Origin of the sequence: Fibrella arboris, from assembly GCF_041321095.1 — a bacterium.
GTDB classification, from domain to species: domain Bacteria; phylum Bacteroidota; class Bacteroidia; order Cytophagales; family Spirosomataceae; genus Fibrella; species Fibrella arboris.
Map to the genome: position 1 here is coordinate 173,015 of NZ_JBGGWE010000001.1, position 57,671 is coordinate 230,685.

48 protein-coding genes (2 of these 48 running past the window's edge) are annotated in these 57,671 nt (G+C 53.8%); 21 read left to right on the plus strand and 27 right to left on the minus strand.

From position 1 onward, the window contains the following. From ACAW75_RS00630 to ACAW75_RS00660, 7 genes are all read right to left on the minus strand, one after another. On the minus strand, positions 1–35 hold the 5' end (the start) of the coding sequence (locus ACAW75_RS00630; RefSeq protein WP_370726722.1) for a RagB/SusD family nutrient uptake outer membrane protein. It extends 1,735 nt beyond the left edge of the window; the window shows 35 of its 1,770 coding nt (coding positions 1–35); its start codon is at positions 33–35; its stop codon lies off the left edge, out of view. Between the two features lie 18 nt (positions 36–53). After that, a complete protein-coding gene (locus tag ACAW75_RS00635) occupies positions 54–3,272 on the minus strand; it encodes a SusC/RagA family TonB-linked outer membrane protein (protein WP_370726723.1) in 3,219 nt (1,072 codons plus the stop codon). A gap of 74 nt (positions 3,273–3,346) precedes the next feature. After that, the gene (locus ACAW75_RS00640; protein ID WP_370726724.1) at positions 3,347–4,783 is read right to left on the minus strand and encodes a fasciclin domain-containing protein; all 1,437 of its coding nucleotides are present in this window, start codon (positions 4,781–4,783) and stop codon (positions 3,347–3,349) included. Between the two features lie 34 nt (positions 4,784–4,817). Next, positions 4,818–6,482, minus strand: coding sequence for a fasciclin domain-containing protein (locus tag ACAW75_RS00645; protein WP_370726725.1), 1,665 nt, complete (start codon positions 6,480–6,482; stop codon positions 4,818–4,820). Between the two features lie 37 nt (positions 6,483–6,519). Beyond that, a complete protein-coding gene (locus tag ACAW75_RS00650; protein WP_370726726.1) occupies positions 6,520–7,989 on the minus strand; it encodes a RagB/SusD family nutrient uptake outer membrane protein in 1,470 nt (489 codons plus the stop codon). 182 nt (positions 7,990–8,171) lie between these two features. Next, complete coding sequence (locus tag ACAW75_RS00655) at positions 8,172–11,441, minus strand: SusC/RagA family TonB-linked outer membrane protein (RefSeq protein ID WP_370726727.1); 3,270 nt, start codon at positions 11,439–11,441, stop codon at positions 8,172–8,174. Between the two features lie 61 nt (positions 11,442–11,502). Further along, a complete protein-coding gene (locus ACAW75_RS00660) occupies positions 11,503–13,707 on the minus strand; it encodes a fasciclin domain-containing protein (protein ID WP_370726728.1) in 2,205 nt (734 codons plus the stop codon). A gap of 418 nt (positions 13,708–14,125) precedes the next feature. On the opposite strand from ACAW75_RS00660, the gene ACAW75_RS00665 reads away from it, so the two are divergent. After that, positions 14,126–14,377, plus strand: a complete 252-nt coding sequence (locus ACAW75_RS00665; protein ID WP_370726729.1) for a hypothetical protein — start codon at positions 14,126–14,128, stop codon at positions 14,375–14,377. 406 nt (positions 14,378–14,783) lie between these two features. On the opposite strand, the gene ACAW75_RS00670 is transcribed toward ACAW75_RS00665, so the two are convergent. Further along, positions 14,784–16,307 carry an MBOAT family O-acyltransferase gene (locus ACAW75_RS00670; protein ID WP_370726730.1) on the minus strand — a complete coding sequence of 508 codons (1,524 nt, stop codon included), beginning with the start codon at positions 16,305–16,307 and terminating at the stop codon, positions 14,784–14,786. A gap of 266 nt (positions 16,308–16,573) precedes the next feature. Here ACAW75_RS00670 and ACAW75_RS00675 point away from each other — a divergent pair, with 266 nt between their 5' ends. Together ACAW75_RS00675 and ACAW75_RS00680 are read left to right on the plus strand one after the other, a co-directional pair. Next, entirely contained in the window at positions 16,574–18,526 is a 1,953-nt protein-coding gene (locus ACAW75_RS00675) for a KUP/HAK/KT family potassium transporter (RefSeq protein ID WP_370726731.1), read from the plus strand. A 105-nt stretch (positions 18,527–18,631) separates the two neighbouring features. After that, positions 18,632–19,693 carry an NAD-dependent epimerase/dehydratase family protein gene (locus ACAW75_RS00680; protein WP_370726732.1) on the plus strand — a complete coding sequence of 354 codons (1,062 nt, stop codon included), beginning with the start codon at positions 18,632–18,634 and terminating at the stop codon, positions 19,691–19,693. A 139-nt stretch (positions 19,694–19,832) separates the two neighbouring features. On the opposite strand, the gene ACAW75_RS00685 is transcribed toward ACAW75_RS00680, so the two are convergent. From ACAW75_RS00685 to ACAW75_RS00725, 9 genes are all read right to left on the minus strand, one after another. After that, positions 19,833–20,651, minus strand: coding sequence for an inositol monophosphatase family protein (locus ACAW75_RS00685; protein WP_370726733.1), 819 nt, complete (start codon positions 20,649–20,651; stop codon positions 19,833–19,835). Positions 20,652–20,805: 154 nt separating this feature from the next. Further along, positions 20,806–22,041 (minus strand): lipoprotein N-acyltransferase Lnb domain-containing protein, encoded by a 1,236-nt coding sequence (locus ACAW75_RS00690; protein WP_370726734.1) that lies wholly within the window; start codon positions 22,039–22,041, stop codon positions 20,806–20,808. Next, on the minus strand, positions 22,034–22,795 hold the full coding sequence (gene rsmI, locus ACAW75_RS00695) for a 16S rRNA (cytidine(1402)-2'-O)-methyltransferase (protein ID WP_370726735.1): 762 nt from the start codon (positions 22,793–22,795) through the stop codon (positions 22,034–22,036). Before rsmI ends, ACAW75_RS00690 begins: the two co-directional genes overlap by 8 nt. 99 nt (positions 22,796–22,894) lie before the next feature. Continuing rightward, positions 22,895–23,140 (minus strand): 4a-hydroxytetrahydrobiopterin dehydratase, encoded by a 246-nt coding sequence (locus ACAW75_RS00700; protein ID WP_370726736.1) that lies wholly within the window; start codon positions 23,138–23,140, stop codon positions 22,895–22,897. Positions 23,141–23,273: 133 nt separating this feature from the next. Continuing rightward, positions 23,274–24,602 carry an ABC transporter permease gene (locus ACAW75_RS00705; RefSeq protein ID WP_370726737.1) on the minus strand — a complete coding sequence of 443 codons (1,329 nt, stop codon included), beginning with the start codon at positions 24,600–24,602 and terminating at the stop codon, positions 23,274–23,276. Continuing rightward, positions 24,599–25,510, minus strand: a complete 912-nt coding sequence (locus ACAW75_RS00710; RefSeq protein ID WP_370726738.1) for an ABC transporter ATP-binding protein — start codon at positions 25,508–25,510, stop codon at positions 24,599–24,601. Before ACAW75_RS00710 ends, ACAW75_RS00705 begins: the two co-directional genes overlap by 4 nt. A gap of 168 nt (positions 25,511–25,678) precedes the next feature. Then, entirely contained in the window at positions 25,679–26,095 is a 417-nt protein-coding gene (locus ACAW75_RS00715) for an RDD family protein (RefSeq protein WP_370726739.1), read from the minus strand. A gap of 269 nt (positions 26,096–26,364) precedes the next feature. After that, positions 26,365–28,026, minus strand: a complete 1,662-nt coding sequence (locus tag ACAW75_RS00720; RefSeq protein ID WP_370726740.1) for a glycoside hydrolase family 5 protein — start codon at positions 28,024–28,026, stop codon at positions 26,365–26,367. A gap of 99 nt (positions 28,027–28,125) precedes the next feature. Next, a complete protein-coding gene (locus ACAW75_RS00725) occupies positions 28,126–28,569 on the minus strand; it encodes an SRPBCC family protein (protein WP_370726741.1) in 444 nt (147 codons plus the stop codon). A 114-nt stretch (positions 28,570–28,683) separates the two neighbouring features. On the opposite strand from ACAW75_RS00725, the gene ACAW75_RS00730 reads away from it, so the two are divergent. Further along, positions 28,684–29,133 carry a DUF2147 domain-containing protein gene (locus ACAW75_RS00730; protein ID WP_370726742.1) on the plus strand — a complete coding sequence of 150 codons (450 nt, stop codon included), beginning with the start codon at positions 28,684–28,686 and terminating at the stop codon, positions 29,131–29,133. Between the two features lie 202 nt (positions 29,134–29,335). Continuing rightward, on the plus strand, positions 29,336–30,460 hold the full coding sequence (locus ACAW75_RS00735; protein ID WP_370726743.1) for a flavin-containing monooxygenase: 1,125 nt from the start codon (positions 29,336–29,338) through the stop codon (positions 30,458–30,460). Between the two features lie 115 nt (positions 30,461–30,575). On the opposite strand, the gene ACAW75_RS00740 is transcribed toward ACAW75_RS00735, so the two are convergent. Beyond that, entirely contained in the window at positions 30,576–31,850 is a 1,275-nt protein-coding gene (locus ACAW75_RS00740) for a Glu/Leu/Phe/Val family dehydrogenase (RefSeq protein WP_370726744.1), read from the minus strand. A 424-nt stretch (positions 31,851–32,274) separates the two neighbouring features. Between ACAW75_RS00740 and ACAW75_RS00745 the strand changes: the two genes are divergently transcribed. From ACAW75_RS00745 to lon, 7 genes are all read left to right on the plus strand, one after another. Continuing rightward, entirely contained in the window at positions 32,275–32,658 is a 384-nt protein-coding gene (locus tag ACAW75_RS00745; RefSeq protein WP_370726745.1) for a TraR/DksA family transcriptional regulator, read from the plus strand. A gap of 118 nt (positions 32,659–32,776) precedes the next feature. Then, on the plus strand, positions 32,777–34,273 hold the full coding sequence (locus tag ACAW75_RS00750; protein WP_370726746.1) for a GH3 auxin-responsive promoter family protein: 1,497 nt from the start codon (positions 32,777–32,779) through the stop codon (positions 34,271–34,273). A gap of 180 nt (positions 34,274–34,453) precedes the next feature. Beyond that, positions 34,454–34,846 carry a HEPN domain-containing protein gene (locus ACAW75_RS00755; protein WP_370726747.1) on the plus strand — a complete coding sequence of 131 codons (393 nt, stop codon included), beginning with the start codon at positions 34,454–34,456 and terminating at the stop codon, positions 34,844–34,846. After that, the gene (locus tag ACAW75_RS00760; protein WP_370726748.1) at positions 34,843–36,018 is read left to right on the plus strand and encodes a 1-deoxy-D-xylulose-5-phosphate reductoisomerase; all 1,176 of its coding nucleotides are present in this window, start codon (positions 34,843–34,845) and stop codon (positions 36,016–36,018) included. Before ACAW75_RS00755 ends, ACAW75_RS00760 begins: the two co-directional genes overlap by 4 nt. 88 nt (positions 36,019–36,106) lie before the next feature. Next, complete coding sequence (gene rseP / locus ACAW75_RS00765) at positions 36,107–37,429, plus strand: RIP metalloprotease RseP (protein ID WP_370726749.1); 1,323 nt, start codon at positions 36,107–36,109, stop codon at positions 37,427–37,429. A 91-nt stretch (positions 37,430–37,520) separates the two neighbouring features. Beyond that, positions 37,521–38,003 (plus strand): DUF6702 family protein, encoded by a 483-nt coding sequence (locus ACAW75_RS00770; protein ID WP_370726750.1) that lies wholly within the window; start codon positions 37,521–37,523, stop codon positions 38,001–38,003. A 155-nt stretch (positions 38,004–38,158) separates the two neighbouring features. Further along, entirely contained in the window at positions 38,159–40,693 is a 2,535-nt protein-coding gene (lon, locus tag ACAW75_RS00775; protein ID WP_370726751.1) for an endopeptidase La, read from the plus strand. Positions 40,694–40,828: 135 nt separating this feature from the next. On the opposite strand, the gene ACAW75_RS00780 is transcribed toward lon, so the two are convergent. Together ACAW75_RS00780 and ACAW75_RS00785 are read right to left on the minus strand one after the other, a co-directional pair. Beyond that, the gene (locus ACAW75_RS00780) at positions 40,829–41,605 is read right to left on the minus strand and encodes a glycosyltransferase family 2 protein (protein WP_370726752.1); all 777 of its coding nucleotides are present in this window, start codon (positions 41,603–41,605) and stop codon (positions 40,829–40,831) included. A 57-nt stretch (positions 41,606–41,662) separates the two neighbouring features. Then, positions 41,663–42,937: a glycosyltransferase family 4 protein gene (locus ACAW75_RS00785; RefSeq protein WP_370726753.1), complete on the minus strand. Its 1,275-nt coding sequence runs from the start codon at positions 42,935–42,937 to the stop codon at positions 41,663–41,665. Positions 42,938–43,140: 203 nt separating this feature from the next. Here ACAW75_RS00785 and ACAW75_RS00790 point away from each other — a divergent pair, with 203 nt between their 5' ends. The 3 genes from ACAW75_RS00790 (at position 43,141) to ACAW75_RS00800 (ending at position 45,957) form a co-directional block, all read left to right on the plus strand. Next, positions 43,141–44,280 carry a DNA polymerase III subunit gene (locus ACAW75_RS00790; RefSeq protein WP_370726754.1) on the plus strand — a complete coding sequence of 380 codons (1,140 nt, stop codon included), beginning with the start codon at positions 43,141–43,143 and terminating at the stop codon, positions 44,278–44,280. A gap of 46 nt (positions 44,281–44,326) precedes the next feature. Then, entirely contained in the window at positions 44,327–44,884 is a 558-nt protein-coding gene (locus ACAW75_RS00795) for a hypothetical protein (protein WP_370726755.1), read from the plus strand. Between the two features lie 161 nt (positions 44,885–45,045). Then, on the plus strand, positions 45,046–45,957 hold the full coding sequence (locus ACAW75_RS00800; RefSeq protein WP_370726756.1) for a TIGR01777 family oxidoreductase: 912 nt from the start codon (positions 45,046–45,048) through the stop codon (positions 45,955–45,957). Positions 45,958–46,083: 126 nt separating this feature from the next. Here ACAW75_RS00800 and ACAW75_RS00805 read toward each other — a convergent pair whose 3' ends face one another. Further along, entirely contained in the window at positions 46,084–47,310 is a 1,227-nt protein-coding gene (locus tag ACAW75_RS00805; protein WP_370726757.1) for a DUF8457 domain-containing protein, read from the minus strand. A gap of 189 nt (positions 47,311–47,499) precedes the next feature. Between ACAW75_RS00805 and ACAW75_RS00810 the strand changes: the two genes are divergently transcribed. Next, positions 47,500–48,111, plus strand: a complete 612-nt coding sequence (locus ACAW75_RS00810; RefSeq protein WP_370726758.1) for a thymidine kinase — start codon at positions 47,500–47,502, stop codon at positions 48,109–48,111. A 223-nt stretch (positions 48,112–48,334) separates the two neighbouring features. Here the strand turns inward: ACAW75_RS00810 and miaA are convergent, their stop codons facing one another. Further along, positions 48,335–49,207: a tRNA (adenosine(37)-N6)-dimethylallyltransferase MiaA gene (gene miaA / locus ACAW75_RS00815; RefSeq protein ID WP_370726759.1), complete on the minus strand. Its 873-nt coding sequence runs from the start codon at positions 49,205–49,207 to the stop codon at positions 48,335–48,337. Between the two features lie 66 nt (positions 49,208–49,273). On the opposite strand from miaA, the gene ACAW75_RS00820 reads away from it, so the two are divergent. Continuing rightward, positions 49,274–50,278: an NAD(P)H-dependent glycerol-3-phosphate dehydrogenase gene (locus ACAW75_RS00820; RefSeq protein WP_370726760.1), complete on the plus strand. Its 1,005-nt coding sequence runs from the start codon at positions 49,274–49,276 to the stop codon at positions 50,276–50,278. 99 nt (positions 50,279–50,377) lie between these two features. On the opposite strand, the gene ACAW75_RS00825 is transcribed toward ACAW75_RS00820, so the two are convergent. After that, positions 50,378–51,187, minus strand: coding sequence for a FecR family protein (locus ACAW75_RS00825; RefSeq protein WP_370726761.1), 810 nt, complete (start codon positions 51,185–51,187; stop codon positions 50,378–50,380). 145 nt (positions 51,188–51,332) lie between these two features. Between ACAW75_RS00825 and ACAW75_RS00830 the strand changes: the two genes are divergently transcribed. Then, positions 51,333–52,364, plus strand: a complete 1,032-nt coding sequence (locus ACAW75_RS00830; protein ID WP_370726762.1) for a S66 peptidase family protein — start codon at positions 51,333–51,335, stop codon at positions 52,362–52,364. Positions 52,365–52,407: 43 nt separating this feature from the next. On the opposite strand, the gene ACAW75_RS00835 is transcribed toward ACAW75_RS00830, so the two are convergent. Together ACAW75_RS00835 and ACAW75_RS00840 are read right to left on the minus strand one after the other, a co-directional pair. Next, entirely contained in the window at positions 52,408–52,746 is a 339-nt protein-coding gene (locus ACAW75_RS00835; protein WP_370726763.1) for a tRNA-binding protein, read from the minus strand. 77 nt (positions 52,747–52,823) lie between these two features. Continuing rightward, positions 52,824–53,033, minus strand: a complete 210-nt coding sequence (locus ACAW75_RS00840) for a hypothetical protein (protein WP_370726764.1) — start codon at positions 53,031–53,033, stop codon at positions 52,824–52,826. Positions 53,034–53,147: 114 nt separating this feature from the next. Here ACAW75_RS00840 and ACAW75_RS00845 point away from each other — a divergent pair, with 114 nt between their 5' ends. After that, on the plus strand, positions 53,148–54,506 hold the full coding sequence (locus ACAW75_RS00845) for a PQQ-dependent sugar dehydrogenase (protein WP_370726765.1): 1,359 nt from the start codon (positions 53,148–53,150) through the stop codon (positions 54,504–54,506). 171 nt (positions 54,507–54,677) lie between these two features. Next, the gene (locus ACAW75_RS00850; RefSeq protein WP_370726766.1) at positions 54,678–55,430 is read left to right on the plus strand and encodes a rhomboid family intramembrane serine protease; all 753 of its coding nucleotides are present in this window, start codon (positions 54,678–54,680) and stop codon (positions 55,428–55,430) included. 286 nt (positions 55,431–55,716) lie between these two features. Here the strand turns inward: ACAW75_RS00850 and ACAW75_RS00855 are convergent, their stop codons facing one another. Further along, positions 55,717–55,938: a DUF2795 domain-containing protein gene (locus ACAW75_RS00855; protein ID WP_015329640.1), complete on the minus strand. Its 222-nt coding sequence runs from the start codon at positions 55,936–55,938 to the stop codon at positions 55,717–55,719. A 207-nt stretch (positions 55,939–56,145) separates the two neighbouring features. Between ACAW75_RS00855 and ACAW75_RS00860 the strand changes: the two genes are divergently transcribed. Beyond that, positions 56,146–57,018, plus strand: a complete 873-nt coding sequence (locus ACAW75_RS00860; RefSeq protein ID WP_370726767.1) for an aldose 1-epimerase family protein — start codon at positions 56,146–56,148, stop codon at positions 57,016–57,018. A 40-nt stretch (positions 57,019–57,058) separates the two neighbouring features. Here the strand turns inward: ACAW75_RS00860 and gldA are convergent, their stop codons facing one another. Next, on the minus strand, positions 57,059–57,671 hold the 3' portion of the coding sequence (gene gldA, locus ACAW75_RS00865; protein WP_370726768.1) for a gliding motility-associated ABC transporter ATP-binding subunit GldA. The gene runs 302 nt beyond the window's last position; the window shows 613 of its 915 coding nt (coding positions 303–915); the start codon falls outside the window, past its right edge — the gene reads right to left on this strand; it ends in the stop codon at positions 57,059–57,061.

The window sequence follows — 57,671 nt, forward strand, 5'->3', positions numbered from 1 at the left end:
GCAATACCTATTTTTTTCTTGACTGACGATTTCATAAAAAGCGGCAAAAAGGATTAGAGGCCAAACTTGACACCGATCTGAACGGATTTCTGAATGGGCTCGAGTGTATTGTCAACGCCCTGCCCAAACGGGCTGTTGGTGGCACTGAACTCCGGGTCGTAGCCCAGGTAGTTCGTGAACGTCAGCAGGTTATTGGCGCTGGCGTAGAACGTCAGGTACTTCAGCAGAGCCCGGTTGATGGGGAAGTTGTAGGAAGCCGCTATCGTGCGTAACCGAACGTATGACCCATCTTCGATCCAGCGGGTCGAGAAGCGGGCGTTGCCCAGCGGATCGCCAAGCGTTGCTTTGGGTACGTCGGTCAGCTGCCCGTCGCCCCGCCAGCGGTTCAGCACTGCCTGCGACTGGTTATTGGTGCCCGATACCGATTCCAGCACATTGCGGGTGTAGTTGTACAGGCTGTTGCCCGACACAAACGTGATCAGCGCATCGAGCGTGAAGTTGCCGTAGCTGACGTGGTTGCTGATGCCGCCAAAGAAATTGGGCGCCGGGTTACCGATGATCTGCCGGTCGCGCTCGTCGATGATCTTGTTGTTGTCCAGATCGGCAAAACGAATGTCGCCACCCCGGAAGGGCCGCAGCGAACCGTCTTTCTGGCGGGTCTGCAAACCGGCGGTGGTTGCCTGCGCATCGGTCGCGAACACACCCTGGGCAACGTAGCCATAGAATGCGTTCGGCGTTTGGCCTACGCCCGTCAGGTACGTTGCCGCCCCGAACGCGTTGATCAGATTGCCGTCGGGCAGTTGGTCGATGACCGAAACCGCCCGGCCAATGTTCACGCCCAGATCCCACTTGATCGCGGGCCGGTTCAGCATCCGCACGTTCAGGCTGGCCTCCAGTCCGCTGGTGGTCATGGCCCCGCCGTTGCGCAGCATGGTTGAAATACCCGCCACCGTTGGTGTAGTCTCCACGATCAGCATATCAGTGGTTTTGTTGCGGAACACGTCCAGACTCAGGCCCACCCGATCATTCAGGAACGACATATCCAGGCCCAGGTTGGCTTTGGTTACCGTTTCCCACTTCAAGGCGGGATTGGCGATGTTGCTCCGAATCAGGCCCTGGATACCAAGCAGGTTCTGCCCTGTGTAATACTGACGAGCGCCGTAGTTACCGATATCGTCGTTACCAACCCGGCCATACGATGCCCGCAGTTTCAGCAGATCGAATGGCGAATTACCCATGAACCCCTCCGACGAGATCTGCCAGGCTGCCGACACCGCCGGCATCAGCGCGTAGCGGAGACCGCCAATACCCACCGATTCGGTCGATACCTGCCTGCCAAACCGCGACGAACCGTCCATGGCCCCGCTGAACGACACGAAGTACTTGTCGGCGTAAGCGTAGTTCAGGTTCAGGTACGTATTCAGCCAGTTGTATTCGCCCAGGCCACCGCCGAGGTTGTTCAGCAACGCCACCCCGTTACCCGCGCTGATCAGTTCATCGGTGGCTGAGTTGTAGCCCTGAATCCGGTCCTGTTCGGTTTTGCTGTTCAGGTAACGAACCCCGACGCGAGCCGAAAATTCGTGCCGGTAATTGATCGTTTTGGTATAGGCTGCGTACACTTCCGTGTTGAAGTTGAACAGCCGTTTCGTCTGCGAACCCAACTGGTTCTGGGCAATGGCGTTACTCAGCGTATCGCTTAAAATGCCCCGGCGTGGCACGAACCGGTTCTCTTTGACCTTATCGAAAATCACCGATACGCTGGCCCCCAGTTCCAGACCGGGCATAACGTTGTATTGCAGCCCCAGGCCACCCACGAAGCGATAGGCCCGGTTGCTGGCCTGCATGAGGTTACTGACCACCGTGGGGTTCCCTACCCGAAACACATCTTCGTCGGCATAATCGGGCGAGGTGATGCCCGTCGATGAGATCTCGTAGTCGCTCAGGAAAGGCGCTTTGACCAGCGACAGGAAGATCGGGTTGGTTTTAGGCGCAAAACCCAGGTCTTTTATGTTGGCTTCGTTGTACGAAAAGCTCATGTTGGCAATGCCCTTCAGCCGGTTGCTCAGGTTCAGGTCGGCGTTGAACCGGGTGCTGTACTTGCTCACGTTCGACTGCGCCAGGGCCGTGTTGTTGGTCAGATAATTCATCGACAGGGCATATTTGGCAATGTTATCGCCCCCCGTCACTTTCAGGTACATGTTGTTCGACAGGCTGTTGGTGAAGAGTTTCTTCTGCCAGTCGGTGCTGTTGTGGTACTGGTAATACGTACCTGAGTTTGGGACGTCGTTGAAATAAGGCAATGCCTGAAGCTGTTCCGTGGTCGCCCCGCCCGAGCTTAACACGTTGGCCAGGTACGTCCGGTAGTCGGTGGCGTTCAGCACGGGAATGGCCGTTGGAGCCAGGTTCATGCCGCCATTCATCGACAGGTCGATCCGGGTGCCGAGGTCTTTGGCCCGCGAGGTGGTGATCACGATCACGCCGTTGGCGGCTTTGGTGCCGTATTGGGCGGTAACGGCGGCATCTTTCAGCACGGTAATGTTGCTGATGTCCCGCACATCGATATTCGCCAGCGGATTCTCGGCGTAGTTATTGGCCAGTGAACTGCCGTAGGTACCATTGTCGTAGATCATGTTATCGACAATGATCAGCGGCTGGTTGGTTGCCGACAGCGACGTATACCCCCGCAGTAGCAGATTGGCCCGCGCATTGGCCGTTCCTGAGCTACGGATGCTGTTCAGGCCCGCAATTTTTCCCTGCAGATACGAGTCCGCCGTTTCGTTGTAGCGCGTCCAGATGTCGGCCATATCGACGGTGGCGGCGGCGTTGGCCAGGCGGTTGGCGGGCATGGCGTGGTTGGCCAGCACCAGGGGCGTGAACAACGACGGACGGTCGCCTTCGTTCAGGGCAATCGTCAGCGTTTTGCGGCCATCTACCGGAATTTCGCGCGTCTGGTAACCAGGCCCCTCTACCCCTACCGACACGTTATTGCCGGGGATCGCCAGGGTGAAGCGTCCGTCGTCGCCGGTGATCGAGGTTGTCAGGTTTTTGTAGAATACCCGGGCGCCCGTCAGCGGTTTTTTGGTGGCGGCATCGATCACGACCCCTTTGATTTCGCCGGTCAGTTTGGGCGGCGCTTTGGCCGCCACAACGGTTACGTACTCGGCACCGTCCTGTCCGTAGCTCACCAGCGAGAGCAGCATCAGCCCGCCAACACCCAGCAAGCGTCGGCCGACGCGGTGAACTGCCTGAATTGATTGTATAAAATGTTGCATCGACGGTTTATGGAAAGGCGTCATTTGTGGTCATTAATGGTCATTACGCCGGGGCGCGGAACAAATGACATTTCTTAAAGTACAGGCACCAGCCGGATGTAATCCAGGGCCATACTGTTGGTCCCGTTGGCGATCAGGTACATATCGAGCGTGCCGAACGAGGTGGTCGTGTATTCGCCCAGCAGCACCTCCGTATAGGTATCGTTCGGCACGGCTACATTGGCGAACGTTGTGGCAGTCAGGCTCCCCATCGCCAGCCGCTGACTGACCACGATCGGCAGCGTGTTGGTCCGGTAATTCCGGGTCTGGTCGTTGAGCGCTACCCAGTACACTTTGTACTTCATGTTAGGCACTTCGGGCACCCGGTAACGTACCCAGAAGCCAGTTACCCCGTGGGCAATGATCGACAGATCGCGGAAGGTCTGACTCGTAACCGGATTCAGTTTCTCCCGAATGGCAATGACCGTGGACCCTACATTCTGTAGCTGCGACGAATAGTTTTCCCCTTGAACCACAATGGGTTGCAACCGGCTCTGCACCGCTACGTTCGATTTGTTGAACACGTAAGCGACACCATTACTCAGCTTGACTGTACTCACCAGGGCCGCTTTGTCGAGCGGCACATCCACGCCGAATTTCGATTTCAGCACGGCGGGGAGTTTATCCACGGTGTAGAGGCCTTCAACCGCCATGTCTTTCAACACCTGATAGCTCGCCAGGTTGTAGGTACTGTCGGCGGTGCTCGTTTTGAAGTAGGGCGACAGCTTGGTTACCTCCGCCGCGAAGGCATCGTTCGTCAGCAGAATGTACGTAAACTGTTTCGACTCGTCGGCCAGGTTGTAGACCAGATCGGTAAACTTATTTTTCTGCTCAATCCCCGTCCCCGGCCGATACACCGGCCGACCCGTGGTTGAACTGATGCTATCGACGATGGCTTTGTCCGGGTTCAGCACCAGATATGACAGCGAGCCGAGCACCTTATTCTGCACGTAGGTGTCTTTCGATCCATTGATGAACCCCAGCAGATTAGGTTGTACCACCGATGCTTTGTCGAGCGTGTGCAGCACCCCGTTGGCTACGTATTTATTTGAGCTGGTAATCGTCGCCTCACCAATACGGCCATTCGTAAACGGAATGTACTTGCCGTTCACCATCTGAATCCTGACTTCCTGGGTAGCGGCGGGCATTGGGTACGTTTGCAGGGCCACATGGTTGCCCACAAAGAGTTTCAGGGCCGTGGTGTCGCCGAGCGAAGCCAGATCAACCGCTTCCAGTGCCTTATTGGTAGGAGCCCAAACCGTGTAGTTCTTCGATGAACTGATCAGTTTGTCATACCCGCTCTTAACCAGCAGATCGCTGAACTTGCTCAGCTCGGGCTGCGCACTGATTTCGCTGAACAGGGTTCTGGTCAGTGCACTATCAGCAAGCGTTACCCGATCGTCCCATTGCTTACAGGCCGCGATACAGACGCCCAACAGGCCGATCAGCAGGAGTGAATACTGTTTTTTCATTGCAAAAAAGAAAGGATGAATGAGGCCGGACAGGTTACGGAACGAGTTGGCCATTCCGGTTAAAACGTGGTCTCGTCTGGGGCATATCGATCGGGATGAAATGCACCATGTCGAGGTTGTTGTTATTCTGCGTACCCGAAATGTTGGTGAGGCGGAACGTGTGCCGGTCGGTCGTTTTGATGTCGATGATGCCGAGCAGGCGACCGGGCAGGTTCCGGTCGGTGCCGGGGTCGCTATAGAGTTTCCAGCCAAGGGCTTCCAGCTCCCCTTCCGAACCTGCCGGCGCGGTATCGGTAAAGGCCATCGGGCGCGGCAGCATCTCGCCGTCGACACTGCCCTGGCAGATGTTGACCGAACCACCGCTCTGTTTCTGGAACCGGTAACAAACCCATACTTTATAGCGGCCTTTTACCAGCATCGGCGTCTTCAGATCGACCCACACGCTCCGGTTTGGCCCACCCAGCGGGATCATGAGGTAATCATTTTTATAGACCGAGAAGTTCGACGCCGTGGTGTAGGCATAGGTCAGGTTGAAGTTCGACCGCTCCCAGTTGATGTCTTTCACCGAGCCGTAGATGAAATCGTAGTTCTTTTTGCCGTAATAAGCGGGCAGCTTGCGAATCTCCGGGAAGTCGGCCACGTCCCAGTAGACCGGCGTTGGCTTACGTACTTTCGACACGAAATGACCCGTCGAGCTGTGAATTACCCCGTTGGTAGCGGCATTATCGCTCAATGTCCGTTCCAGCTCCACGCCCTGCTCGTGAATACCGTTGAAATCATCGTCGTTGATCAGCACCGTTTGCCCATCCAGCTTCGACGTCACCACCTCCAGCGGTACTTTGGTCGTGTGCGACTGAGCCGTAATAATATCGGCCAGGTACTTGGCGCCGGGCAGCAGGTGGTAGGCCACGTAGAGGTTCAGGCTGTCGGCCTTGTTGCGCGGATTGCCGGTGTTGGAATACCGTTTTTTCAAGGCGTCGAACGTGGTAAACCCGGCTTTGCCCAGGGCCGTATTCGATTCAGCCAGCACGGTAGTCCAGCGTTTGTCGGGGTCGGGGTCAACTACGTTCAGGGAGTCGTAGTAACCGGTTTGCTTCAGGGCTTCGGTGAAGATCGAGTAGGCCGTATTCTTTTCGAGCGTGGCCGCCAGTGTTAACGTAGCCGGCTTCAGCACGTTATCGATCACGTGCAGAATGCCGTTGCTGGTGGTGATGTTTGTTTCCAGTACCAGCGCCTGCCGGTTCAGGCTATAGCTCGATGTGCCGTTGGCAAACGAAACGCCGCCCAGCAGGTATTGGCCATACATGGTCACCAGCGGCAACTTCCCGTCTTTAAACGATTTGGTCGTCAGCGTATCCCGGATGATGTGGATCTTGGCGATGCCCTGCGCCTCTTCTTTCGTGAGGGTAGCCGCCGTCTTGTTGATCGCCGTCAGGTACGTTTTCACGCCTGCGTTGGTGGGCACAAACATGGTGTAGGCCCCGTAGGCATCCAGAAACCCTTCATAACCCGCCTTATCCAGGATCGCCGTGAATTCGGAGAAGCTATCGGGCCGGGTTTTCAGGTAGCTGAACATGTTCACGTCGCTCGTCGTGGTCTGCACGAAGTCCTGCTCGCGGCACCCGATCAGGTACACCAGCGGCAGCAGGATGCCTAGCGTGAGCAGTATAGAATTACTGATTTTTTTCATGGCGTTCATGATCGGAAGCGTTCGGTACTGTTCAAAACCAGTTGGCTTACTTGTAGAATGGGTTCTGGATCAGCAGCTTATTCGTCTGCAATTCGTACTGGTAAATGGGCAGGTAATGGCTGTTGTAGTCCTTGTATTTGGCAATAGCCGACTGCTGGCGGTCGGGCGGAACGCTCCGGGCCACCATATCGAGCAGGATGTCCAGGCGCTTGTAGCTGTTCCGTTTGGCGTGGCGCAGCACATCGTACCAGCGCTTTCCTTCAAAGGCCAGTTCGCGGGCCCGTTCTTCCAGAATGTAGTCGGCCACCGCTTCGGTATCGGCCGGGTCGGGTGTTTTCAGGGTGCCGTCCAGCGCCTGGGCCCGGTCGCGAATGGTTTTCACGATGGTCAGGGCTTCGGAGCCACGTTTGAGCATGGCCAGGGCCTCGGCTTTCATCAGCAGCACATCGGCGTAGCGATACACGATCCAGTGAGCGTATGATTCGTTGATAACGCGCAGCGTGGTGCCGTTCAGGCTCACGTATTTCCAGATCGTGCCGTCTGATGCCCGCAGCGCCGACTCGTCGCCGCGCAGGTCTTTTTTGGTGTCGTCGAAGAAATCCTGGGTGTATACCTCGTCGATCACATAGGAGTTGGCAATGAACCGGCGCGGAGCCACAAACATGCCGTAGAAACCGTTGATCCGCTGGCGATCATACTGCAACTCAAAAATCCCTTCGTTTGAATTTCCCTGAACAAACACCTGATTGTGAAAGGCATTACCCTGAATCAGACCAAATTTGGCGCTGCTGGTGATCTTGTTGCAGGCGGCCAGCGCCACATCGTACTTCTCCATCCACAGGGCCACGTCGGCTTGCAGGGCATTCACCGTATACCGGGTAATCCGACCTTTGTTCGACGCCACATCGCCGTAGGCAAGCGGGGCAGCCGGTTCAGCCTCGGCCAGGTCTTTCACGATCTGGGCCAGTATATCGGCCTGCGTGCTTTTCGGGATAGGTGTTATCTGGTTATCCGAAACGGTTGCGTTCAGTTTCAGCGGTACATCGCCGAACGTGCGGGCCAGGTAAAAATACAACAGCGCCCGCAGGGTCTTTGCTTCGGCCAGTGTGCTGTTCAGCGACTCCTGCGTGAAGGTTTTGTCGCTTTCCGTCACCGTGGGCGCAAACTCGATGACCGTGTTGCAATAGTTGATCACCTGATATAGGCTGCGCCAGTTGGCAATGCTATTGCTGGGCAGCAGGTTCACGTTGATCATGTCGGTCTCTTCAGGCCGGGTCACAAACGTGGAAGCGAGCATATCGGCCCGGAGCTCGCCCCAGAGAAACAGCGTTTCGGGAATACCGTTGAGCATACCGGCGTAGCAGCCCATGAGGGCCGCCTGTACCTGCTCTTTGGTCCGCCAGAACTCGTCTTTCGTGATACCATCCTGCGGCCGAAGATCCAGGTACGTATTGCACGAAGTTGGCAACATCAGCAGCAACAGGGCCGATACGCTATAGATTAATTTCTTTACCATTACTCAAAGTCGTTCAGTTCTTTATGAGGTGGGGGGTGGTGGTTGATTGGTTGATTAGTTGACTGGTTGGTTGGTTCGTTGGTTAAAAACGCGAAGTATCCTTAAACATAAAACCCTATTAATCAACAAATTAACTAATCAACTAACCAACCAATTATCCAATCAACCAGTCAACCAATCCCCTAAAACGAAGCAGTAAGCCCCAGGGTAACCGTTTTGGCCGGTGGGGTCATCGAATAGTCGACCGCGATGCGGAACGGATCGTTACCGCGCAAACTCACCTCGGGGTTTTGCCCTTTGTAGTTGCTCCAGGTGTAGAGGTTCTCGACGGTGAGGTAGCCGCTCAGGGCCTTCAGGCGCAGCTTATCGAGCACCTGCTTGGCGAAGGTGTAGCGCAGCGTTACCGTTCTGAAGCGCAGGAACGACGCATCTTCAACGTACCGGCTCGAACCTAACCAGTTATAACCAGCCCCATACAACGCTCTGGGTACGTTGGTCACATCGCCCGGTTTGCGCCATCTCGACAGCACTTCCGTACTCTGATTATCATACGAGTACATCGCCGTTGTCGACATCCGGGTGCCATTTACGATGTCGTAATCAGACCGGAAGTTGAAGAAGGCCGTCAGTTTCAGCCGGTCGCGCCAGCCGATGCTGCCGCCAAAACCACCCGAAAAGGCCGGGTTGCTGTTGCCGAGGTACACAATGTCTTGGTAGTTGATGTTGCCATCGTGGTTGATGTCTTCGTAGATGGCATCGCCCGGCTGGAAAATATAATCGGTAGCGGGGTAGTTGAACCGCATTTTCACGCCCTGCCCGTCGGGGGTTATAATCGGTTCGCCGTTCCGGCCACGGGCCACCGTTGCGGCCTCATCTTTATACACGCCCTTGTAGCGGAAGCCGTAGAACGAGCCAAACGGGTTATTCTCCTGGATGTATGATTTGTACTGACCGTTGGCGGTGATGTTCCCCGATTCGCGCGGGTACAGATCTGAGATTTCGCGGATGATGTTGATGTTCCGGGCAATGTTCAGGTTCAGGTCGATCGTGATGTTCTTCGTCTTGTACGGGGTCAGGCCCAGATTCAATTCCCAGCCCTGGTTATCCAACGTACCCACGTTCATGTCGACGTTGTTGAAACCGGTGTAGGACGGAATCTGGAGACCACGGAAAAACAGGTTATTCGTCCGGTTCTTGTACAACTCGGCGTCGAGCGTGATGCGGCGCTTGAACATGACCAGGTTAAGCCCGAAGTTCTGACCGATCAGCGTTTCCCAGCGCAGGTTCTGCAATTCCATGCTCGACGGTACAATGGCGGGAGAACCCAGATACGACCAGGGCAGCGTGGTGTAGGTGCCGAAGAAGGTGTAGTCGTAGCGGGGTGCGTTACCCGTTTGCCCGTAACTCGCCCGCAGCCCCAGGAAATCGAGGTACCTGGTGAATCCCTTCATCCATGGCTCATCCGAGATGGTCCATTTGCCGGAAATCGATGGGAAGACGCCATACCGGTAGGCCGGGCCAAAGCGTGAGTTACCGTCGCCGCGGACACCCACGTCAATGTTATATTTGCCTTTATAACCGTAATGAACGTTCCAGAGAAGCCCCACCGTGCGGGTTTCAAATACTGACGACGCAATGGTCGATGCCGTTTGGCGACCCGCATTCGATACGTCCTGAAGCAAATCGGATGGGGTATTCGGAATAGACGCCTGCTGCGTAATACTCTTATTATCAGCCGTGTTCAATACCCAGAGGCTCGAAAACTGGTGGTCGGCATTGGTAAACTGCGGCGTGTACAGCAGCGACGATTTAGTGATGACGCCAAACACGTCGGCATCACCGTCATACGCCTGATTCACCGATGTACTGGTATACCGCTGACCAGTAGCGATCTGCGGCAGAAACGACTGGCTCTTGGTGTTGTTGATGTCGAACTGCACGTCAACGGCCAGCATCCAGACGTTTGGTTTCAGATCATACTGCAACTGGAAGTGGGGAATGATCCGGTCGGTAGTGATCGTATTCTTGGCGCTGTTGGCCATCGCCACCGGGTTGTACGTAGCCGGGTACTGCCCCTGAATGTTGTTGAGCGGCGAGAAATAGTTGGGCGTCAGCACGCCGAACTCGTTGTACTCGTTCACACTCATGTTCGGCATTTTGGTGTACGCAATACTCCGCAGCAGATCCTGCGTAGCTGTTGCATTCACGTAGTTCCGGTCGTTGCTCGAGTGGGTAAAGGCGAGGTCTGTACGGAAACGAATCCGGTTCGACACGTTATAATCGAGGTTGATCCGGGTATTGATCCGGTCGAGGCCCGTGCCGATGGTTGTTCCTTGTTGCGTGAAATAGCCCAGCGACGCATAGTAACGGGCTTTCTCGCCCCCACCGCTGATGGCCAGGTTATGATCGAGCGAGTTGCCGATCTGCGTGATCCGGTCAATCCAGTTCGTGTTGTTGCTGTAGTTGTTGAACCAGTACGGATCGTTGGGGTCGTACTGAAATTCCTTTACGAGTTGAGTGTTTAGCGGCAAGCCACTCCGGTTCATGTACTCTTCCGGAATCAGCGACGAATACTGATCGCCCGACAGCATTGGAATGGCGTTGGGCTGCTGCGACACCGACCCTTTGAACGTGTAGGTGATCACCGGTTTACCAACATTACCACGCTTGGTCGAAATAACGACAACCCCACTGGCGGCCCGCGAACCCCACAGCGCGGTAGCGGCGGCGTCTTTCAGAATGCTGATCGTCTTAATGTCCGACGGCGGAATGTTGAGCAGTTGCGCGTAGCCCAGTTCATCGGCCGCTCCGAAGTTGAAATCCGACGGAATCTGCGTTTCGTAGGGCATTCCATCCACCACGATCAGCGGATCGACCGACGAGTTGATGGACGATGTTCCCCGGATACGAATCTGCATACCGGCACCGGGGTCACCTGAGTTGGCCGCAATATCGACCCCCGACAACCGCCCCTGCAGCATCTGGTCGATCGAGGTACCCTGCATTTCTTCCAGCGCCTTGGCGTCAATCTTCGCCACGGCCAGCGTCGAGTTGCGTTCCGATACCGAGAGCAGTCCGTTATCCGTTTGCGCGGCCCGAACCACCACCTCGTTCATCTCGTTGGCCGACGATTCCATGAACGTGCTGACCACCTTCCGGCCCTGGGCCGCCACCCGAACGGTCTTGTAGCCAATGCTGGAGAACGACAGAAAGTTGTTCTCCTTCGTCATCCTGATAACGTAATTCCCGTCGATATCGGTGGTGACGCCTTTGATGATCCGGTTATCTCTGTCCAGTTCGGCTACCGTTACGCCAACCAGCCCGGTGCTGTCTTTCGCGTCACGGACCTTACCGCGCACCGAATAGCCCGTTGCCGCCGGGGCTTGCGCAGCAGCGTACAGGCTACTGAGCAACAAACCCACTATGAATAGTACTTGTAGAACTGCTTTCATCCGATTTAAAAGAAGTAGACTGTGCAAGAGTATATTGGATCGGCTACCCTAGAGTAGCGACTTACTGAGCCTTTAAGTAGTTGTCGATCAGGTGAATCACCGTCCGGTTCGAGAGGTTATTGCTCCTGGGTACGTTCACGTTCGCTTTCCGGCCCGTGTTGTCGATCAGTTGCATAGCGCCGGGGGTGTTCAGCACCGTGACGAAGACCGCGTCACCTACGTTGTTTTTCAGTAGTGTTTCGGCATTACCCGATTCTTTACCGTTAGGCACCACCGTTTTCTTGTTGAAAATGTGGTAATAGATGAAGTTGGTCACCTTGTCTACGTCGGCGGGTAGCGTTGGGGCGAAGTTGGGCGTCTTCACCGCTCCTGTTCCCGTGCCGGGTAACAGACCGGCGTTTACCGCTGCCTGAATAGCGGCGTTATCGGGCACCAGCACCGTATAGAACGTACCTGCGGCAGTGCCCACAATCTCGCCGGTAGCCGCATTGTAGGCCGCCGAACTTTTCAGATACTGCCAGAACAGGTTGTAGGGTGAGGTTGTGGCCGTTCCCAGTGCTTCAATGTCTTGCCCGATGTTCCGCTCGGTGAAGCTCAGGATACCGTCTGTGTAATACACTTTACCGTTGACCGACGGTTTAGACCCAACGATTTTCAGCGGCCTGGCCACCGTTCCCGACGAATACACCTGGTTATTGTCGTACTTGATGAACTCGCCGTTGAACGAATCGATGATCCCGGAACCGGCCAGGTTGTTCAGCTCATCGGCGGGCGTAGGTATCACGCTGGTTGCCACAATACGCAGCAGGCGGTTTCTGTTGGCTTCACCCACCGTGCGGGTAGTCGTTCCCGGCGCGGTGTAGTACCACTCGTTCTTCGAGCCGTCATAATCATAACCCGCTGCCCGGAGCGCCTCATCGCTCAGCATGAACACCGTATACTTGATCTTAGGATTCAACAACACCGGCCGCAGATCGGAATTCAGCAGCCGGGTCATGATCGAGTATTTCGGATCAAGGTACGCGCGGGCGTAAACGGTTGAGAACACGTTGGCAGCCTGCACTTTGTTGGTGCCGTAGAACATACCGTTGCTCAACACCTTCTTGTCGACTACGTTGGCTGCCGGGTCAAACCGGGCTTCTTCCGAAAACGAGTTGAACGTCTCTTTAAACTTACTGGGCCACACCGCCGACGACCACATATGGGCGTTCAGCAAATCGGCGATGATCTGCGGCGGCAGCACATCGAGCGACGTGTAGTTTTCCAGAATGACGTTCTTGATATACGGCTGCAGTACGTCATTGGTCGGGACAAACAGGCTCCAGCAATCCTGTTGGGCATCGTTGTCGCTCAATTTGAAGTAATTCTCATTGTTAGGCGAAAACGAAAGCAGGTTCGAGTACGTCTTCACGAACACCTGGTCGCTTTTGCCGGTCAAGATCTGGTACCGCGTAGTGGCATCGGCATTCGGTACGAAGCTCACCATGTACTTTTCATACAGTTTCCTGAACTCACTGTATTCCGGTTTGGTACGCAGGTACTGATCGAGCGACGGCTGGGCAGTGAACACATTATCGACCTCGTGGATCATGCCGTTCTCCGAAAAAATATCTTTCTCCAGTACTTTGGCGTTCAGCACGTTGAAGCCCGAATAGGTAACATCCGGGAAGAAATAGTTGTAATCGTAGGCCGACAAACCGCGCTGCCCGAAATAATCGTCGGTGAAGTACGTAATATGCTTGTTGTTATTGTCGGCGCTGACATACGCGTTTCCGTTCCGGTTGGCAGCAACGGCTTTGACTGCCGAGCCGGCCTGCGTTTCGTCGGTATAGAAACCAGTATACTGAGCGGTTCTGCGGCGAAATGCTTTCGACGGCACCCACCCCGTTCCTGCCTGATAATCGTCGAGCCGATCTTTGGCAAACGCGTTATAGACCAGCATGTACTGCACAATCTCCCGCGCTTTGGCCGAATCGATCTGGCTAATGTTCAGATTATTTTTCTGGTAATACGATTTGAATGCATCGTCATTGGGCGCAAACAACGTCCAGTAGCCTGCGCTGCTCAGCGTTTTCTGGTAGCCACTTTTGTCAATGAGGGCAAGCAGACTGGTAAAACGGCCTTTGCTTTGTAGCTGCTGGTAAATGGGCGGCGCTAACCCTTCAGGCCGGGCATAGACATCGTCGAATTGCTTTTTCGAACAACTGCTTATAGCGGCTACCCCCAGAATTACCAGAAAGAAGTAACGTATAGGTTTGTGCATCATAGTCTACTGTCGAACTGTTGGGAACCGTTGCTATCAGATGGTAGTCTGATGCGCTCTCAGATCTGATGGGCAGGTCGTTGGTAGCGACGATACCCGATCTGGTGAGCTTGCAATAAATACTGTTTTTAATCCCAAATTAAATCGACAATAGCCGCGTAGCCTCCCTGCTCTCTCCTGCTATTTCTACTTTTTATAAGGAAAATAGTATTCTCTGAATCATATCCTACGGCCTTTACACTGTATTTTGACCATTTACAGGTATTTTGACCTCTTTTACGAACAAAAAAAATTGCTTTGGTCGACAGATATATAATCTATAGATAAAGGTGATAATTTGATTTATACATGTCTTCTTCAAACAGAAACAGCCGTCCGCTTTGGTTAGCCGTAAAACTGGAAATAGATAAACTGGTTCGAGGTGAAGGCAGGGCTTTCTCTTAAAAATCAAAGCGGTGCTTCACCGGCCCATCGGGCCACAACACCGGTTTTCTATGAGAAAGCCCTGCCCGAACAGGTACGTCAGGAAGGTGATGAGTCCGATGAGCAGGAAAAAACGGGGCGTATTGCGCGTGGGAATGGTCAGGTACGTTGGGTACGTTACTTCTTTGTCGAGCTGAAAAATATACTACTTCTCATTTTTTGCTGCTTCAGCCGCCATAATCGTTGCTAATGTCAGGTATGTGCCTTCGTTTGCAGCCCAACGATTGCCCGACTCGTCCAGCTCGGCAGTTGAATGAGCATTTTTGATTGCCCGGATTTTACGAGTTGAGGGCTTCACTACCTTGTTGTCCACTGATTTGAGCACAACGGTCTCTTTCTTTTCGACTGGCTGGTCGGCAACTAATTGGTCGAATTAGGCCATTCCGTATCGAAAAACAACGTATAGCAATCTATGTTGATTGCTTTTCCCTATGGCATGGTACGCTATCCACTCTACCAGGCAGCGCGCTAAAGTATGGGTCTGTAAACAGGCTTTCAACCTCAGCAATACTATTTCCTCGCTCAGGATAGCCATCAATTATATGGCGTGTATTTCCATTATCCCATTGAAATTGCATAGTCCACGTTATACAATGCTAAAACTGGAAGTAGATGAACTGATTTGAGGTGAAAACCCCGAACAGGTACGTCAGGAAGCAGATGAGGCCGATCAGCCCGAAGAAGCGGGGTGTGCTGCGCGTCGGAATGGTCAGGTACGTGGCTTCTTTGACCAGCAGGAACGCAATAAGGGCCAGACTAAACCACATTTCGGTGGTGTTCATCGGCGTTTGAATCGGCTCAAAAATGGACAACGTACCTATCTTTTTCAGAATCAGAAAAGCGGACCTGACACTGGTAGCGCGGAAGAAAATCCAGGTGAGCATGACCAGCGCAAACGTGATCAGTACATTGCCGACATGCCAGATCCGGCCGCCAACGCCCTGTAACACAACGTTTCGCGTCTCGGCCCTACGCCCCCCGCCCCCCGGCCAGTGTTTATCGCGCAGGCCAGCCGCCACCTGGTAAACGCCGTGCAGACCGCCCCAGATCACGTAGGTCCAGTTGGCCCCATGCCAGAGGCCGGAAGCCAGAAAGACGATCATCTGATTCAGGTTGCGCCGAAATTCACCTTTCCGGTTGCCCCCTAGCGGAATGTAGAGGTAATCGCGAAACCAGGTGGAGAGCGAGAGGTGCCAGCGCCGCCAGAACTCGGTGATGGAGTTGGCCATGTAGGGCGCTTTAAAATTCTCCATCAGGTTGAAACCCATCACCCGCGCCGCGCCAATGGCAATGTCGGAGTAGCCCGAGAAGTCGCAATAGATCTGGAAAGTGAAAAAGAACGTGGCGACCAGCAGGCTCAGCCCGTTGTGTGATTCGGGATCGTTAAAGGCCGGGCCAGCCATCATCACCAGCCGATCGGCAATGACCACTTTCTTGAAAAAACCGAAGGCCATGCGCATCAGCCCCGCCTTGATGTTCTCGAAATTATAGGCAAAATGCGCGTGGAACTGGTGCAGCACGTTCTGCGGACGCTCAATAGGCCCCGCTACCAGTTGCGGATAGAACATGACATACAGCGCGTAGATGCCGAAATGCCGCTCTGCCTTCTGGTTGCCCCGGTACACTTCGATGGTGTAGCTCATGGCCTGAAACGTATGAAACGACAACCCCACCGGCAGGATGCTCATGTTGTCTTTGAACGACGAAATACCGCTCTGCCCAAACACCTCGATCACCTTCACGAAGACCCGGTTGGCCAGGTACGTTACCTTTTGCGCTGGACCCGGTAAGTGTAGGTGATCGAACAGCCAGGCGACATTTTCGGTAAAGAAACCGAGGTATTTAAAGAACGCCAGAATGCCAACGTTCGAGATCAACGATAGGATCAACAGCCATTTACGCCTGGACCCAACCGGCGTTTTTTCCAGCCAGATACCCGCGATATAGTCGATCACGATGGTCAGGAACAGGATAAAAATGTAGGTCGGCTGGAAAACCGCGTAGAAATAGCAGGACGCAATCAGCAGCAACGACCAGCGCCCGTTTCCTTTCGGCAGGCTGTAGTAGGTTAGCGTTACGGCTGTAAAGAACAGAAGAAACTGAAGCGAATTAAAGAGCATGGCGGTGGGCAGAGAACCAGTCAGTATATCAGCGATTCACAATAAACAGACTAGCAATAGGCATCGCGAGGATAGCACCAACGGCGTCAGACGCAAAGCAGTTGGAGCTAAATCGCCGTAAAAATAGCCGTTTCCGTGACTTGTCGCCCCGCAATTTAGCCAGGTGCGCGTTTCAAAGGGTTCAGAAAGAACATTCTGTGTACTGGCCTGTTATCTTTGCGCGCGCTTCAGCCACTGTCAGCCACCGACAGTGCTTATCTGCTTCTATGGAAGACAAAAAACACCTGGATACCGTTACCGCCGCCGGCTTATTGGTGGCTTTCGGTATCATTTACGGCGACATTGGTACGTCGCCGCTCTATACACTCCGCGCTATTGTTGGCCCGACCAGTGTCATCAACGCCGATGTTGTCCGGGGAGCCCTCTCTTGCATCTTCTGGACGTTAACCCTCCAGACCACCGTCAAGTACGTAATCCTGATTCTCCGGGCCGACAACCGGGGTGAGGGAGGAATTTTTGCGCTCTACGCCCTGGTTCGCCGTCATGCGCGCTGGCTTACGTTACCCGCCATCATTGGTGGATCAGCCCTGCTGGCCGACGGGATCATTACGCCGCCTATTTCGGTCACTTCAGCTGTGGAAGGAATCCGGCAACTCTACCCGGTCATTACCGAAACGGAGATTGTTACCATTGTCGTGGGCATTCTAACCGTCCTGTTTCTGATTCAGGCCTTCGGTACCAGTGTAGTCGGCACCGCTTTTGGGCCGGTCATGCTGGTCTGGTTCGGTATGCTGGGTATTCTGGGCATCATGAGCATTGCCCATGACCCAACCATTTTCGCATCACTCAATCCATACTACGCCTACGAACTGCTGGTCGACTATCCGGGTGGTTTCTGGTTATTAGGGTCGGTTTTCCTTTGTACTACCGGGGCCGAAGCGTTGTACTCGGATATGGGCCATTGTGGGCGGAAGAACATTCGGGTAAGCTGGGTCTTTGTTAAAACCTGTCTGTTGCTCAACTATTTCGGACAGGGTGTCTGGCTGCTTCATCACGCCGGTGAAAACCTCAACAACCGGATTCCTTTTTATCAGTTGATGCCAGCGGGTTTCCTGACGATCGGGATCATCATTGCCACAGCGGCCACCGTCATTGCCTCACAGGCGCTGATCAGCGGCTCATTCACGCTGATCAGCGAAGCTATCCGCCTGAACTTCTGGCCTAAAGTGCGGCTGCGTTATCCGTCGGCTCAGAAAGGTCAGCTTTACGTACCCAGCATTAACCTCCTGCTGTGGATGGGCTGCGTGGGCATCGTGCTCTATTTCCGTGAGTCGAGCAACATGGAAGCGGCCTACGGCCTGGCCATCACCCTGACCATGCTGATGACCACTATGCTGATGGCCTATTACCTCTACAGCAAGAAGTACCAGGCCTGGGGCGTTGTGCTGTTCCTGACGGTTTATCTGGCCATTGAAGGCTCATTCCTGGTCGCCAACCTCATCAAGTTCCCGCATGGTGGGTACGTATCGCTGATGATTGGGGCTACCATCGCGGGCGTGATGTATATCTGGCTGCAAGCCTTCCAGATCAAGCTGCGGTTGACCGAATACGTGCGTATCGACCACTACCTGCAATCACTGAAAGAACTTAGCCGCGACATCAGTATCCCGAAATACGCTACGCATCTGGTGTTTATGAGCAATGCGGCCCGGCAGTCGGAGATTGAATCGAAAGTGATCTATTCGATCTTCCAGAAACGCCCCAAACGCGCTGACATCTACTGGTTTGTGCACGTCGACACCACCGATGATCCGTACACGATGGAATACAAGGTGAACACCATTGCGCCCGACGATGCCTACAAAATTACGTTCAAGCTCGGTTTCCGGGTCGAGCAGCGGATCAACCTGTTTCTGCGAAAGGTGATCGAAGACATGGTGCGGCACAAAGAAGTGGACATCACGAGCCGGTACGAATCGCTGAACCGGCAGAACGTCATTGGCGACTTCCGGTTTGTTGTGCTCGAAAAATTCCTGTCGTACGAAAACGATCTGTCGACCTTCGAGCGGATCATTATGAACGCCTACTTCTCGATCAAAGCGTTCACCACGCCCGAAGACCGCTGGTTCGGCCTCGACAGCAGCTCGGTGAAAGTCGAGAAGGTACCGCTCGTCATCCGTCCAATCGAAAACATTTCTCTCAAACGCATTCCATCGTAGAGACGCAATATTTTGCGTCTCACTGGCGTCAGCAATGCTGTATCTACAGCACCTACCGGCGGTGAGACGCAATATTTTGCGTCTCTACACACACATCGTTAACTAATGAAACTTCTCATTACCGGCGGGGCCGGATTCGTTGGGTCAGCGCTGGCCATCGCCCTTAAGAAGAACTACCCCGATTATACCATCTATTGCCTGGATAACCTGAAACGCCGGGGTTCGGAACTGAACATTTCGCGGCTGAAACAGGCAGGTGTTGAGTTTGTGCATGGCGACATTCGGAGTAAGGAGGATTTCGACGCGCTCCCCGCCGTTGATACGGTGATCGAAGCCTCGGCCGAACCATCGGTACTGGCTGGCCTGGATGGTACGCCGGACTACCTGATCAACACGAACCTATTCGGAACGGTCAACTGCCTCAACTACGCGCTGAAACACAAAGCTGCCTTCATCTTTCTCTCGACCAGCCGGATTTACCCGATCAAGGCGCTGGAAACGCTGAACTTCAAAGAAGGCGAAACCCGCTTTGAACTCACTGACGATCAGCCCATTCCGGGCGTGTCGAGCAACGGCATTGCCGAGAATTTCCCGCTCGACGGTGCCCGGTCGCTCTACGGCACTACCAAACTGGCCTCGGAACTGTTGATTCAGGAGTACAACGAGTTCTACGGCCTGAAAACCGTAATTAACCGTTGTGGCGTCATTACCGGTCCGTGGCAGATGGGCAAGATCGATCAGGGCGTGATGGTGCTGTGGATTGCCAAGCACTATTTCGAGCAGCAACTGGCCTATATCGGCTACGGCGGCACCGGCAAACAAACCCGCGACATGCTGCACGTCGACGATCTTTACCGCCTCATCGATTTCCAGCTCCACAACCTCGACGTGGTGAACGGCGAGATTCTGAACGCGGGTGGCGGTAACGAAAGCAGCGCCTCATTACAGGAGTTGACCAAAATCTGTCAGGAAATAACGGGCAAAACTATCCCGATCCGCGAAGTAGCCGAAAACCGCGCCGCCGACATCCGCCTCTACATCACCGATAACACCAAGGTAACGGCCCTCACCGGCTGGAAACCCGAAAAAGGCATGCGCGAAATCGTCTCCGACATCCACGCCTGGCTAGACGCCAACCGCGAAGCCCTCGAGCCGATCCTGAAATAATGTAATAACATGTAGAGACGCATACTTGCGTCTTACACGCGTCAGCAATACGCGAAATACAATCACACCCCACCCAAACGGGTGCTGTACCTGAACCATGTGTTCGGCTACAGCACCCGTTTTGTTGCTAGCAACGTACCTACTCCGATTTACCCCAATACTCGCCAATAATGCCAAGCAGTTCGGGTTGAACGGCGCAACCGGCTACGACGTCGCCGCCGAACAGGGTAGTGTCGCCCCCTTCAAAGTCGGTGACGATGCCGCCTGCTTCGCGTACGAGGCACATGCCCGCCGCCATATCCCACGATTTGAGGTTGTACTCAAAAAACGCTTCAAATCGGCCAGCGGCCACGTAGGCCAGATCAATCGCCGCCGAGCCCATGCGGCGCAGGCCGTGGGTACGTTGCATTAGTTGCTCCAGTATCTGCAAATACGGCTGCATCTGCTCAAAGCGATAATACGGGAAACCCGTCGCAATCAGGCCATCGGCGAGCTTTTGTGCGCCTGAGACACGCATGGGTTGCTCGTCACCGCCACCAACACTGAGCCACGCGCCCAGTCCTTCAACGGCTGAAAAGCATTCGTCGCGGTTCGGGTCATAGACTACGCCGGCAATTGGGCGATTTCCCTGCGCCAGGCCGATGCTCACGGCGAAAATGGGTAGTCCGTGAATAAAGTTGGTCGTTCCGTCGAGCGGGTCAATGATCCAGTTCAGGCCAGTCTTGTCAGCCTGATCGGTGGTGCCTTCTTCGGTGATGAAACCGGCTTCGGGAAGCAGCGCGTGCAACTTGGGCACCAGCATCTTCTCGCATTCCTTGTCGACGTACGAGACCAGGTCGTTCAGGCCTTTATATTCAATAGCATCGAGGCTGAATTTGTGGCGTTCGACCAGCAGGAACGTACCTGCTTCGCGCGCAATCGCGTTAAGCCTGGCGCGAAAATTTGGTGAAAAAGTCATAAATCAGTTTATCCACTTTAGGATACTAAAATGCTTCGCGCTATACGCCCTTCGACAAGCTCAGGGTGACGTTCTTACCCAAGTTCATCATGCACCTGCTTGAATGAGTTATCACCTTGAGCTTGTCGAAGGGCGTATAGCGCGAAGCAATACGTTACACTGTAACTACATCTGTAGTCAAATTAACCCGTTCGGTTTTTACCCATGAGCGGAAGAGTGCCCGCACGAGCAACGTACCTACGAAGAGTGTGTCGGCAAAACCGGGAGCGTTCAGCACGAAGAGCGAGATGAACAACAACAGGGCAGTGACCCGGAAATAGGTATTCGTCTCAAAGGATTGTCTCTTCGATGACGTGGCCCAGAAAACGCCGGGGATATGCAATGGCATCAGCCAGAGCAGTGTAGGGTTCCAGGTCGTTACGCCGTGGTCGGTGGCGAACCAGAGCAGGAACAGGAACCAGCCCCAAGCGCCCGCAAAACCAAATAGCAGCCGATCGAGCCAGAAGCCGGTACGACTGCCGGCGTTCCAGTGCCGCCACGTCAGGAAAGCCACGAGCACGAGCAGTACCAGAAACACGAAATCGGGATAGACGACAATCGGCAGGGTGCTTTTGAAAAGCTGCTGTCCGGCAAAAATCGTTTGCGTCTGGGTAACCAGGGGCGTCAGCTGACCATTCGGAGCACGTACCTGCGCTTTGGTGAGCTGATCGAACACGTTGTTGGGCAAATACATCGCCTCCCAGCCGGTCGTTACTTTATCGGCCGGCCGGCCAATGGCCAGATTCATCCCCAATCGCTCCCAGGGTTTAGCGCCCAGGTAATCGTTCATCCAGTCGCGGTACGATTTGGTGGGTTGCTTCACCTGCGGCGACCAGACCAGGCTATCGCCCATCGCCGTCGTGATCATGTCGCGGGGACGCGTCGAACAGTTATCGTAATAGAACCGGTAGCTGTATTCGCGATTTTGCGGCAGCAGGTTGGTTTCCAGCGCCTGATACAGCCGCTGTTTTTGCGGCCCCGACATGTTCAATACCTGCTCGCGAATACTCCGATTGTATTGCTGGTAATAGTAGGCTACCTGGAACAGGTTGTGCGACGAAATATGATAGGGCAACGTACCCCGCAGAAACTTGATGACGAAGTAATCAGCAGCGTAGTCGAACCCACCGTAGCTGTAATTCCGGTCGATCCCCGTCATCGGGTCGTTGATACGGATTTCGGTATGCCCAAACACCGACGAAATATCTTCCTGACCGGGACCATACGTGATCAGGCTCACGCGGGCAGCGGGCGATAACTGCTGCCCAACGGAAGAGAGGCTACTAAACAAGGCACAATGAACGATGAATAAAGCGTTCAGGACGTACCTGAATTTAAGTAGGCTATTCATCGTCGTCATCTGTTTCGTCGTCCTCGTCGGTTGCCCGTTGTTTATAATAGTCATCGCCTTTTTTATTCCGTTTCGGTTCGGCTGGTTCCGGTTTGCCTCCTACGCACAACACGATTTCGCCTTTGATGGGTTTCGCCGCAAAATACGCCTGAATGTCGGCTAACGTACCCCGCACCGTTTCTTCAAAGAGCTTGGTCAACTCGCGCGACACACTGGCGGGGCGGTCAGCGCCAAACACCTCAGCCAGTTGCTCCAGCGTTTTCAGCAGCCGGTGCGGCGATTCGTAGAAGATCATGGTCCGGGTTTCGTCGGCCAGGGCCTGCATGCGCGTTTGTTTCCCTTTTTTGTTCGGCAAAAAACCTTCAAACGTAAACCGGTCGGTGGGCAACCCCGAATTGACCAGCGCCGGAACGAACGCCGTGGCACCGGGCAAACACTCTACCGGAATATCCGCTTCAATGCACGCGCGCACCAGCATAAAGCCAGGGTCCGACACCGCCGGCGTGCCCGCATCAGACACCAGTGCCAGCGTTTTCCCCGCTTTCAGCTGCGCAATAACCTTCTGAATCGTACCGTGTTCGTTGAAGATGTGGTAACTGTGCAGCGGCTTGCTGATGTGCAGGTGCTTCAGCAAAAACCCCGACGTGCGGGTGTCTTCGGCCAGAATCCCATCAACGCTTTGCAGCACCTTTACCGCCCGAAGCGTAATGTCATCAAGGTTACCAATGGGCGTCGGAACGAGGTAAAGTTTCATAGGGGTAGAAGAGTGGAATGGCGAAAGAGTGAATGAGCGAAAGAGTGCTTATGCCAGCAATTAGCATCTGCATAAACGCTCTTTCAGTCTTTCGCTCATTCACTCTTTCGCCATTCCACTCATTGAACTGATCGCTGCTGCCAGCGTGCGGTCTTTTTCGGTCACGGTGTTGCCCGCGTCGTGGGTCGTGAGTTCGATGGTCACCTTGTTATAGACGTTGGTCCAGAACGGGTGGTGATCCATCTTTTCGGCGATCAAGGCCACGCGGGTCATAAAGGCAAACGCCTCCGTGAAGTCGGCAAAGGTAAAGTGCCGAACAAGCTTATTGTCTGTTTCCTGCCACATAATAATTATGGGGAGGAAAGGAGGAAGGGAGGAAGGAAGGAAGGAAGGGGAGCTTCGCTTTATACAAGTTTGTGCCCCTAGCGAAGCCCCCTTTCCTCCCTTTCCTCCCTTTCCTCCTTTCCTCCCTCCCGTTTTATGCTTTATAAAAAATCCACTTCGACAGTTCCTTGTAGGTCGGTTTCTTGCCGTACATCAGAATGCCCACGCGGTAGATGCGGGCGGCCAGCCAGGTAGTGCCAATGAAACCACCTACCAGTAGGGTCATACTCAGTGCAATTTCCCAGGCTGGTACGCCAAACGGAATACGCACCATCATGATAATCGGAGACGTTAGTGGTACCATCGACATCCAGAAAGCAAGTGGTCCGTCGGGGTCGCGAATAATAAATTGAGCCAATGCGATGGAGGCGATAATAGGGATGGTGATCGGCAGCATGAACTGCTGCGTTTCCGTTTCGCTGTCGACGGCCGCGCCAATAGCGCCGAATAGCGAACTGTAGAGCAGATAACCACCCAGGAAGTAGAACAGGAAGCAACCAGCGATCAGTGGAATGTTCAGTGTTTTAGCGGCAGCACTTAACTCAGCCATCGGATTTTTTGAATCTTCCATCTTCTTCTGCACATCACCCTGTCCGGGCATAGCGTTCATCTGCATCGATCGCGCTTTAGCTGCGTCTTTGGCATATTTTGCCCCGAAAATGGCCGATCCGGCCGATACGACGCCCGCCGTCAATAAAATCCAGAGCAAAAACTGGGTCAGGCCAACAAGGCCAACGCCAACGATTTTCCCCATCATCAGTTGAAAGGGCTTTACCGACGAAATGATGACTTCGATGATTCGGTTTGTCTTCTCTTCCAGCACGCCGCGCATTACCTGCGCCCCGTAGATGAAAACAGACAAATAAATCAGGAAACCGCAAAGGCCACCAATGATCGTGGTAATGATCGAGTTCGTGCTTTTTTCGCCTTCGTCACTCAGGTTAATCGTCTTAGCCGACACTTTTGTTTTGGCTTCTTTAATCACCTGCTGCGTAATGCCTGACCGGCTCAGCTTGATCGTTTCAATCTCTTTGGCAATGGCAGATTCGATATTGTTTTGCAGGGTTAAACTCACGCTTTTATTCGAGAAGATCTGCACCGTTTTCGGCTGCTCGATCACGTCTTTCGGAATAATAGCCAGGGCGTCGTACTTTTTTGATACCAACTGTTTTTTAGCCGTCTCGGGTGAATCGGTCGTGTAAATGAACGTCGTTTCATCATCACCCTTCAGTTTGTTGGTAAACTGACCGTTCTGGTCAACAACCGCCACTTTTTTCTGAGAGATTGAGCCAACAGCCGCCCAGCCAATAGCCCCGTAAAAGGCAGCCAGCAGCAACGGCGCCAGGATGGTCATGACGATAAACGACTTTTTCCGGACGCGCACCAGATACTCGCGTTTGATGATAATCAGTATAGTGTTCATAAGGCGGCGGAACCAATGGCTTTGATAAAGATGTCGTTCATACTGGGAAGGTTCTCGCCAAACTGACGAACCGAGACGCGGTCGATCAGCAGGCGGATCAAGTCGTTGACGGCGGCATCGGCCGGAATTTTAATGTCGGCACGGCTGAACCCGTCTTCGCTGACACCAGCATCAGTAAGGGTGAAGGCAGCAGGTAGCTGACTCAGATCGCCCTGGTACTCCACGCGGTAGGTGTGCGTTTTGAATTGCTCTTTGATGGCTAGTTTCGGCCCATCGAGGATCTTTTTCGAGCGGTGAATCAGGGCAATATGGTCGCACAACTCCTCAACGGTTTCCATCCGGTGGGTCGAGAAAATGATCGTGGTGCCTTTCTGCCGCAGTTCCAGAATCTCGTCGCGGATGAGGTTGGCGTTGATGGGGTCGAAGCCCGAAAACGGTTCGTCGAGAATCAGCAGATCGGGCTGGTGCAGCACTGTCGCCACAAACTGAACCTTCTGCTGCATGCCTTTCGAGAGGTCTTCGACGTTCTTGCTCCACCAGGTTTTGATCTCGAATTTCTCGAACCAGATCTTGAGCTTGTCCATCGCCTCTTTTTCATTGAGCCCCTTCAGCTGAGCCAGATAAAGCAGTTGCTCGCCCACCTTCATCTTCTTGTACAGGCCCCGTTCTTCGGGCAGATACCCGATCCGGCGAATGTGTTCAGGGCCAAGTGGCTTTCCTTCAAAAAAGACCTCCCCGGCATCGGGGCCGGTAATCTGATTGATAATGCGGATAAGCGACGTTTTACCAGCTCCATTGGGGCCAAGTAAGCCAAAAATGCTGCCTTTGGGTATAGTCAGGCTGACGTCGTCGAGCGCCCGGTGCTGGGCGTATTGTTTCGTAATGTGGCGGGTTTCCAGAATAGCCATATGCGTTTCCGTTGGTGAACAGCCGCAACTGCGACGGTCAGCCAAATATAGCCTACATGAACGTACCTGTTGCTGCCTTGGCTGAGAGCGGTTGAATTCGTACAGGAAAGGCAAAAAAACAGCCCCCACCGCTGCCGGCAGGGGCTATTGTAGCAAACAGAGCGTATACTAAGCTTTAACAACGATGGTTTTGGCCCATTCATCGCCAAATCGCTTTGTGGAATCACGGAAAATAACCAGTGCATCAACCAGGTTCAGCAGCGGAATCATCTGCGGAATAGCCCGTACCACGCCCGTTCCATAATCGCCCATGATGCCAGCACCAGTATCTTCTCTGATCACCTTTATACCCATCAGTTTCTTACCGACGCTTTGGCCATTCAGGAATGGCAGCGAATCGCGGGTAAGCAAATAGGCTAAAGCAGCGAGGTAGCCTAACGTTGCCAGTTTTGACGACACGATGCCTAGTACGATCATCGGAACGTAGGCTACAATGGAATCAATAAATAGGGCAACGAAACGAATAATCGCGGATGCTTTCTCACGCAGCACAGGCGTGGTCGACGAATAAGGCGTTGGTTCCATGGAAGTTAAGGAGTGAGGTTATGTTTAGATTGAGCCTTCAAGTTAGGAAACAGCAACAGGCAACCTACATTATTGCCAAATTCTTTTTTTACTGGCCAAAAACACGGCGATAGATGGGTTTTCGGTAGGCAGATCGTATCCACATCAACGGATATATCACGTAATCGGGTAGGGCGTTGGGGGTTGTCCAGAACAGCCATATAGTCTTCCGGTCGAGAACAGGGGCTGAGCCAGAGCAGGACGGGTGTTTCTGCGGCCCAGCCGTGTGCTCACCGACCCAGCTTTCGCCTGAAGAGGTCCATCAGGGGAGTGTTGGCATTGGCGGGGTCGGGCAGGGCGTTGTAGCCGTAGAAAAGGCCAAAATTATCTTCGTGATAGACGTGGTAGGTACTGTGAAAACCTAGCTCCCGGTTCAGGTCGATCATGTCTTCGACCCATTGCAGACCGCCCCGCCCATCGCGGAAACAGGGGACACCTGCCCCATATTCACCCAAGTAAATGGGTACATTGTTTTTGCGGCCCCAGTCGGCGTAGAACTGCATGGCCTGACGCAACTGTGCTTTCCCCCGCGCCACAATCGGCTGGCTGCTGGTTTCAAAATCGATGCGGAGTTGCACGCCCGCGCTAGCCGGTATGTTCTCGCCGCGCATCCAGCCGTTGATCTGGTAACTGTAGCCGGGCTGCACGGTAAATTTGGTGGTAAAATTGCCCGTATTGGCATCGTCGGTGGTGCCGCTGATGGTCAGGGCTTTGTCTGTCCGGCCCGCGTTTGTAAGCGTCAGCGTCCCCGTGTTAGCCTTGCTCCAGAAGTACCATCCGTCGGGGCTGTCCATCGAAAGCTGCGCAATAGCCCGCACTAACCGGCCATTGGCATCGTACTCGTTCAGCACCAGGTCATCGAAGAAAGCGCGGCCCGCCCCCAGCCGCGCCGCCGCGCAAACCGCCCCGCCAATCGTCAGCTTCGGGTCGTCGGCCTTGTATTTCACGCCCTCGAAATAGGCCCAGCCCCACGTACCTGCGGGTAAGCTCGGATTGGCAAACGTGGCGGTGTACCAGGCGGCATCGGAGGGCATACTGATTTTGGTGGGGTCGGGATACCGCTGCACCTCGTCGGCGGGGCGACCGGCCCACGCAAACGTCTGGTGGGTAAACTCGAAGGGATCATACATATGGAACTGGTACATGACGTTATCATCCTTTACCAGAAACAGGTTCCGCTCGCCATTGACGTCTTTCCACTCGGTGCCCACCGCATTGAGCCGTTCGACCACAACCAGGTGCCGCCGGTCAACGGTGCGGATGGTGCCTACGAGCCGCTGCGCCAGCGTTTGCCATTGGTCGATGGAGCGGGTCACCACAGGTTCGTTCAGCAGGTCGTAGCCCGCGATGCTCGGCTCGTCCTGGTAGCGTTGAGCAATGGCTTTCCACAGGGCCACCAGCCGGTTTTGGTTTTCAGGTACGTCCCAAAGTGCCCCACCGTTGCCCTGCGACTGGTAGCCCCCCTGCGGAATATGCACGTTCAAAATCAGGTAAATGCCATGCTGTTTGGCCCACCGCACATTCTGATCGAGCCAGTTCCAGCCAGCCTGTTTATAGATGTAGGGGGCGTTGTCGTCTTCAAAGTACTTGTAATTCAGGTAGAACCGAACGCAGTTCAAGCCCATGCTTTGCAGCCGGGCGTAGTCCTGTTCGTTGTGGTGCAGCAGCGAAGGCGTGGCGGTATTGTCCCAGACCCAATTACCAAACGCAATGCCCTGTAGCAGAACAGGCTGGTTATTGAGCATAAGGTTTGGCCCCTCGCGCTGAATAAACGCGGCATCCCGGATGGGTTCTGTTGCCGTGTCGGCGGGCAGATCAACAACGGGAGCCGCTGGTTTACAAGCCAGTAGCGTGACCAGCGCGCTAGAAAGTAGCAGGGAGAGCCTATTCATGGAAATTGCGTTTACACCAGTACCTTATAAACTCATAACACGGTAAAAAAGTGGTGGCCCAGGTCCATCCCGGACCGCCCTGCGGGAGCTTCTGCCCGGCTACCTTTTCGTATTGAACACACGTCGATAAATCGGTTTCCGATACGCAAATTGTGCCCACATCAACGGATACATGACGTAATCGAACAGGCGGTTGGGCGTCAGGTACGTGATCTCATCAGCAATGATGGTGCCTTCGCCCTGCCGGATCAGCCGGTGTTTATGGTGCCAGGCTTTCAGGAAAAAGGGCAGCTTCGTTCCCTGATCGATAAAGTAGATTTCCTCATCGATCGTCTGCTGGTCAATGATATCGCTGGTCCAGACCTGTTTGAACAGAATGAAGTTTAGTTCGAGCGACACTACATCGCCGGTCAGGCAGCCGTCGAAGCGTAGCACGCGTACGGGCGGAAAGGGCGGACTAAGCCGGTTGAACAGGTCGCGGTTGAACCCGGCCCAAACTGTAGGCAAAGCACAGTTCACCGATGTACGTATGATTAGTTTCATGCTGGTAAGTTAAACGAAAGGGCACAGTCTGACTCTAACCATAAAAAGATAGGTCAATCCACTTATCTTTGCTTACTAACTTAAATCACATTCTAACCTCATTTATCACAACGTATGAACGTCTCACGCTTCATCATTCCCCTGCTTCTTGTCGCCTGCATGGCCACTGCTTTTCGGTCATCCGATAATCCGGATGCCGTACTGGGTACGTGGCTGAACGGCACGAAAAAAGGGCGTATCCAGATCTATAAACAGGGCGACAAATACTTTGGCAAGCTGGTCTGGCTGATCGAACCCAACGATCCGGCTACGGGAAAACCCAAACTGGATAAAAATAACCCTGACGCGAGCCTGAAAAGCCGGCCTTTGCAGAACCTTAATATCATGACGGGCTTTAGCTACGACAGCGGTAACGTTTGGGAGGATGGTAAGATTTATAATCCTGAAGATGGTAAGACTTACAGCTGCAAAATGACGCTGAAGAACCCGAACACCCTCGATGTGCGCGGCTACGTTGGCATCTCGTTGATCGGTAAATCGCAGACCTGGACCCGGGTTAACTAGCATACCAGTACACGGATTGGGCGAATTACACGGATTTACACAGATTCTATGATACGCAGATCCAACGGGAAGGACTTTATGCGGATTTTGATTCAAGCAGAGCGAATCCATTACAATCGCTTGATCCGTACGGTCCGCCGCTGCGGTAAGTCCCTTTTTACTCCGTTCAACCCGTACGGTCCGCCGCTGCGGTACTCTTTCTATGACTGACACGGTTATCATTGGGGCTGGTCCGGCCGGGCTGGCCGTTGCGGGCAGGCTCGCTAAACTAGGTCAACCGTTCACGCTGCTGGAGGCCACCGATCATGTGGGCGCGGCCTGGCGTGGCCATTATGATCGGCTCTGTTTGCATACGGTGAAGGAGGAATCAGCCCTGCCGCACCTACCCTACCCAGCCGATTACCCCACCTACGTGTCGCGCGACCAGTTGGTGACGTACCTGGAACAGTACATCGTTCATTTTGCTATAAAGCCGCTGTTCAACCAGTTTGTCAGGTCGCTGGAACGTACCCAGGATGGGCGCTGGCTGGCTACGACCAAAACGCACACGTTTACCGCCGATAATGTCATTGTGTGCACTGGCTACAACCGGGTTCCCTATCAGCCGCACATACCGGGCCTCGATGGGTTCCGTGGGCTGGTACTGCATAGTCGCGAGTATAAAACTGGCGCTACGTTCAACGGGCAACGCGTGCTGGTGGTAGGCATGGGCAACACCGGTGCTGAACTGGCGCTCGATTTGCAGGAGCAGGGCGCCTTTCCAACCATTTCGGTCCGTGGTCCGGTCAACATTGTGAAGCGCGACACCTTTGGCCGACCCGCCCAGCCATCGGCGATCAAACTGAGTAAGCTCCCCAACTGGTTTTACGATTTCGCGGCACGGCTGTCGCAGAAGCTGACGGTAGGCGATTTATCGAAGTACGGACTGATCACGCCGCCTTACCCTTCGTCATACCAGATTCGGGTGCTGGGCAAAATCCCCGTTATCGATCTCGGCACTGTCGATCAGATCAAGGCGGGCACCATTGCCGTACGCCCCGGCATCAAGCAGGTCAATCAATACAGCGTCACCTTCACTGATGGCCGCGAAGACCCATTCGATACCATTGTTCTGGCCACAGGTTACCGCACCGGGCTGGCTGAACTACTGGCGCCTGACCTCAGCCGCAAGCTGCTGAACGAAAAAGGGTACCCGCGCGGACTCTGGGACACCAACCCAACCTTGACAGGGCTTTATTTTCTGGGTTTTGCCCTCCCCCTAACCGGCATCCTGCGCGGCATCCGCCTCGACTCCGAACGTATCGTGGATGAGTTGATAAAGGAGTAGGTACGTTGGCTTTTGCGAACGCTGGCGGGGGCAACGCAAAAGCCAACGTAGCCAGCCACAAAACAGCGTCGGCCTCCAATTCTGGAAGCCGACGCTGTTTTGTTAACCAGAGCGCTTAGTATCCCCCCCGGTACGTATAGGTGCTGGCTACTTTTTCGATAGCAACCATATAGGCCGCCAGGCGCATGGGGACTTTGTACTTCTGCGACGTGTCGAACACCCGGTCGAAAGCATCTTTCATGGCTCGGTCGGCGCGGCGGTTGATCCGGTCGAGGGTCCATTTATAGCCGATGCGGTTCTGTACCCACTCGAAATAAGACACGGTCACCCCGCCGGCGTTGGCCAGGATATCCGGCACCACCATAATTCCTTTGCTGTTGATGATCTCATCGGCCGAGGCGGAGGTTGGACCGTTGGCACCCTCCACGATCATGCGCGCCTGAATCGTATGCGCGTTCTCGTCGGTGATCACGTCTTCTTTAGCCGCCGGCACCAGTACGTCAACGGCCAGTGCCAGCAGTTCTTCGTTGCTGATTTTCTCGGCACCCGTGAACCCATCCAGCGTGCCTTTGTTAGCATTCCGGTACGCCAGTGCTGCCGTGATGTCGATACCGCGGTCGTTATAATAACCACCCGAGATATCACTCACCGCGTTGACCGTTACGCCCCGTTCGTGGAGCAGTTCGGCTGCAAATGAACCCACATTACCAAAACCCTGCACAGCAGCCGTAGCCCGGTATGGGTTCATCCGTAGTTTGTCCATCGCCGAAAGAGCGGCCACGGTAACGCCACGACCCGTTGCTTCGGTACGGCCCAATGAACCACCCAAAACGAGCGGCTTACCCGTCACTACCCCGTTGATCGTCATCCCCTTGGCTTTCGAGTATTCGTCAACGATCCAGGCCATTTCGCGCGGACCAGTGCCCATATCAGGAGCCGGAATGTCACGATCGGGGCCAAATACATCGAGCATCTGCACGGTGTAGGCCCGAATGAGCCGTTCAATCTCACCGGCCGACATGTCGCGGGGGTTGCAGGCGATGCCACCTTTGGCGCCCCCATACGGAATGTCAACCACGGCGCATTTCCAGGTCATCCAGGCGGCCAGGGCACGTACCTCGTCGAGGTGCACAGCCGGATCGAGCCGAATACCGCCTTTCGACGGCCCCAGAATGTTGGAGTGAATAACGCGATACCCTTCAAATACCCGGATACTTCCGTTATCCATCGTAACGGGAAGGCCCACAATTACCTGTCGGGCGGGCACTTTCAGAATGTCGTACATCTCGTCGCTGATGCCCACCAGCCGGGCCGCTGCGTCGAAACGCGACATCATGGATTGAAGCGGATTTTCTTTGTCTTTAATTGGAGCTGGTTCAATATATCCCATTACCAGTTGATTTTTAGTCTGTGTTGATTTCCACGCTATTACGCAGAGAAGCAAGACATTAAGAAGTCAGATTGCTACCATAAGGTTCTAAAAAATGTATCTTTTATTGTAGCCTTCTGCCCGTTTCTTGCGGCCGTAAACATAACGATTTACTATGAATTGACGATAAAAGCCTATTTTATCTAAGAATTATCTAGTATAATGATGACGTATATTGTTCGCTCGACCGTGGCTTTGACCGAATAGTCGGGCACTAATTGAGCAGTTTTCAGAATATTGGTTTGCCATTTAGCCAATAATCAACTGGGTAAGTTTTCTGAAAATAGTTGAGAGGCCGTATGTTTTATTGAAAAGACGCTCACAGCATTGTATTTTTGTTGTGGTATTCACCGGGCAGTACCCAACTTATCAATACAACCAACCGATGGTTCAGGAAGAGAAAAAGCGTTATTCGGAAGAAGATTTGAAAGAGTTTCAGGAGCTGATCTCGCAGAAACTCGAGGCCACGCGTAGTGAGTTGAACTACATCAAAGAGGCGCTCAGCAAGCGAAATGATAGTGGTACCGACAATACATCGGGCAACTCGAAGTTACTGGAAGACGGTGCTGATACCAGCGAACGCGAAAACCTGAGCCAGTTGGCTGCCCGGTTGCAGAAGTTCACCAACCAGTTGGAGTCGGCTATGGTCCGTATCAAAAACGGAACATATGGTATTTGTATCGATTCGGGGAAACTCATTCCCAAAGAACGTCTTCGCGCCGTTCCGCACACGCAGCAAACGATCGAAGCCAAGCTTCGCCGGTCATAAATAGCGCTGTTTTCGGGCAGCAAAAAACGAGTAGGCACTGACTTACCCGGCGTATCAGGTACGTTCCGGTTATGTCAGTGCCTATGTTGCTTTAAGGAAAGCCTACCTTTGCATCTGTATGGGAATTCGTTCAACTTTCAGTAAACCGCTGGCCCGCTGGGTTCGGCAACGGCAACAATCGTGGCGCGAACGGCCCGGCGATGCCCAGCAACGCTGGTTCCAGTACCTCGTCAATCGCGCTGCTCGAACGCAGTTCGGCCGTGACCATCATTTTGGCGATATACATACCCAGGCTGATTTTCGGCAGGCTGTTCCCATTCGGGATTATGAAGCACTGAAACCCTACATCGAGCGCCTTACGCAGGGCGAACCCGATATCCTGTGGCCCGGCAAACCCGCTTATTTCGCTAAAACGTCGGGCACTACGTCGGGCACCAAATACATTCCGCTAACCCGCGAATCGCTGCCAAACCACATTAACTCGGCCCGCGACGCGCTGCTCTGTTACGTGGATGAAACCGGCAACTCCGCTTTTCTGGACAAAAAACTGATCTTTCTGTCGGGCAGTCCCGAGCTGGACGAGAAGGCAGGCATCCACACCGGACGGCTGTCGGGCATTGTGAACCACCATATTCCGGCCTACCTGCGTTCGAACCAGATGCCGAGCTACGAGACTAATACGATCGACGATTGGGAAACCAAACTTGACCGCATCATTGACGAGACGCTGACCGAAGACATGTCGCTGATCTCGGGCATTCCGCCCTGGGTGCAGATGTACTTCGACCGGATCCAGGCGCGAACGGGCAAAGCCATTAAAGACGTCTTTCCTAACTTTTCGGTCTTCGTTTACGGCGGCGTGAACTTTGCCCCCTACCGCGACCGCCTGTTCGAGAGCATCGGCAAGCGTATCGACAGCATCGAGACGTACCCCGCTTCGGAGGGCTTCATTGCCTATCAGGATTCACAAACCGCCGAGGGGCTGCTGCTGCTGGTCGACAGTGGTATCTATTTCGAGTTTATCCCCGCCGATCAGTATTTCGCCGAAAACCCGCCCCGCCTGAGTATCGATGAGGTTGAGCTAGGTAAAAACTACGCCGTCATCATCAACAACAACGCGGGTTTGTGGGGCTACTCCCTGGGCGATACCGTAAAATTCGTCAGTCAGAACCCACATCGGATTGTGGTAACGGGGCGTATAAAACACTTCATTTCGGCCTTTGGCGAGCACGTCATTGGCGAAGAAGTAGAAAAAGCCTTGCAGTTCGCCATGCAGCAGCAGCCCGAAACCGAGGTGATCGAGTTTACGGTGGCCCCGATGGTCAGTCCGCCCCAAGGCCTTCCCTACCACGAGTGGCTCATCGAATTCGGCCAGCCCCCCCGCGATACGGCCCGCTTTGTACACGATCTCGACACGCAACTGGCCAGGCTCAACGTATACTACGACGACCTGATCAGCGGCGCCATTCTACAACCGCTGAAGCTGACATCCTTACCACGCGGGGCGTTTCAGCAGTACATGAAAAGCCAGGGCAAGCTGGGCGGCCAGAACAAAGTGCCCCGCCTCAGCAACGACCGCACCCTCGCCGACGGCCTTTTGCAGGTAATGCGTTAGCTTTGAGTTATGGAAGCGCACCTGAAAACTTCGAACCGCTTAGCAAACGTACCTGAGCCTGTTGGGGCTGTACTGGCACAATTGAAATGCGAACTCGCTGATTTATACGGTAATAAGCTTCAAAAATTAATTCTTTTCGGTTCATACGCACGGGGAGATTTTTAAAGACGGTATTGAACTGTGAAAGAACGCATGAAGAAGTTAATTGATAAAGCTGATGACAATCTGGAGTCAGCTCAATTGCTCTTGGCACAGGGACATTTAACCGGTACAATTAATAGGGCTTACTATGCCATGTTCGATGCATTTCGCACGTTATCATTCATCGAAGGTATTTTTGTAAAAACGCACAAAGGCCTGCAGGCAAAACTACACGAGCTTTATTTGGCAACGGGTAAGCTGCCTCGACCACTGAATGCAATTCTGGCCAGAACGGAGGACTTACGCGAAAAAGCAGACTATGATTTCGATGATCTGATTGTGCTGACCGACGCCCGGAGATCTGTAACTGATGCTGCTTACGTACTTGATGAAATAAAAGCGTATTTACGGTCTGCTGATTTATTTGAATGACGAATCCGAATCCTAAACGCCGCATTGCCATTCTGGGCTCTACGGGCTCTATTGGTACCCAAGCCATTGAGGTGATAGTGGCCCATCCCGACCAGTTTGAGGTGGAAGTACTCACGGCGAATCATAACGCCGACCTGTTGATTGAACAGGCCCGCCAGGTACGCCCCAACGTGGTGGTCATCTGCGACGAGTCACGCTACAACGCCGTTTTCGCGGCCCTCGACCCGCTGGATATCAAGGTGTATGCCGGGTTGAACTCCATTGCTGAAGTGGTGCAGATGGACACCGTCGATATGGTGTTGACGGCCATGGTGGGCTATGCCGGGCTGCTGCCAACCATCAAAGCCATTGAAGCAGGGAAGCCCATTGCCCTGGCCAACAAAGAAACGCTGGTGGTAGCGGGCGAGCTTATTACCCGCATGGCCGCCGAACGGGGCGTCAACATCTACCCCGTCGATTCGGAACATTCGGCCATTTTCCAATGCCTGGTTGGCGAGTTTCATAACCCCATCGAGAAGATCATCCTGACGGCGTCGGGTGGTCCATTCCGGGGGCGAGACCGAACGTACCTGGAAACGGTGACCCGCGCTCAGGCCCTGAAACACCCCAACTGGACAATGGGCGCGAAGATCACCATCGATTCGGCTACGCTCATGAACAAGGGGCTGGAGGTGATCGAAGCAAAATGGCTCTTCAACCTGCGGCCAAACCAGATCGACGTAGTCGTGCATCCGCAGAGTATCGTGCATTCACTGGTGCAATTTGAAGACGGCAGCATCAAAGCGCAGATGGGCCTGCCCGACATGAAATTGCCCATTCAGTTTGCGCTTGGCTATCCCAATCGACTAAAATCGGATTTTCCACGTTTTAATTTCGCCAATTATCCGTCGCTGACCTTCGAGCAGCCTGACCTGGGTACGTTCCGAAACCTGCAACTGGCGTTCGATGCGCTCGACAAAGGCGGCAATATGCCCTGTATCATCAACGCAGCCAATGAGATAGCCGTCGACGCTTTCCTGAACGACCGGGTCAGTTTCCTCGGGATTTCCGACGTCATCGAGGGCGCTATGCAGCACGCATCATTCGTGGCAAACCCCACCTACGACGACTACGTAGCCACGGATAAAGAAACCCGCCGGATTGCGACCGAAAAGATTGGTACTTTTGTTTAGAATAAGACGCTGAATACGCAGATACAGGATTTAGGATTCTATACTACCCAACGTCCAGTATCCCCTTTCTGTGTCTAAATACTTGTAGATGGAAACAGTAATCATGGTTGGTCAGCTGTTGCTGGCCCTGTCAATTTTAGTAGGCCTTCATGAGTTAGGGCATTTAGTAGCCGCCCGTATGTTCGGGATGCGCGTCGAGCAGTACTTTATCGGCTTCCCGCCCAAAGTATTCAGCTTCCGCAAAGGCGAAACAGAGTACGGCCTCGGCGCTATTCCGCTGGGCGGCTTCGTGAAGATTTCGGGGATGATCGACGAGTCGCTGGATACGGCGCAACTGCACCTGCCTCCACAGCCCTACGAGTTTCGCGCCAAACCAGCCTGGCAACGCCTTATCGTGATGTTGGGCGGTATCATCGTTAACGTCATTACGGGTATTGCCATTTTCGTGGCCCTGATGTATAGCTTGGGGAGTACCTATATTGCCACGCAGGACGCCAAATATGGCATTGTTGCCCTGGAATACGGCAAACAGATTGGCCTGAAAACGGGCGACCGGATTGTGGAGATCAATGGTAAACCGTTTGATAACATCGCCGACGTGACCAGTCCCGATGTGCTGCTGGGTACCAACAGCTATTACACGGTTGAACGACCAAATGCCAGTGGCAGTCTGGAACGGATTCGGATCGACGTACCGAACAACATGGCCGAGAAATTTTCGAGCAAAGAAACGGCTGGCCAGTTTATCGCGCCCATTTTCCCGTTCGACATTGGTGAGGTAGCGCTGGGTTCGGAAGCCGAGAAAGCAGGCCTGAAAGTCGGCGACCGCATCACCAGCGTAAACGGTAAACCAACGGCTTATTTCCACGAAGTGCAGGAGGCCGTTCGCGCCAATAAAGGCAAAGCGATTACGCTGGGCCTGCAACGCGGTAACCAGTCGCTGGCCATCCGGCCGGTCGTGTCCAATGAAGGCACGATTGGTTTTTATCCGAATTCGCTGCTGAAAGAAACGCACGTTGACTACACCTTTGGCGAAGCCGTTTCAAAGGGTACCGAACGGGCGTTTGGCGTCATCTATGATAACATCCGGGGTTTCGCCAAGATTTTTCGAGGTGAGGTCTCACCGTCTAAAGCCATCAGTGGCCCGGTTGGCATTGCCAAAATGTTTGGTGGTGTTTGGGACTGGACGCGCTTCTGGTCGCTAGCGGGCCTGTTATCAATGGCCCTTGCGTTCATGAACGCCCTGCCCATTCCGGCGCTGGATGGTGGGCATGCATCGATGTTGCTCTATGAGATCGTGTCGGGTCGCAAACCGTCTGATAAATTCGTGGAAGGTGCGCAACGCGTGGGTATGGTGATCTTGTTAGGGTTAATGGCCTTCGCTTTCCTGAATGACATCTTTTTTAAGTAAGGCTATGGAGGGAGAAAAGGGAGCATGGAGGAAAGGAGGAAAGGGGACTTTGCTAGACAGATGCTTCGGGGCGAAGCTCCTCCTTTCCTCCATGCTCCCTTTTCTCCTTTTACCCCTCTTTTCCTTTCATGTCCACGATTTCCATACGAGCCTGACGCAAATGCAGTTTGATGCCAAATCGCAGATGGTTGAGGTTAGCGTTCGGATGTTTACCGACGATCTGGAAACGGCTCTGACAAAAGAAAACGGCGGCAAGCTGGTTAACTTGAGCGGACCTGCCAAAGCAGATCAATTATTGGAACGCTATGTGCGCAAGCACTTTGTTGTCGCTGATGCGCAACGTAAGCCCAGGTCATACACCTACGTTGGCTACGAACAGGAGGCTGATGCGCACTGGGTGTACCTGGAAATGCCCGCTTCCGGTGCCGATACCTTTAAAAATATAGTGATCAAGCAAGATATATTAATGGACTTATTTAGCGATCAGGTTAACTTAATAAACATTCAATATAACCAGCAGAAGAAAACGGTGGTGTTCCGAAACAATCAACCGGTGCAGGCAGTATCGCTTTAAAATAAATCGCCTACCTTCATTAGTGCCGTAAAATCCTGACAACGTAGAAGTGGCCAAGAGCTGGCACACTACTTGTCTGATTTACCTTTCTACTTCCTCTGGCCTGTACGACACCACTCAATACGTTACTTACTGTCACTTTGGCAGGAACGCCTATGACTTTCCCAACTGATTTAGCTGCCGGCCTGTTTATGGCAGACACCGATTTAGATAATATTGAAATGATTCCACTCGGATCGCCCGACGATGACGATGTGGAGTATGAAGTGCCCGAGCATCTGCCCATTCTGCCTGTTCGCAACACCGTGTTGTTTCCAGGTATGGTCGTTCCCGTTACCGTAGGGCGACAGAAATCAGTACGTCTGGTAAAGAAAGCCTATAAGGGAAGTCGGATCATTGGCGTGGTGGCCCAGAACAGCCAGCAGAAAGATGAACCTACGCCCGATGATCTATATAACATTGGTACTGTGGCGTACATCATCAAGATGATTACGCTGCCCGATGGCAACATTACGATTATCATTCAGGGTAAAAAGCGCTTCGAAATCAACAAGATAACGCAGGAAGATCCGTTTATGACGGCTACCGTGCGGCAGATCGACGATTCGTTTCCCAACGCGACCAAGAAGGAAGGAAAAGCCCTGCTCCAAACCCTGAAAGAAGCCGCCTACAAGATTCTGCGGCTGAATCCAGAGATTCCGCAGGAAGCACGCATCGCGCTCGATAACATCGAAAGCCCCATGTTTCTATTGCACTTTCTGTCATCGAACATCAACGCCGATGTAGCTGATAAACAGATGCTTCTGGAAAAACTGGAGGGCGTTCAGCAGGCGCAGCTACTGCTCGAATACATGCTGAAGGAAGTGCAGTTGCTGGAACTGAAACGCGAGATCCAGAGCAAAGCCACGCTGGACCTCGACCAGCAGCAGCGCGATTATTACCTGCGCCAGCAAATGAAAGTGCTTCAGGACGAGTTGGGCATGGATAATCCCGACCGCGAACTGGAGCAATTGCGCATGAAAGCCAGCAAAAAACACTGGCCCAAAGCAGTGAAAGATCATTTCGATAAAGAGATGAGCAAACTGCAGCGCAGCAATCCGATGGCACCGGAATACCCCATCACGATGAACTACATCGAATTGATGGTTGACCTGCCCTGGAACGAATTCTCGAAAGATAATTTCGATCTGAAACGGGCGCAGAAAATTCTCGACGGCGACCACTTCGGGCTGGAAAAAGTAAAGGAGCGTGTGCTGGAATACCTGGCGGTGCTGAAGCTGAAAAGCGAACGGGCTACCGAGGGCATGAAAGCACCGATTCTGTGCCTGTATGGCCCTCCCGGCGTGGGGAAAACATCGCTTGGCCGGTCAATCGCCAAAGCATTGGGCCGTAAGTACAGCCGGATGGCCCTCGGCGGTGTACATGACGAAGCCGAAATTCGGGGTCACCGCAAAACGTACATCGGTGCCATGCCGGGCAAGATCATTCAGAACATCCGTAAATGCGGCACCTCAAACCCGGTGTTCATTCTGGATGAGATCGACAAGGTCAGCAGCGATTTCCGGGGCGACCCATCATCGGCTTTGCTGGAAGTACTTGACCCTGAGCAGAATTCCACTTTCGTTGATAATTACCTTGATGTGGAGTTCGACCTGTCGAAGTGCCTTTTCATTGCTACAGCCAACTCACTCGATACCATTCACCCCGCCCTGCGCGACCGGATGGAGATCATTGACATCACGGGCTATACCGTCGAAGAGAAAGTACAGATTGCCAAGAAATACCTGATTCCGAAACAACGCCGGGAACACGGTCTGAAAACGAAAGATCTGGCGTTCGACGACAAAGCGATCCTGCGCATCATTGAAGGCTATACCCGCGAATCGGGCGTGCGGAACCTGGAGCAGAAAATCGGCGCAATGGTGCGTAAGGCTACCAAATCGATTGCGATGGAAGAGCCTTACAATCAGACGGTGAAACCTGCCGACGTACCCAAGCTGCTTGGCGCCGAAATCTTCGACAAAGACCTGTATTCCGATGATGACATTGCCGGTATCGTTACCGGCCTTGCCTGGACCCAGGTTGGCGGCGAAATCCTGCTGATCGAAAGCAGCCTCAGCCGTGGTAAGGGTGCCTTGACCCTATCGGGTCAGCTGGGCGACGTGATGAAAGAGTCGGCGATGACGGCGCTCTCGTACCTGAAAGCCCACGCCGGCGACATCGGCATCGACTACCGAATTTTCAGCAACTACGACCTGCACGTACACGTACCTGCGGGCGCCGTGCCGAAAGATGGACCGTCGGCGGGCATTACTATGGTTACGTCGATGGCGTCGATCTTCACGCAACGGAAACTACGCCCCTATCTGGCTATGACCGGCGAGGTAACGTTGCGGGGAAAAGTACTGCCGGTGGGTGGTATTAAAGAGAAGATTCTGGCGGCAAACCGGGCGGGTGTGAAAGAGATCATCATGTGCGTGAAAAACCGCAAAGACATCGAAGAGATCAATCCGGCTTATGTGAAGGAGTTGACTTTCCACTACGTAGACACCGTTGGTCAGGTACTCGACATCGCGCTGTTACCGCAACAGGTGAGCAAGCCGCTGGCATTCATTTTACCTGAAGAAAAAACGGCCGATCAGGTAACGTCTGTTGAGACCGTTGCCGAGAAAGTAGGCCTATTGAATTGATTCCAGGTACGTTACCGGTGTATACCCCTAGATTCCCTGAAGGGGACTTTGTTTCGCTCAATCACCAGACCATCGGTAATTAGCAACGCAAAGTCCCCTTCAGAGGATTTAGGAGTATACACCGGTAACGTTTTTTTATTGGGACAATTTTCGCCCTACGGCCCGCCAAACGATCCGCACGTGATTCCAAATGGTTGGCAACAGACCGAAATGCCAGGTTAGTACCTTGAACCGATCGGTCAGTGAGCGACGATGTTGTTGCTTCGACAGGCCACCGACCAGATACCGGCACAACACAAATGGAAGTTGCTCGGTGCGCTTCGCCGCTTTCAGACAGCGAATTTCCCAGTCGAGATCAGCACTGAGGTTCGTAACCGGGTAATCGGGAGCGACTGTACGCCGGGCAATGAACGCCTGATGGCTTACCTTCATGCCCAGGGCCATGTCCTGCCAGCGCAATGTGTCGGAGGCGCCCGCCGGTAAGGCATGCGGCGTTACCTGGCTCCGCAGCCCAACCGGCGTTCCGTCTTCGTTCACAAACAGGGCATCGCTGTAGTACACGTCGACCGGATCGTCGGGCGGCTGGGTACGTACCTGGTCCAGTAGTTTTGCCAGTACATTTTCGTCGTAGAGTTCGTCGCCGGCATTCATGAACCAGACATATTCGCCTACGGCCATATGCAGCCCTTTGTTCATGGCGTCATATAATCCCTTATCCGGTTCGGACACCCAGCGGGAAATATGGCTTTTGTATGTCCGCACCAGCGCCAGCGTCCCATCTGTCGACGCGCCATCGACCACCAGATATTCGTAATCAACGCCCAAAATGGCCTGCCGCTGCGCCACGATACTGTTGATCGTCCGCTCCAGAAACTGCTCGGCGTTATAGGTGATGGTGATGATGGAGATCATAGGAACATGTAGCACTGAAACGGTCCGCCGCTGCGGCGGACCGTTTCAGTGCTATTACTACTTTTCACCCAATAACGACTCATATAAACCCGCGTACTGCTCCGCCACGACCGACTCATCGTAATGCGTCAGTACGTGTTGCCGGGCGGCGTGGGCAATCGCAGCATAGTTGTTCGGCGACAGGCTCAAGAGCCAGTTCATGCCCGCGCTCAGGTCCTCCGCCGATTTATACTGCGCCAGATAGCCCGACTCGCGGTGTTGAATCATCTCGGGAATACCACCCACCTCGAAGCCCACGGCGGGCGTACCGCAGGCCATCGCTTCCATAATGGTGTTGGGCAGGTTCTCGGCCAGTGACGGGATCACAAACATATCGGCGGCATTATAGGCCTGACTGATTTTAGCCATATCGCTCAACGGCCCGAGGAAGTGATACTGAAACGGTAGTTCGTGCAGCAGGCCTTTGTCACCAGCACCGAAAATCAGGAGTTCGACCTCGCGTGGGTTTTCCAGTTGGCTGTGAAGCTGGTGTAATGCCTGCTGAAAATAGGTAAACCCCTTCCCCACCGTACTAACCTTCGCCGCCGCAAATAGAATCAATCGCCGGTTTGTCGGTAAGCCCAACGCCTGACGCGCGTCCACTTTATCGAGTGGCCTGAACAGGTCTGTATCGATCGGATTGGGAATGTTCAAAACGGAGAATGGGCGAAAGAGACCACTTTTACGCGCCCGGTTGGCGAGCCATTCGCTACAACCAACGGGCACCAGATGCGCCGATGCATAGGCTTTCTGCTTTCGTTGCCACACCTGATGCGACAAATCTGCCGGGCCAGGATTACGCAGAAACGGCACACAGTTCCCGCATTCGCGCTGGTAGTTTTCGCAGGTACCGCTATGATGGCAGCCGCCCGTAAATGACCACATATCGTGCATGGTCCAGACTATGGGCTTATCCAGTTGCATGAGACTGGCCAGCCCTTCCACGGAAAAAAAGCCAAAATTGACCCAATGAAGGTGCAGGATATCAGCCTGACGAATCAGCGAATTGTAGGTTAGATCCACACCCGTTACGGCTGGCGAAAACTGGAAGCGTACCGACTTATCTTTCTCGTAGGGCAAGAATGCCAGCCGCTCGCCACCAAAGCGGGCGAACGCCATTTTTTTTGCCAGGAAACTGGTGGCCAGCGCCTCAACATCGGCCTCGGCCCGGGTCGACTCCTGAACGAGCAACGTACTATCGACGCCAATCTGGTTGAGTGCCCGGTTGAGCCGGCCAGCGGCAACAGCAGCTCCCCCGGTTGTCTGGTACGTATTAAGGTGAACAACGCGCAACGGAAGTGGTGATTTTTGTCCTCGGTCTTCTGTTTACTGTCTTCTGTTGCGCTGCTTAGGGAAGACAACGTACCTAAGCAGCGCAACAGAAGAAAGTAAACAGAAGACCGAGGACTGATTTAACGGTGAGTGACAAAGATAGCTTGATTCGACCTTTCTCCCCGGCGGGAGGCAAAGCCGAAACAGGCTATCTTCGCAACACAATGCTGTTTTCTGATATTATTGGCCACGACGACACCAAGGAAACGCTGGTGCGGGCCGTTCAAACCAACCACCTTGCCCACGCCCTCCTGTTCGATGGCCGCACTGGCAGTGCCAACATGGCGCTTGCGCTCGCGTTGGCTACCTATGTAAACTGCGAAACCCGCCTTACCGACCCTAACCTGACAGACGGATGCGGGCAGTGCGCTTCCTGTTTCAAGATGGCGAAACTGGTGCATCCCGATCTGCATATGGTGTATCCGGTGGTGAATATAAAAGGCAAGAACACCAGCGAGTCGCTACTGCCCGAATGGCGCAAGTTTCTGACTACCAACCCATACCGAACAATAACCGACTGGCTCGACGCTACGGGCGGCGATAACAAACAGGCTAATATTTCGGCAGAAGAAGCCCGGAATATCCTGCAACGGCTATCGCTGAAAGCGTATGAAGGTGCCTACAAGCTGATGCTGATCTGGTTACCCGAGCAAATGAACGCCACAGCGGCTAACGCCCTGCTGAAGGTGTTGGAAGAGCCTCCGGAACGAACCTTATTTCTGCTTGTGACCGATCAGCCCGATAAGCTGCTGATCACGATCCTGTCACGTACCCAGCGCGTGCCGGTGCGTAATTTCACCGACACGGAAGTGGCAACGTACCTGCGGCAAACCCTTAATTTCGACGAGACCAGGGCCCGGCGCATTGCGTACCTCAGCGATGGCGATATGGCACAGGCGCTGCTGCTTGGGCAGTCGACAGGCGATGATCTGGCAAGTAGCAGCCAGCATACCTGGTTTGCCGACTGGATGCGGGCCTGCTACCGGCAGGACCTGACCTGGCTGGTGAAACAGGCCGACGAGTTCGATAAGATCCCGAAAGAGCGTCAGAAAAACCTGTTCGACTACAGCCTGCGCCTTTGCCGTGATCTGTTTCTCTGGCAACAGGGTGCTGAACAGTTACTCCGACTACCCGACGACGAACTTAACTTTGTCCGTAATTTTGGAAAGGTGCTCAAACCCGACCTGATCGAACGGATGGTGGGCGACCTGAACGAAGGCGCTTACCACCTGGAGCGAAACGCCCGCGCCAAAATGATCCTGCTTGATTTATCGCTCACCTTCGCCCGCCTGATAAAACGGTAAACGAAGGCATACGCCAACCCATACAGAAACAGCAAACGCCCACCCTATGCCCGCTGCCTTAAGCCCGGATCTGAAACGGGCCATAACGTACCTGCCCGATAAGGAGAAAGATAAACTCCTGCTTCGGCTCGTTGCGAAAGACCCGATTCTGACCGAAAAGCTGGAATATGAACTGGTTGAGAACAAGACCACGCTCGACTACCGCCGGAAGCTGATTCGTGACCTGACCGACCGGACGGCTGTTCTTAGCCAGGATTCGCCCGCCTGGATGATGATGGACATGCGGACCGTCAGCGGCTATATTACCCGGCATGTAAAGGTGACCAAGGACAGCTACGGCGAAGTCGATCTGACCATACACCTGCTCAGGAGCTTTTTCGATAACCATGCGGACCTGTTACAGCGACTCAGCAGCCGGACCGAAAAATGCGCCATCTACGTGGCCAAACGCACCGACGCGATCCTGAAAAAGTTGAACAAACTCGACCCCGACTACTACCTGGAGTTCGAAGACGACATGAACAAGGTGCTCAGGTACGTTTATGACAGCGCGGCTGCTCATTACGCCAGACAACTGGATACGCCAACGGAGTGGTACCACTAGCTCTCAGGGAAACAGGCTGTCAGTTTTGTCTCCTTGATAACCAACTAGTTAGTAGCTTATTTAGCACAATTTCCAAGTTAGCGGGTTAATAGGTTATAAACCCTTCGTTCTAGCGGCTTTTGACTAAGCAGACCAGAACTATCTAGTATCGCTAACCACCTATGGAAACTGTACTGATCACAGGCGGCACAGGCACTATTGGCCGCCGACTCACTCAATTGCTTCAGCAACAAGGCTATTCCGTCACGTACCTGAGCCGTTCGGCCCAGGAACAGAACGGCGTTAAAAGCTATCTCTGGGATATCGACAAGGCGCAACTCGATAGTCGGGCTATCCAAACGGCCGATCACATTATTCACCTGGCCGGCGCAGGCGTTGCCGACGGCCGGTGGACTGATGAACGCAAACGGGAGATTTTCGACAGCCGTACCAAGTCGACGGCGTTGCTGGCTAGCGCGTTGAAAGACAGCCAGCACCATGTTAAAAGCTTTATTGCGTCGTCGGCCATCGGCTATTACGGCGGCGACAGTGGCGACCGGCCAATGCGGGAGAACAGCCCGGCCGGCAATGATTTTCTGGCGCAGGTGACACGTACCTGGGAACGGTCGGTCGAAGCGGTTGCAGCCTTGGGCATCCGCACCGTCAAGATCCGGACGGGCGTTGTGCTGACAATGGATGGTGGCGCGTTACCTAAGTTGGTTCAACCCATTAAACTGGGCGTCGGCGCCCCTATCGCGTCCGGGCAACAGTACATCTCCTGGATTCACATCGATGACCTGTGCGGCCTGTTTATCGAAGCGATGAAAAATGGCGAGTGGACCGGCGTGTATAACGGCGTAGCGCCCCAACCGGTCACCAACGCCGACCTGACCCACCTGATTGCGAAGGTGCTCGACAAACCTCAGATCATGCCCAATATTCCGGCTTTCGTGATCAAATTGATGTTTGGCGAAATGGCGGTTACCGTACTGGGCGGCAGTTATGTGCTCAATCGCCGCGTGGCCGACGAAACCAGCTTCCGCTATAAATTCCCGGATCTCCGCAAGGCCCTGGACAATCTGCTGGTGAAATAAAATGGTACGCAGCTTAAAGGGATCATACTGATTTGCGCAGATCTTGGCTTCAGACAGAGCCTATCCGTTTGAATCAAAGAGCTGCGTCAATCCATTTAAGCTGCCCGATCCGCGTACCGTTTCTCTTTAAAACCGGCGCTTCAGGATTTCGACCAGTTCGGTAACTTCGTCGCTATCCATGTTCCACATGAACTGGTTGGCGTAGCGATACGAGATCAGATCGAGCGCCTGGCCATAGTTGGTCATCTGGTCAAGTTCGGCAATAGCTTCGTTATAGGCGTCGGCACTTCCGTTGAACAACTGGTTGATAAACCGGAATTTCTGGTTGAGCGAAATGCTTTTTGCCAAACTTCCATTTGCCGATTTTTGAAGCGAATCGCCCAGTGTAGCTACGCCCGGCGTAATTGTGCTGGCATCTGTCTGCGATGTATTCAGGGCTATGACCGGCGTTTCGGTATCTACTGACAAAACGTTCGGCTGATTACTGGGGGCTGTTGGTGCTTCCTGATAACCGGGGAAATAGCCGCTGTTGCCATTCAAGGCTACTGTTCGTGTAGTAGCTGGCTCTTCGTCAACTAAAGCAGGAGTTGGTTGTGGCGTTGGGGCAACAACGGGCGGAACAGGCGCGTTGGCCGGAGAGACTGGCGCCAATCTGGGCGTTGCTGCCTCTTCGTCAAGGTCGAAAAACGAACGGGCGGATGGCGAATTATAGTTTTCAAACGCCTGCCCACGCAGCAGGGTCGACAGGTCCACGACCACCTTCTCTGAGAACATTTCGACGTATTTTTCGGGGCGTTCCAGTTCCTGAACACGTTGTGTCAGAATCTCGTCCAGATAACCCAACGCCTGGTTGACGTAGATAAATGGCCGTCCGTTGAGTCGCTGTTCCAGCGCAATCGGAATGAATTTATTGATCTGCGTATACCGGATCAGGTGACGCAGGTTTTCGGCCGTTAGTGTAAAATCTGGCTGGTTACGCAGTTGGTCATCGTAGTAATAACGCGGATCGAACAAGGCTATCAGTGTACGCTTGGTAGCGTCGGCCAGCAGTGGCTCCAGGTGTTCGCGGCGTACCGCTATATGCTGCGAGACCACGTTCATAAACGACCGTAATGCTTCCTCAACTTCAGGACTGCCAAAATCAAAAAAAGGACTGCGAAACTTTTCGGTTTCCCCTTTCCATTTATCGAATAAGCTGCTGACAACGAATAGGTTAATCTGATTTACGGGCGTAAGATTCAGAATTTGCTTACCATTGATGGTCGGATTAGCGTGGTAAAAATCAGCCGTAACCCGTCGGGCATACGACTTACTGTATTCGTTGAGCGCGTTTGTATTGAACTTGTTCGACATTGTTAAAAGCCTTTGCTTTGTAAATATATTGAAATCAAGTAGCCGCTTCTTAGAAACCTCGATTTGAAGGCCCAAAAAATTGTGCGACAGGTCTTTTTCAACGTGTTTGTTGCGGATTACGGCCCGTATAAATCCCTCAAAATGGGCTTCACTCAATTGTGCTGATAGCATCCCAACGTCTTTAACAGTATGTTTATTGAACCCACCCGCCGGCGCGAACCGCCCCATTTGCGCGTTGGCTGGATAGAATTGATCTGTGGCTCCATGTTTTCCGGTAAAACCGAGGAGTTAATTCGGCGGCTTAACCGCGCCAGGATCGCCAAACTCAACGTCGGCATTTTCAAGCCCAGCCTGGACACCCGTTATCACGAACGCGACATTGTTTCGCACAATGCCTCGGTGATTCCATCGGCGCCTGTTTCCAATTCAGCAGATATCCTACCCATGGCGCACCCCTGCGATGTGGTAGGCATCGATGAAGCTCAGTTCTTCGATTCAACCATTGTTGAGGTATGCAACCAGTTGGCGAATGATGGTAAGCGAGTCATTGTAGCCGGACTGGACATGGATTTTTCGGGCAAACCCTTTGGCTGCATGCCGCAGTTGATGGCCATTGCGGAATTTGTTACCAAAGTTCATGCCATTTGTGTCGTCTGTGGGGATATTGCTCATTATTCGTACCGGCTTGTGCCCTCGCAGGAACGCGTATTGCTCGGAGAAACAGACAGTTACGAAGCCAGATGCCGTAGGTGTTTCCACTTAGGGCCCGACGCCCCCCACCGCGAGTGGGTGCAGGAATAAGTTTCAGGTGTCAAGTTTCAGGTTTCAAGTTTCAGGTTTCAGGTGTCAAGTTTCAGGTTTCAGGTTTCAGGTTTCAAGTGCGTTGCGTAGTCTACCATTTGGCCAACTAGCAACGCACCTGAAACCTGAAACTTGAAACCTGACACTTGAAACCTGAAACTTGAAACCTGAAACTTGAAACCTGATACTTGAAACTTGAAACTTGAAACCTGAAACCTGATACTTATTTCTGCCACTCAATCGCTAGTCCGTCGCGTTCCATTTTGCGGAAGTAGGTCATCTGGCGTTTGGCGAACTGGTGAATGGCGGTTTCGAGCTGAATGGCCATTGCCGGGTACGTTAGCTGACCGAGCAAATACTGCGTAACGTACTTGTACTCAAGGCCGTAATAGATCAATTTCTCAGCCGGTATCCCCTGTTTCAGGAGCTGTTGCACTTCCTCGATCAGGCCATGCTGTAGCCGATCACGCAGGCGTCGGCTAATTCGCTCGCGCCGCAGGGCCACCGGTGGATCAAGGCCAAGTACGCGATAGGCGGGCAAGGCAGGGCGTGATGTAGGCCGGGCAGTTGGGTGGGCGTTCAGGTACGTTCCGATCTCGATAGCGCGTATCAGCCGCTTCCGGGTCGATGTATCGGCCTTCCCGGAATAAGCAGACTGCGTTTGTCTGAAACGGTCGAGCAATTGCCCATCGGGTAGCGTTTCCAACTCGGCGCGAAGCCGCTCATCGGGCGGCACAGCCAGCATGGCCTCGGGTTGTAGCGCCGCTTCAATATACATACCTGAACCGCCACACAGAATTGGCACGGCATTCCGTCTGAGAATTCCCTGCATAGCCCGGTCGAAATCGCGCTGGTAGCGAAAGACGTTGTACTCATCGCCCGCATCGACAATATCGATCAGGTGGTACGGAATAAGCTGGCCATCGATGGTGTATTCGGCTAAATCTTTACCCGTTCCGATGTCCATTCCCCGGTATACCTGCCGTGAGTCAGCGCTGATAATTTCGGCGGGTTGCCCGTCACAGATAAGCTGGTAGGCCATCTGTACGGCTAAGTGGGTTTTGCCGCTGGCGGTAGGTCCGAGAATGACTAGCATAGCGGGAGCAGGGTCTGTTTAGCCAGAAATTTGGCCATTCGTATCGAAAACGGGTTTATTTGTTCCATGAAGTCATCAACACCTGTAAAAATAGCCATGATTGGCGGCGGCAGCTGGGCCACAGCCCTGATTAAAATTCTGTCGGAAGGCAACAATTCGGTCCGCTGGTGGCTGCGCAGTAAAACAGATGCCGACCATATCCAGCAATTTCATCACAACCGAAGCTACCTCAGCGATGTACAGATAAACCCCCGAAAGGTGAAGGTCTGCACCAGGATCCGGGACGCTATCCGTGATGCCGACTTTATTATTCTGGCTGTACCGGCGGCCTTTATCTCAGAAGCCCTCACGGGTCTGACACCAGCTCATTTTGCCGGAAAGCACGTCGTATCGGCTATCAAGGGCATGATTCCCGCCTCGAACCAGCTGGTCACCGACTGGATGGAGTCGACCTATAACGTACCTAAAGACCATCTCAGCTGCATTGCCGGTCCCTGCCACGCCGAAGAAGTAGCGCTGGAAAAACAGTCGTATTTAACCATAGCCTCCACTGGTGATGACTGCGCACAGCGCGTGGCTGATCTGCTGACTTGCCGCTTCGTGCAGGCCTCACCGATCAACGATCTGTATGGCGTGGAGTACAGCGCCGTGATGAAAAATATTATTGCCCTGGCCTGCGGTATCACCCACGGGTTGGGCTACGGCGATAACTTCCAGGCTGTTCTGGTCTCCAATGCCATGCAGGAAATTCGTCGGTTTGTCGATGCCGTTTACCCCGTGGAGCGCGACCTGAGCCGTTCGGCTTATCTGGGCGATCTGCTGGTAACGGCCTATTCGCCTTTCAGCCGTAACCGCACGTTCGGTACGCTCATTGGCCGTGGCTACACCATTCAGTCGGCACAGACCGAGATGAACATGATTGCCGAGGGGTATTATGCAGTACGGAGCATTTACGCCATCAACGGGAAATACCAGGTACGTATGCCTATCGTCGATGCCGTTTACCGGATTCTTTACGAAGGGGCCACACCAACGGCAGAAATGGCCCAGTTGAAGGGGAAATTAGTATAAGGCTTCGCCGTCATTAAATGGTCGTTTATTGTCATAGTTAAAGAAACAACAATGACAATAAACGACCATTTAATGACGGCGAAGCCTTCTGACAGTTCTTTATTCAGTCTGCACATCGCCGCCTGCTACCAGTACCGACTCGCCGGGCGACAGGTGGCGTACCTGGCTGTGCCCCACCAGCAGATCCAGTTTGCCATCATACAGCAGCACCCGGGTTTCGCCCTGCTCGTGGCTGACGTGGAATCGGGTGCCTGTGGCTTCGGCCGTCAGGTTGTCGGTATGAACCCGAAAGGCGTTAGATACACCTCTGCCCGTTGGGCTGGCTACCACAAAATCAGCGGCACCATCCAGCCAGACAGCGCGGGTCAGCTCAACGGTGGTACCTCCTTCAGCCGCACTTTCACGAACAAACCCACCCGGCGTATACCGTAGCCGACTATGCGGTAAGAGCATCACAACCGACCCATCAGGCAGCGCAATTCGCCGCGACTGAGTGGTGGTGGCAATCAGCCGGGAAGCTTCCTGGGTATACTGCTTATACACGGTCCAGCCGACCAGCAATACGATGCCAATAATTGCGGCGATAGAGCGGGTAAAGTACCACCACCCAATAAATGAACGCACTTCCGGACGCAGCGGGCGCACATCCTCCAGGTCCTGCAAGGAGCCTCGAATCCGCCCCCAGACCGTAGCGATTTCATCGTTCCGTAACGTATTGATTGTCAGTGAACGACCCACCTCCTGCACCAGTTGCCGGGCATCTCTGAACCGAATCCGCAGTTGTGGCTGCATGTCTTCTAGTCCCTGCCAAAACGCCGCTACCTCATCATCCTCCGGGTGTTTCACCCACCGGATAAAGAGGTCGTCTGCAGCCAGTTCTCTGGCTGTATACTGGGCATAAGGCTTCATGTATTCGTACTATCGTGACGTGCACTATAGGGTGCCAAAGGTGGCTAAAATACCTTTCTACTGAGTGTATCAAAACGGGTACCAAAGGCCGTTTATTTTGGGTATAAATTGCGGAATAGGCGCTTTCAGTGCGAAAATAAAGCACATGATTCCACGCCGTACCTGGCTTAAATCGGCTCTACTGGCGCCTTTTACCACCCCTTATCTACAGTCTCGCCCTTCCGTCGTTACGCCCCTTAAACCGCCCCGACTCAAACCCGGCGATACCATTGGCCTTTTCTGCCCGGCAGCCCCGGCCTACAGTAAAGAAACAGTTCAAATCACCATCGAATCGCTCCAGGCACTCGGCTTTAAAACCAAGTTGTCGGCCCATTTTTATGATCGATACGGCTATTTAGCCGGTAGTGATGCAGACCGGGCCGCCGATCTCAACAATTTTTTTGCCGATCCAGCTGTCAATGCAGTCATGGCTATGCATGGTGGTTGGGGCTGCGCCCGGATTTTGCCGCTGCTCAAGTACGACCAGATACGGCGCACGCCTAAGATCCTGATCGGCTACAGCGACATTACGGCGCTGCTGCTGGCCATCAACGCCAAAACTGGCCTCGTCACCATGCACGGCCCCGTTGGCTCGGTCACCTGGAACCGATTCACAACCGACTGGCTGAAGCGGGTCCTCATTCATGGGGAAGCCGTGCAGTTCCAAAACCCCGTTGACGACGCAGCCACGCTGGCCCCCACCCGCGACCGTATTACTACCCTTCGCCCCGGCACGGCGCGGGGACGGCTACTCGGCGGCAATCTGACAGTGCTAAGCCACCTTATCGGCACGCCCTACCTGCCCGACTGGACAGGGGCGCTTCTTTTTCTGGAAGATGTGCAGGAAGAACCTTACCGCATAGATCGCATGATAGCGCAACTCAAACTGGCGGGTATCCTGGACCAGGTCGCTGGCGTGGTGTTTGGTAAATGCAGCAAATGCGAGTCGACAAACAGTTACGGTTCCCTGACGCTGGAAGATATTCTGGCAACGTACCTGGAACCGCTGAACGTACCTGCCTTCGCCGGGTCCATGATCGGCCACATCACCGACAAGTTCACCATTCCCGTAGGCCTCAACGCTGAAATCGACGCGACCAAAGGCACCATCCAGCTGCTCGAATCAGCCGTGAGCTGACCGAGCTGCATATGTGCCCCCGTTTACGCTTCCAGAGTTGCCGTTATCCAATACGCAGCCCGTTTTCGGCAGGCTGCGTGGTGGTCAGCAGCGTTACGGTACCGTTGGCGGCAACGCTGCCCATTACGAGGCATTCGCTCATGAACGGGCCAATCTGTTTCGGCGGGAAATTCACCACCGCAATCACCTGCTGCCCAACAAGCGTGTCGGGCTGGTAAAGCGTGGTGATCTGAGCCGACGTACGTTTGGTGCCGATGTCGGTGCCAAAGTCGATAGTGAGTTTGTAGGCGGGTTTGCGTGCCTGCGGAAAAGGCTCCGCCGCGATGATCGTTCCTACCCGCATATCGACCTTCAGGAAGTCGTTCCAGGAAATGGGCTCCATTGTCAAAACGCGGTTATGCAATGTACTGTACCGTTGTAGTGGCCAACAGGCTCCCTGCTTGTCGGGAGTTCGCCTGGTTAGCTGTTTTTTTCCTGATTCCGTTCATCCACGCGGCGTGCTACGTCATCGGCTTTGTCCAGATCATCGTGGCCTAAGCCAGTCGTTTCGGGCGTTGGAACGGTGCGTTGCTCGCCATCGGGACCAGCGCCGGTGCTGGTTGTACCGCCCAGCGTGTTGCTATCCGGCTGCTCCTGTTCAGGTACGTCAGGTGTTGGTTGCGGGTCCATAACTGGTAGCTCTTGTTAAGTGAATACGATTATAGCAGACGTTTTTGTCGTAGCTACCTAACTTCGCCGTTCAATAAATGGTTATTGACCTGTTAACAAGCTAGTCTCCTTTTGATGAAAACTGCTCTTCTACTTCTCTCATTGGCTGCGCTGAGCCTGGGTGCCAGTGCCGCTCCTATGCCGGGCGCTCCCAAACCGGGTAAGCCACTTAAAAAAGCGACCGTTATCCAGGGCATTCGGTTCGACGATGACAATGGGGGCCTGAAACTCACGCCCGGCTTTAGCGCCCTGGTCTTTGCCGACAACATTGGTAAAGCCCGCCACGTAGCAGTTGACCCCACAACGGGCACCGTCTTTGTAAAACTCGAGCGCCTGAAAGACGGTAAAGGCCTGGTGCAACTTCGCGATACGAACGGCGATGGCCGGGCCGAAGAAACGGTGATGTTCAGCAACAACACGGGTACGGGTGCCGCCATTGCCAACGGTTACCTCTACGCGTCGTCTGACACATCGGTGTATCGATACAAGCTCACCAACGGCAAGGTCATGGCCGACGCCGTGCCCGAGCCAATTGTAGTGGGCCTGACCCTGCAACGCCAGCATGCCAGCAAATCGCTGGCCATTTCGCCCGATGGCCGACTGTTCGTCAATTTCGGGGCGCCTTCCAACGCTTGTCAGGAAAAAGACCGTCAGCCCGGCTCGAAAGGGCAGATGCCCTGCCCTATTCTGGAAAACTACGGTGGTATCTGGCAGTTCGACGCTAACAAGAAAAATCAGCGGCAGTCAGATGGCAAACGGTATGCTACGGGGATCCGCAACGCCGTGGCCCTCGACTGGAATACGGCCTCGAATTCCCTCTACGCGCTGCAACATGGCCGCGACAACCTGAATAACTGGGGCGGCGTTTTCACCGACTCGGTCAGTGCCGAACTACCGTCTGAAGAGTTTCTGATGGTGAAGGAAGGCGCTGATTTTGGCTGGCCGTATTGCTACAACAACCATTTCCTTGGCAAAAAACTGCTGGCTCCCGAATACGGCGGCGATGGTACCAGGCAGGATCAATGTGCAGGTAAGGAGAAACCAATCATGGCCTTCCCGGCACACTGGGCTCCCAATGATCTACTATTCTATACCGGCAATCAGTTTCCGGCCCGCTATAAAAACGGGGCGTTTGTCTGCTTCCACGGCTCGTGGAACCGCGCCCCACTGATGCAGGGCGGGTACTTTGTTGCCTTCATCCCGTTTGGTAAAGACGGTCGTCCATCAGGCAATTATGAGGTGTTTGCCGAAAACTTTGCGGGTGTTCCTGAGCAGGGCATTCCTGGTAAAAACGCGAATGCCGGCAAGCTCGAACTGGCCAGCCCCGGATCAGCCAAGCACCGCCCGGTGGGTCTGGCGCAAGGCCCCGACGGCTCACTCTACATCACAGACTCGGTAAAAGGCACCGTTTGGCGCGTAATGGCTAAAAAGTAAGCAGAAGGTTTCAGGTTTCAAGTTTCAAGTTTCAGGTGTCAAGTTTCAGGTTTCAGGTGCGTTGCTAGTTGACCAAATGGTAGCATACGCAACGCACTTGACACCTGAAACTTGAAACCTGAAACCTGAAACTTAAAACCTGACACCCTTAATCTATAGTATCTTTCCCCTATGACTCCCACTGACCCGAATCACTCGCAACAAGATAAACCTGCGTATCATCCGGGCAGTTTGCGCGATGTATTCACCCCCCGCGATGGTTATCGGGTTACGCCGGTACTGCTCATGCTCAACATCGCTGTTTTTGCCGTAATGGTTCTCTCCGGCGTCAACATCATGAGCCCTACCGGCGAAGACCTGGTTCGGTGGGGAGCCAATTTTACGACCATGACCCGCGCTGGTGAGCCCTGGCGTCTCCTGACGGCCTGTTTTCTGCATATCGGCGTCATTCACCTGGCCGTGAACATGATGTCGCTGCGGTACCTGGGCATGCAGATTGAGCCCCTGGTCGGGAGCTGGCGTTTTCTGGTGGCCTACCTCGCCACCGGACTAACGGGCAGCCTTGGTAGCCTGTGGTGGCACACTATTGCCGTTTCTGCGGGGGCCTCGGGCGCCATTTTCGGCATCGAAGGGGTCCTGCTGGCGCTGGTTATGACCAATCTGTTCAACGATGAAGCCCGAAAGGCGCTGTTGAAAAGCACGCTGTCGGTAGTGGGTATCAACCTGCTGATTGGCATTAGCATCGGGGCCGATAATGCCGCGCACATTGGTGGCTTGCTGGGTGGAGTCGCTTGCGGCATGACCTTCTACCCTGGCATTCGCGCCGAACTTGGCTGGCCGGTTCCTCAGTGGATGACCGCCAGGTGGTTTGCCATTGGCTTACCCGTAGTCATAGTGCTCGTAACGGCGTTGCTGGTTTTCTAGGCGGGTCTTTCCAGGTACGTTGCCAACGAAAAAGCCCCGGCCTGTTTGTCAGTGCCGGGGCTTTTTTTGCGATTGATATAGAGTAAACGCCCACCGGCGCTCTTTAGTTTACGCTCTGAAAAATAAATGGATTATTTTTCAACTTATTTACCAAAACCAACCCCGACGCCAACTTCTGCTTGTAAACAACAAAAAAACGGGCAACATCAGTATAACTAACGTTGCCCGTTGGCACCAAACAGTAACCAGTCAGATCAGGTGTTCAGGTCATGATGCCTGACGACGATTAGTATTCGTCTTCGTTAAAGAAGAAATCATCCTTGGTTGGATAATCGGGCCAAATTTCCTCAATGCTTTCATACGGCTGGCCGTCGTCTTCCAGTTCCTGAAGGTTTTCGACCACTTCCAGTGGGGCACCCGACCGGATCGAGAAGTCAATCAGTTCATCTTTGGTGGCAGGCCATGGGGCATCTTCAAGGTAGGATGCTAATTCGAGAGTCCAGTACATAGTAGAAATCTAGCTGATTTGATGTCAATATTTTTGAGGGTGCAAAAGTAAAAAAAATCACTAATGCAACACGGTCGCTATGCTTTTTTTCAGAAACTGCTTTCAGCGGGTTATGCCTTAAACGGGTTCGCGGTGGCAATGTTATAAAAACCAACCAATTTTTGTACAGTTAACTTACCAATTGATTGAACTCTCGTTTCTTTATCTATGACGCACACGCTTCAAAATCAACACCTCCGCGTCGGTATCCGCGATCAGGGCGCCGAACTTACATCACTGGTTGATCGGCAAACGGGCACTGAGCACCTCTGGCAGGCCGACCCGGCCATCTGGCCCTGGCACGCCCCCAATTTATTTCCGGTAGTGGGTGGGCAGACCAATGATCAGATCGTGGTGAATGGGCAAACGTACCCCATGAAACGACACGGTTTTGCCCGTACAGCTGAGTTTGTCTGCACCGAATCGAGCCCGGAGTTCGCGTCGTTTGAACTCCATTCGTCAGAAGCGACGCGAGCCGTTTATCCGTATGATTTCATCTTCGAGATTAGCTACGAACTCGACGGACCGGAGTTGACCATCACTTACCGGGTGAAAAATAGGGGCACCGACAATATGTTTATGTCGGTGGGGGCACACCCGGCTTTCAACGTGCCTTTTCAGCCGGGCGAAGCCTACACCGACTATTACCTTGAATTCGAGCGCGATGGCACGCTGGAAACGAGTCTGCTCGGTGCCGATGGGCTACTCAATGGCGAGAAGCAACGCATCAACCTGGAGAATCGGCAACTGAACCTGACCCCCGACTTATTTGCTAACGACGCGCTGGTGCTGCTAACCCTCAAATCGCGGCAGGTGACGTTGAAGAGCCGCAAAAACGATCATTCGATCCGCCTCGACTTTGCCGTTTTCCCCTACCTCGGCATCTGGGCCAAACCGGGCGCTCCGTTCGTTTGCATCGAGCCCTGGCTAGGCGTTGCCGACACGTCGACCAAACCGCGCCCCATCGACGGTAAGCAGGGCATTCACCGCATCCGGGCGGGCAACAGCTTCGTCGCCCATTACTCAATCACGGTGGGTTGACTTCAGCTTTGCCCCGCTGCGGGGCAAAGCCATTCCTGCTTTATCTCGTTAATTCCTTAAACACGCCTTCGAGGGACGTTTCCTGCTGGCGGAGGCCAACGAGCGTGAGGCCACGATCGGCAGCAAGGCGAAAGATGGTGGCACGCAGATCACTATCGGCCGTGGCGGTAAGGCGGTATTGCCCGGAACCAACATGATCAACCGAAAGCACACCGGGCAACGTACCCAGCACACCAGCGTCGGGCAGGTCGTGCTCAAATTCGGCGATGAGGGCCAGTTGCTGCGCCGTTTGGCTACGCAGTTGGGCTAGTGGGCTATCGACTACGATTTTGCCTTTGTTAATGATGATGACCCGGTCGCAGAGGGCTTCCACTTCCTGCATGATGTGGGTGGAAAAAAGTACCGTTTTATCACGTCCAACGGTTTTGATCACCTCCCGAATCTCAGCGAGTTGGTTAGGATCAAGGCCGGTAGTTGGTTCGTCGAGGATCAGCACAGGCGGGTTGTGCAGGAATGCCTGGGCCAGGCCCACACGTTGCCGGTAGCCTTTCGATAGCTGGCCGATCCGCTTTCCCTGCTCGTTGGTCAGGCCAACCTGCTCAATCACGTCGGCAATTCGGGTTCTGAGCGTGGCCCCTTTCAGACCGTGCAAT

Excerpts from the sequence above, each read along its gene's own strand:
- ACAW75_RS00635 (WP_370726723.1), bottom strand. The coding sequence starts at position 3,272 with ATGCAACATTTTATACAATCAATTCAGGCAGTTCACCGCGTCGGCCGA.
- ACAW75_RS00640 (WP_370726724.1), bottom strand. The coding sequence starts at position 4,783 with ATGAAAAAACAGTATTCACTCCTGCTGATCGGCCTGTTGGGCGTCTGT.
- ACAW75_RS00645 (WP_370726725.1), bottom strand. The coding sequence starts at position 6,482 with ATGAACGCCATGAAAAAAATCAGTAATTCTATACTGCTCACGCTAGGC.
- ACAW75_RS00650 (WP_370726726.1), bottom strand. The coding sequence starts at position 7,989 with ATGGTAAAGAAATTAATCTATAGCGTATCGGCCCTGTTGCTGCTGATG.
- ACAW75_RS00655 (WP_370726727.1), bottom strand. The coding sequence starts at position 11,441 with ATGAAAGCAGTTCTACAAGTACTATTCATAGTGGGTTTGTTGCTCAGT.
- ACAW75_RS00660 (WP_370726728.1), bottom strand. The coding sequence starts at position 13,707 with ATGATGCACAAACCTATACGTTACTTCTTTCTGGTAATTCTGGGGGTA.
- ACAW75_RS00670 (WP_370726730.1), bottom strand. The coding sequence starts at position 16,307 with ATGCTCTTTAATTCGCTTCAGTTTCTTCTGTTCTTTACAGCCGTAACG.
- ACAW75_RS00675 (WP_370726731.1), top strand. The coding sequence starts at position 16,574 with ATGGAAGACAAAAAACACCTGGATACCGTTACCGCCGCCGGCTTATTG.
- ACAW75_RS00680 (WP_370726732.1), top strand. The coding sequence starts at position 18,632 with ATGAAACTTCTCATTACCGGCGGGGCCGGATTCGTTGGGTCAGCGCTG.
- ACAW75_RS00685 (WP_370726733.1), bottom strand. The coding sequence starts at position 20,651 with ATGACTTTTTCACCAAATTTTCGCGCCAGGCTTAACGCGATTGCGCGC.
- ACAW75_RS00690 (WP_370726734.1), bottom strand. The coding sequence starts at position 22,041 with ATGAATAGCCTACTTAAATTCAGGTACGTCCTGAACGCTTTATTCATC.
- rsmI (WP_370726735.1), bottom strand. The coding sequence starts at position 22,795 with ATGAAACTTTACCTCGTTCCGACGCCCATTGGTAACCTTGATGACATT.
- ACAW75_RS00700 (WP_370726736.1), bottom strand. The coding sequence starts at position 23,140 with ATGTGGCAGGAAACAGACAATAAGCTTGTTCGGCACTTTACCTTTGCC.
- ACAW75_RS00705 (WP_370726737.1), bottom strand. The coding sequence starts at position 24,602 with ATGAACACTATACTGATTATCATCAAACGCGAGTATCTGGTGCGCGTC.
- ACAW75_RS00710 (WP_370726738.1), bottom strand. The coding sequence starts at position 25,510 with ATGGCTATTCTGGAAACCCGCCACATTACGAAACAATACGCCCAGCAC.
- ACAW75_RS00715 (WP_370726739.1), bottom strand. The coding sequence starts at position 26,095 with ATGGAACCAACGCCTTATTCGTCGACCACGCCTGTGCTGCGTGAGAAA.
- ACAW75_RS00720 (WP_370726740.1), bottom strand. The coding sequence starts at position 28,026 with ATGAATAGGCTCTCCCTGCTACTTTCTAGCGCGCTGGTCACGCTACTG.
- ACAW75_RS00725 (WP_370726741.1), bottom strand. The coding sequence starts at position 28,569 with ATGAAACTAATCATACGTACATCGGTGAACTGTGCTTTGCCTACAGTT.
- ACAW75_RS00730 (WP_370726742.1), top strand. The coding sequence starts at position 28,684 with ATGAACGTCTCACGCTTCATCATTCCCCTGCTTCTTGTCGCCTGCATG.
- ACAW75_RS00735 (WP_370726743.1), top strand. The coding sequence starts at position 29,336 with ATGACTGACACGGTTATCATTGGGGCTGGTCCGGCCGGGCTGGCCGTT.
- ACAW75_RS00740 (WP_370726744.1), bottom strand. The coding sequence starts at position 31,850 with ATGGGATATATTGAACCAGCTCCAATTAAAGACAAAGAAAATCCGCTT.
- ACAW75_RS00745 (WP_370726745.1), top strand. The coding sequence starts at position 32,275 with ATGGTTCAGGAAGAGAAAAAGCGTTATTCGGAAGAAGATTTGAAAGAG.
- ACAW75_RS00750 (WP_370726746.1), top strand. The coding sequence starts at position 32,777 with ATGGGAATTCGTTCAACTTTCAGTAAACCGCTGGCCCGCTGGGTTCGG.
- ACAW75_RS00760 (WP_370726748.1), top strand. The coding sequence starts at position 34,843 with ATGACGAATCCGAATCCTAAACGCCGCATTGCCATTCTGGGCTCTACG.
- rseP (WP_370726749.1), top strand. The coding sequence starts at position 36,107 with ATGGAAACAGTAATCATGGTTGGTCAGCTGTTGCTGGCCCTGTCAATT.
- ACAW75_RS00770 (WP_370726750.1), top strand. The coding sequence starts at position 37,521 with ATGCTCCCTTTTCTCCTTTTACCCCTCTTTTCCTTTCATGTCCACGAT.
- lon (WP_370726751.1), top strand. The coding sequence starts at position 38,159 with ATGACTTTCCCAACTGATTTAGCTGCCGGCCTGTTTATGGCAGACACC.
- ACAW75_RS00780 (WP_370726752.1), bottom strand. The coding sequence starts at position 41,605 with ATGATCTCCATCATCACCATCACCTATAACGCCGAGCAGTTTCTGGAG.
- ACAW75_RS00790 (WP_370726754.1), top strand. The coding sequence starts at position 43,141 with ATGCTGTTTTCTGATATTATTGGCCACGACGACACCAAGGAAACGCTG.
- ACAW75_RS00795 (WP_370726755.1), top strand. The coding sequence starts at position 44,327 with ATGCCCGCTGCCTTAAGCCCGGATCTGAAACGGGCCATAACGTACCTG.
- ACAW75_RS00800 (WP_370726756.1), top strand. The coding sequence starts at position 45,046 with ATGGAAACTGTACTGATCACAGGCGGCACAGGCACTATTGGCCGCCGA.
- ACAW75_RS00805 (WP_370726757.1), bottom strand. The coding sequence starts at position 47,310 with ATGTCGAACAAGTTCAATACAAACGCGCTCAACGAATACAGTAAGTCG.
- ACAW75_RS00810 (WP_370726758.1), top strand. The coding sequence starts at position 47,500 with ATGTTTATTGAACCCACCCGCCGGCGCGAACCGCCCCATTTGCGCGTT.
- miaA (WP_370726759.1), bottom strand. The coding sequence starts at position 49,207 with ATGCTAGTCATTCTCGGACCTACCGCCAGCGGCAAAACCCACTTAGCC.
- ACAW75_RS00820 (WP_370726760.1), top strand. The coding sequence starts at position 49,274 with ATGAAGTCATCAACACCTGTAAAAATAGCCATGATTGGCGGCGGCAGC.
- ACAW75_RS00825 (WP_370726761.1), bottom strand. The coding sequence starts at position 51,187 with ATGAAGCCTTATGCCCAGTATACAGCCAGAGAACTGGCTGCAGACGAC.
- ACAW75_RS00830 (WP_370726762.1), top strand. The coding sequence starts at position 51,333 with ATGATTCCACGCCGTACCTGGCTTAAATCGGCTCTACTGGCGCCTTTT.
- ACAW75_RS00835 (WP_370726763.1), bottom strand. The coding sequence starts at position 52,746 with ATGGAGCCCATTTCCTGGAACGACTTCCTGAAGGTCGATATGCGGGTA.
- ACAW75_RS00840 (WP_370726764.1), bottom strand. The coding sequence starts at position 53,033 with ATGGACCCGCAACCAACACCTGACGTACCTGAACAGGAGCAGCCGGAT.
- ACAW75_RS00845 (WP_370726765.1), top strand. The coding sequence starts at position 53,148 with ATGAAAACTGCTCTTCTACTTCTCTCATTGGCTGCGCTGAGCCTGGGT.
- ACAW75_RS00850 (WP_370726766.1), top strand. The coding sequence starts at position 54,678 with ATGACTCCCACTGACCCGAATCACTCGCAACAAGATAAACCTGCGTAT.
- ACAW75_RS00855 (WP_015329640.1), bottom strand. The coding sequence starts at position 55,938 with ATGTACTGGACTCTCGAATTAGCATCCTACCTTGAAGATGCCCCATGG.
- ACAW75_RS00860 (WP_370726767.1), top strand. The coding sequence starts at position 56,146 with ATGACGCACACGCTTCAAAATCAACACCTCCGCGTCGGTATCCGCGAT.